The sequence below is a fragment of the Salinimicrobium profundisediminis genome, assembly GCF_026241755.1.
Lineage (GTDB): Bacteria > Bacteroidota > Bacteroidia > Flavobacteriales > Flavobacteriaceae > Salinimicrobium > Salinimicrobium profundisediminis.
Genome location: NZ_JAPJDA010000015.1, coordinates 1 through 57671, shown reverse-complemented (window position 1 = coordinate 57671; position 57671 = coordinate 1). Strand labels below are relative to the sequence as shown.

The 57671-nt window shown below is 40.6% G+C and carries 40 protein-coding genes (1 of these 40 running past the window's edge); 8 read left to right on the top strand and 32 right to left on the bottom strand.

Annotation, left to right across the window (positions count from 1 at the left end; genetic code table 11):
• The 15 genes from OQ279_RS10260 to OQ279_RS10190 form a co-directional block, all read right to left on the bottom strand.
• On the bottom strand, window positions 1-2288 hold the 5' portion of the coding sequence (locus tag OQ279_RS10260) for a glycoside hydrolase family 3 N-terminal domain-containing protein (protein WP_266069793.1). It extends 58 nt beyond the left edge of the window; the window shows 2288 of its 2346 coding nt (coding positions 1-2288); its start codon is at window positions 2286-2288; its stop codon lies off the left edge, out of view.
• Window positions 2289-2531: 243 nt separating this feature from the next.
• A complete protein-coding gene (locus OQ279_RS10255; RefSeq protein ID WP_266069791.1) occupies window positions 2532-5126 on the bottom strand; it encodes a carboxylesterase family protein in 2595 nt (864 codons plus the stop codon).
• A 144-nt stretch (window positions 5127-5270) separates the two neighbouring features.
• Window positions 5271-7130, bottom strand: a complete 1860-nt coding sequence (locus tag OQ279_RS10250; protein WP_266069789.1) for a SusD/RagB family nutrient-binding outer membrane lipoprotein — start codon at window positions 7128-7130, stop codon at window positions 5271-5273.
• A 12-nt stretch (window positions 7131-7142) separates the two neighbouring features.
• Window positions 7143-10556 (bottom strand): SusC/RagA family TonB-linked outer membrane protein, encoded by a 3414-nt coding sequence (locus OQ279_RS10245; protein WP_266069787.1) that lies wholly within the window; start codon window positions 10554-10556, stop codon window positions 7143-7145.
• 168 nt (window positions 10557-10724) lie between these two features.
• Window positions 10725-12932, bottom strand: coding sequence for a GH92 family glycosyl hydrolase (locus OQ279_RS10240; protein ID WP_266069785.1), 2208 nt, complete (start codon window positions 12930-12932; stop codon window positions 10725-10727).
• Between the two features lie 7 nt (window positions 12933-12939).
• Entirely contained in the window at window positions 12940-15216 is a 2277-nt protein-coding gene (locus tag OQ279_RS10235; RefSeq protein WP_266069784.1) for a GH92 family glycosyl hydrolase, read from the bottom strand.
• A 29-nt stretch (window positions 15217-15245) separates the two neighbouring features.
• The gene (locus OQ279_RS10230) at window positions 15246-16436 is read right to left on the bottom strand and encodes a PNGase F N-terminal domain-containing protein (RefSeq protein WP_266069783.1); all 1191 of its coding nucleotides are present in this window, start codon (window positions 16434-16436) and stop codon (window positions 15246-15248) included.
• A 59-nt stretch (window positions 16437-16495) separates the two neighbouring features.
• On the bottom strand, window positions 16496-18829 hold the full coding sequence (locus OQ279_RS10225) for a beta-N-acetylhexosaminidase (RefSeq protein WP_266069781.1): 2334 nt from the start codon (window positions 18827-18829) through the stop codon (window positions 16496-16498).
• Between the two features lie 7 nt (window positions 18830-18836).
• Window positions 18837-22007 (bottom strand): beta-galactosidase, LacZ type, encoded by a 3171-nt coding sequence (lacZ, locus tag OQ279_RS10220; RefSeq protein ID WP_266069780.1) that lies wholly within the window; start codon window positions 22005-22007, stop codon window positions 18837-18839.
• 49 nt (window positions 22008-22056) lie between these two features.
• Window positions 22057-24285: a GH92 family glycosyl hydrolase gene (locus tag OQ279_RS10215; RefSeq protein ID WP_266069779.1), complete on the bottom strand. Its 2229-nt coding sequence runs from the start codon at window positions 24283-24285 to the stop codon at window positions 22057-22059.
• Between the two features lies 1 nt (window position 24286).
• Window positions 24287-25402: a family 10 glycosylhydrolase gene (locus tag OQ279_RS10210; RefSeq protein ID WP_266069778.1), complete on the bottom strand. Its 1116-nt coding sequence runs from the start codon at window positions 25400-25402 to the stop codon at window positions 24287-24289.
• An 11-nt stretch (window positions 25403-25413) separates the two neighbouring features.
• On the bottom strand, window positions 25414-26475 hold the full coding sequence (locus tag OQ279_RS10205; protein ID WP_266069776.1) for a carbohydrate-binding family 9-like protein: 1062 nt from the start codon (window positions 26473-26475) through the stop codon (window positions 25414-25416).
• A complete protein-coding gene (locus tag OQ279_RS10200; RefSeq protein WP_266069774.1) occupies window positions 26475-27452 on the bottom strand; it encodes a glycoside hydrolase family 130 protein in 978 nt (325 codons plus the stop codon). The genes OQ279_RS10205 and OQ279_RS10200 overlap by 1 nt, the downstream gene beginning before the upstream one ends.
• Window positions 27449-29326: a sodium:solute symporter family protein gene (locus OQ279_RS10195; protein WP_266069772.1), complete on the bottom strand. Its 1878-nt coding sequence runs from the start codon at window positions 29324-29326 to the stop codon at window positions 27449-27451. The genes OQ279_RS10200 and OQ279_RS10195 overlap by 4 nt, the downstream gene beginning before the upstream one ends.
• Window positions 29326-31584 (bottom strand): GH92 family glycosyl hydrolase, encoded by a 2259-nt coding sequence (locus tag OQ279_RS10190; protein ID WP_266069770.1) that lies wholly within the window; start codon window positions 31582-31584, stop codon window positions 29326-29328. Before OQ279_RS10190 ends, OQ279_RS10195 begins: the two co-directional genes overlap by 1 nt.
• A gap of 132 nt (window positions 31585-31716) precedes the next feature.
• On the opposite strand from OQ279_RS10190, the gene OQ279_RS10185 reads away from it, so the two are divergent.
• The gene (locus OQ279_RS10185; RefSeq protein ID WP_266069768.1) at window positions 31717-32799 is read left to right on the top strand and encodes a sensor histidine kinase; all 1083 of its coding nucleotides are present in this window, start codon (window positions 31717-31719) and stop codon (window positions 32797-32799) included.
• Complete coding sequence (locus tag OQ279_RS10180; RefSeq protein ID WP_266069767.1) at window positions 32796-33500, top strand: LytR/AlgR family response regulator transcription factor; 705 nt, start codon at window positions 32796-32798, stop codon at window positions 33498-33500. Before OQ279_RS10185 ends, OQ279_RS10180 begins: the two co-directional genes overlap by 4 nt.
• Before the next feature lie 203 nt (window positions 33501-33703).
• Here the strand turns inward: OQ279_RS10180 and OQ279_RS10175 are convergent, their stop codons facing one another.
• The 4 genes from OQ279_RS10175 to OQ279_RS10160 form a co-directional block, all read right to left on the bottom strand.
• A complete protein-coding gene (locus OQ279_RS10175) occupies window positions 33704-35950 on the bottom strand; it encodes a GH92 family glycosyl hydrolase (protein WP_266069765.1) in 2247 nt (748 codons plus the stop codon).
• A gap of 184 nt (window positions 35951-36134) precedes the next feature.
• Complete coding sequence (locus tag OQ279_RS10170; protein ID WP_266069763.1) at window positions 36135-37172, bottom strand: glycosyltransferase family 9 protein; 1038 nt, start codon at window positions 37170-37172, stop codon at window positions 36135-36137.
• Between the two features lie 9 nt (window positions 37173-37181).
• Complete coding sequence (locus OQ279_RS10165) at window positions 37182-37793, bottom strand: DUF4254 domain-containing protein (RefSeq protein ID WP_266069762.1); 612 nt, start codon at window positions 37791-37793, stop codon at window positions 37182-37184.
• Window positions 37794-37905: 112 nt separating this feature from the next.
• Entirely contained in the window at window positions 37906-38826 is a 921-nt protein-coding gene (locus tag OQ279_RS10160) for a DUF6427 family protein (RefSeq protein WP_266069761.1), read from the bottom strand.
• Window positions 38827-38866: 40 nt separating this feature from the next.
• Between OQ279_RS10160 and OQ279_RS10155 the strand changes: the two genes are divergently transcribed.
• Entirely contained in the window at window positions 38867-39097 is a 231-nt protein-coding gene (locus OQ279_RS10155; protein WP_266069760.1) for a DUF6341 family protein, read from the top strand.
• Here OQ279_RS10155 and purD read toward each other — a convergent pair.
• Window positions 39094-40365, bottom strand: coding sequence for a phosphoribosylamine--glycine ligase (purD, locus tag OQ279_RS10150; RefSeq protein WP_266069759.1), 1272 nt, complete (start codon window positions 40363-40365; stop codon window positions 39094-39096). The genes OQ279_RS10155 and purD overlap by 4 nt on opposite strands.
• A gap of 90 nt (window positions 40366-40455) precedes the next feature.
• Between purD and OQ279_RS10145 the strand changes: the two genes are divergently transcribed.
• Window positions 40456-41763: a phenylacetate--CoA ligase family protein gene (locus OQ279_RS10145; protein ID WP_266069757.1), complete on the top strand. Its 1308-nt coding sequence runs from the start codon at window positions 40456-40458 to the stop codon at window positions 41761-41763.
• Here OQ279_RS10145 and OQ279_RS10140 read toward each other — a convergent pair.
• Window positions 41752-42531: a glycosyltransferase family 2 protein gene (locus OQ279_RS10140; protein ID WP_266069755.1), complete on the bottom strand. Its 780-nt coding sequence runs from the start codon at window positions 42529-42531 to the stop codon at window positions 41752-41754. The two genes, OQ279_RS10145 and OQ279_RS10140, sit on opposite strands and share 12 nt — an antisense overlap.
• A gap of 63 nt (window positions 42532-42594) precedes the next feature.
• On the bottom strand, window positions 42595-43584 hold the full coding sequence (locus OQ279_RS10135; RefSeq protein WP_266069753.1) for a UDP-glucuronic acid decarboxylase family protein: 990 nt from the start codon (window positions 43582-43584) through the stop codon (window positions 42595-42597).
• A gap of 175 nt (window positions 43585-43759) precedes the next feature.
• Here OQ279_RS10135 and OQ279_RS10130 point away from each other — a divergent pair, with 175 nt between their 5' ends.
• On the top strand, window positions 43760-44419 hold the full coding sequence (locus tag OQ279_RS10130; protein WP_266069752.1) for an SRPBCC family protein: 660 nt from the start codon (window positions 43760-43762) through the stop codon (window positions 44417-44419).
• On the opposite strand, the gene rfbD is transcribed toward OQ279_RS10130, so the two are convergent.
• The 7 genes from rfbD to OQ279_RS10095 are packed head-to-tail and all read right to left on the bottom strand — an operon-like array spanning window position 44407 to window position 51788.
• Window positions 44407-45249, bottom strand: coding sequence for a dTDP-4-dehydrorhamnose reductase (rfbD, locus tag OQ279_RS10125; protein ID WP_266069751.1), 843 nt, complete (start codon window positions 45247-45249; stop codon window positions 44407-44409). The genes OQ279_RS10130 and rfbD overlap by 13 nt on opposite strands.
• Window positions 45246-45794, bottom strand: coding sequence for a dTDP-4-dehydrorhamnose 3,5-epimerase (gene rfbC, locus OQ279_RS10120; RefSeq protein WP_266069749.1), 549 nt, complete (start codon window positions 45792-45794; stop codon window positions 45246-45248). The genes rfbD and rfbC overlap by 4 nt, the downstream gene beginning before the upstream one ends.
• 1 nt (window position 45795) lies before the next feature.
• On the bottom strand, window positions 45796-46653 hold the full coding sequence (gene rfbA / locus OQ279_RS10115; protein ID WP_266069748.1) for a glucose-1-phosphate thymidylyltransferase RfbA: 858 nt from the start codon (window positions 46651-46653) through the stop codon (window positions 45796-45798).
• Window positions 46650-47669 (bottom strand): dTDP-glucose 4,6-dehydratase, encoded by a 1020-nt coding sequence (gene rfbB, locus OQ279_RS10110; protein ID WP_266069747.1) that lies wholly within the window; start codon window positions 47667-47669, stop codon window positions 46650-46652. Before rfbB ends, rfbA begins: the two co-directional genes overlap by 4 nt.
• A complete protein-coding gene (locus OQ279_RS10105) occupies window positions 47670-49406 on the bottom strand; it encodes a DUF6909 family protein (protein ID WP_266069746.1) in 1737 nt (578 codons plus the stop codon).
• Window positions 49407-49410: 4 nt separating this feature from the next.
• On the bottom strand, window positions 49411-50913 hold the full coding sequence (locus OQ279_RS10100) for a GH3 auxin-responsive promoter family protein (protein WP_266069744.1): 1503 nt from the start codon (window positions 50911-50913) through the stop codon (window positions 49411-49413).
• A gap of 5 nt (window positions 50914-50918) precedes the next feature.
• A complete protein-coding gene (locus tag OQ279_RS10095) occupies window positions 50919-51788 on the bottom strand; it encodes a M23 family metallopeptidase (RefSeq protein ID WP_266069743.1) in 870 nt (289 codons plus the stop codon).
• 110 nt (window positions 51789-51898) lie between these two features.
• Between OQ279_RS10095 and tatA the strand changes: the two genes are divergently transcribed.
• The gene (gene tatA / locus OQ279_RS10090; RefSeq protein ID WP_266069742.1) at window positions 51899-52096 is read left to right on the top strand and encodes a twin-arginine translocase TatA/TatE family subunit; all 198 of its coding nucleotides are present in this window, start codon (window positions 51899-51901) and stop codon (window positions 52094-52096) included.
• A gap of 65 nt (window positions 52097-52161) precedes the next feature.
• On the opposite strand, the gene OQ279_RS10085 is transcribed toward tatA, so the two are convergent.
• From OQ279_RS10085 to OQ279_RS10075, 3 genes are read right to left on the bottom strand one after another with little or no spacing between them, the layout of a single operon-like run.
• Window positions 52162-53136 carry a DUF4837 family protein gene (locus tag OQ279_RS10085; protein WP_266069741.1) on the bottom strand — a complete coding sequence of 325 codons (975 nt, stop codon included), beginning with the start codon at window positions 53134-53136 and terminating at the stop codon, window positions 52162-52164.
• Between the two features lie 22 nt (window positions 53137-53158).
• Window positions 53159-54730, bottom strand: coding sequence for a lytic transglycosylase domain-containing protein (locus OQ279_RS10080; protein ID WP_266069740.1), 1572 nt, complete (start codon window positions 54728-54730; stop codon window positions 53159-53161).
• Window positions 54731-54785: 55 nt separating this feature from the next.
• Window positions 54786-55970 carry a phosphoglycerate kinase gene (locus tag OQ279_RS10075; RefSeq protein ID WP_266069739.1) on the bottom strand — a complete coding sequence of 395 codons (1185 nt, stop codon included), beginning with the start codon at window positions 55968-55970 and terminating at the stop codon, window positions 54786-54788.
• Window positions 55971-56040: 70 nt separating this feature from the next.
• Here OQ279_RS10075 and OQ279_RS10070 point away from each other — a divergent pair, with 70 nt between their 5' ends.
• Together OQ279_RS10070 and OQ279_RS10065 are read left to right on the top strand one after the other, a co-directional pair.
• Window positions 56041-57189: a DNA polymerase III subunit gene (locus OQ279_RS10070; protein WP_266069738.1), complete on the top strand. Its 1149-nt coding sequence runs from the start codon at window positions 56041-56043 to the stop codon at window positions 57187-57189.
• 6 nt (window positions 57190-57195) lie between these two features.
• Complete coding sequence (locus OQ279_RS10065; protein WP_266069737.1) at window positions 57196-57594, top strand: DoxX family protein; 399 nt, start codon at window positions 57196-57198, stop codon at window positions 57592-57594.
• Window positions 57595-57671: the final 77 nt, after the last annotated feature.

Sequence of the window (57671 nt, the reverse complement as noted above, 5' to 3'; positions counted from 1 at the left end):
TGAGAAGAAGAACCAATCATAATTTCAAAAGTCCCTGCTTCAACTATTCGCTCATTTTGAACATTAAGAAGGGCCAGATCATCAACCAATAATCTTAGCTTAACCGTTTTGCTTTCTCCCGGAGCAATAGAGATTTTTTTAAAATCCTTTAATTGTCGGGAAGGAGTAACCACACTACTCACCACATCATTGAGGTATAATTGAACCACCTCTTCCCCGGTCACTGCTCCAGTATTTTTCACCTGTAACTGCACGTCAACCACGGTTTGGAGCTTTTTTTCCTGAACATTCACACTCAACGCTGAATATTCAAAGCCAGCATAGCTAAGGCCATGACCAAACGGATAAAGTGGCTGAGCGTCTATTTCAACATAATCCTGATGCTGTGGAACAAGGTGATTGTAATAGACAGGTAATTGGCCTACAGATTTTGGAACTGATACTGGTAATTTACCAGAAGGGTTGTAATCTCCAAAAAGTACATCGGCTATGGCATTACCACCCTCCTGCCCGGGGTACCATGCTTCCAGGATAGCAGGGATATTTTCGGCGGGCCAGTTTAAAAGCAAAGGCCTGCCTTTTATGGTAACTAAAACAGTAGGGGTGCCCGTAGATTTTACAGCCTTGAGAAGTTCTAACTGTTTTCCCATTAACTGTAAGGTAGCTCTATCATAGCCTTCCCCACTTTCCATATCACTAATAATACCCTTATCATCCTCTACTACTGCAGCCCCTGTTTCTATGTACTTGGTTTTGAAATCACGTGCACTGGAGCCCCCCAGCACCACAATTGCAACATCAGATTTTTTTGCTGCTTCTACTGCGGCTTCAATATCAGTTTGTGTGGTGTCTCGAATTGCCGTTCCTTTTACATAAGTTACCTGCGCCCCGGGAAGTTTATTTTTGATACCCTCGAATACTGTCACAATATTATCCTCAGGTTGCGGCGCGGTATAATCTCCTAACTGGTTATATATATTATGCGCATTAGGACCTATTACGGCCACTTTTTTTACATTTTTGTTGAGTGGGAGAATATTGCTTTCATTCTTCAGTAAAACAAGGGATTGCTGCGCTACCTTTCTTGCCAGTGCTTTGTGCCTCTCGCTTCTAACATTTTCCTTGATATTTAAGGTATCCACAAAAGGATTTTCAAAAAGACCCATCCTGAACTTCAAAGCAAGAACCCGACTTACTGCCGCATCTAATACGGAAACTGAAACCTGATTATTCTTTACTGCCTCAATTAAAGCTGCATCAAACCCATTACCTCCCAGATCGGCATCTACCCCTGCATTAATAGCCATAGCTGCAGCATCTTGAGGAGATCCTGCTACCTGGTGACTTCCTCTTAATCCTTCTATGCTTCCCAGGTCTGAAACTACAAATCCATCAAATCCCCACTTTTCCTTTAAGGTTTGATCCAGAAGTTTATCGTGAGCTGTACTGGGTATGCCATCAATCGAGCTATATGCTGTCATTACAGAAAGTGCCCCGGCCTTAACAGCCTTTTCAAAAGGATATAGATAATTCTGAAGATCCCTTTCTCCAATGATTACTGCAGCGCCATTGTGGCCCCCTTCAGAAACACCATATGCCGCAAAATGCTTTAAAGTAGAAATGACGTTTTCACCACTAGAAATATCCTCTCCCTGAAAACCTTTTACCACCGCAATGCCAAGTTGTGCATTTAAATAAGGATCTTCCCCAAAGGTTTCTTCTACCCGAGACCACCTTGGTTCACGGGCCAAATCGAGAATAGGTCCGTACCCAATATGTGCTCCCTGTACCCGGGTTTCAAGTGCGATAGCAGAAGCCATTTCATAAAGCAAATCTGGATTCCAGGTACTCCCCTGCCCAATTGCCGAAGGAAATACGGTGGTTCCAATAGCCATGTGACCATGCATACATTCTTCTGCCAGAAAAACAGGGATCCCAAGGCGACTGTTCTCAATGACATACCTCTGCAATTCATTTGTAAGCCTGGCTGCAAGCAAAGGGTTTAATCCATTATCCAGGGTCTTTTTTGTCCAGGGGTCGGCTCGAAGTGTTCCCCAGAGTGAACCAATGTTTCGATCTTGTACCGCATCTTTAAATTCCTGGCTTACTTCTACCGTATGGTCATTAACTTTATGGTACATGTGCCATCCCAAAAGTGTGGATAACTGCCCTACTTTTTCTTCCAGGGTCATTCTCTTTAAAAGATCGTTTACCCTTTCATCAACACTCCTTGAAGGATCTTTATATATAGATTTTGTTTTTACCTGCTGTGCGTTTATGGCAGCCATTGGGGAAAAAATACATAAGCAAAAAACTATAATAGTTAAGTAGGAAAAAGAAAAATTCATTGGGAGTTCAATTTTATAAAAGGTAAATATTTTACTCTCTTAAAACCTGAGGTCTCTAAAATAGTAAATTCAAAGAAGGTTTTTTTCTGATAAAAATGAAAGGCGATGGTGGGTTACAAAGTATAATCTAAAAGAAAGGAATTGCAGAAGGCATTCTTCTACAATTCCTTTTAAAGTGATCAATTATTCTCTCCAATAGAAGTCCCCGCCTTCAATATTCCATGAATTATCAAAAAACCCACTATACTTAAGACCAGAAATGCCATTTTTCATCATTGTATCATCAAAGATCATCACATCTGGGAAAAAAGTGCCGTTCTCAAGATAGTCATTGGCATATGCACTTTTCATTCCTCTCTCACCTGTTGCAGTTATCACACCTACACTGGCTATATCACTATCTCTTCTTGGGAAAATGAAATAAGCACCCCATTGTTCCCCAGAAAAGGTTTTATCTCCAACCTGAAGCTTATTTTTTGTAACCTGAATGGGAGAGTCCTTTAAAAGCCTGTTCCAGGCAGCATTATTGCTTTTATTTCCATAAAGTATCACGTTCCTGTCGCTGTATTTATCAGTCCTAAAATCTACATCCCTTACTAATTCAACATTCCCGTTGGCCCTGTAGTAGAACTTTTCTGCATCAAATTTTGCCCTGTTGTAATACCATTCATTCTCTTCTTTTGAGCCTCTTGTCGCAAAAACGAAAACCATGTTATTTTTGAAAGCATCCTTGAATCCGCCGTACCGGTGTGGTCCTTTTTCTGCAGCTGAAGGTGTGGAAGCAACCTCCCAAACACCGCCATTCTTTCTAAAAAAGGCATTTTCTGTTGATGTTTTAATGGGGAGAATTTCATTGTCAATACTCATTGTGTCAAGTGAAGAGACACCCATCTCCTTAAAATTGAGTTTTAAAACTTCTACGTTCTCTGTCTCTAAAGACACCTTCCCGTCTTCTTTATCAAACTTAAAAGAGCTAATCTCAAAAGGCTTTTCCTGTTGATAAATAGTGACAAAATGAGAAGTTGCAGAAACGCCGGGAGAACCAGTAGAAAATTCAATTTCATCTATTTCTTCCGGAGATTTTATTTTTCGCGCCCTAAAGAAATCGAAAATAAGAGGCCAGTCTACACTATGATCTCCATACCAGTGGGTACCGTCCGGATATTCATAGTAAGCGAAGTCATTGTGGAATTTCCCTAAACGTTCACGCATTTCACGGGCGATAAAAGTAGGTACTACCGAATCTGCTTCCCCATGAAGCACATAAATTCCGAAGTGAAGATAATTGTTTTCAAGCTTCAGGGTTCTACTTGGGTTTCCGGCTCTTCTAACCATGGAATCCATTAACCGGTCAGATTCCTTTTCATATCCGGCAGATATACTTTTAAGGAATTCAGATTTACTCATACCGAACCTTTCAAAGTATTCTTCAGGTCTTTCTGCAGCCCTTCTTACAAAGCTATGCCTATACTCCAGTAAATCGGGGTATCCTGCAGCAGGTGCAATGGCCGCAAATCTATCAGGGTAAGTAGCCCCTAAATACCATGTGCCGTGACCACCCATTGAGTGTCCTGTAAGATAAGTGTGCTGTTGATCTGTTTTTAACAAATTCTCGGCATGCTCCAGTACTTCCAGTGCGTCCAAACGCCCCCAATCTTCCCATGCGAAACCAAAGGGCCTGCGATTGGTAGGAGCCACCAAATGGCCCCAGTCTTTTTGTTTATAGGCGTTGGCTTGATTTACAGCTTCTACTGAGGCACCATGAACAGATAGAAACAAAGCCTGCTGTTCTTTTTCTTTTGTAAGTGATGGCGCAATACTATAATATTGTACACTCCCATCTATATCGCTAATAAAGGTTTTTTTATGATGGGCATATTTTGATTTTATTGCCAACTCGATATTTTTAGAGTCAATTATTTTTCCTCTCCTGTCTTTTAACTGGACAACTACGTTAAGCGTATCACCTACAGGGAGAATTTCGGGAACAGGAATGCTAAAAGGCACTTTTCTCACATTTAAGGGAGAAACAGAGGGTACATTGGTTTCATTTTGATGAGACCCTACAATTGTTACTATACTAGCACCTTTGAGCCAGGAATCATTGCTGTTCATAATCCTGATTCCGCCTATTAAATCTTCTTTGTCCTCTCTCTGCACATCTGGCAGAGTCATGTCTCTTGTGGTAAACTGTACCGGTTGGTTGGGTTCAAGTAATCTGGCACGCATATGGGAAAATCTTCCCCCGGTTAAAATAAATTCATTTTTCCCTTTATTAAGTTTTACGGGAATAAGACTCCAGCCGAAATCATAATGATCTCCTTCGTGAGGCAGGCCATTAATTAAGGCTGCTGTATGCCCAGAAGCTTCAAAGATCACTGTCTTTTCTGAACCTGAATCATACTCCAGGTAGAGATAGCCATTTCTAAAGCCATCATCATTGAATTCACTGTTTTCACTTATCTCAATTTTTTTCCATTTAGCCGCCTTAGTGTCAACATCAGCAAAAGCTTCTTCTCCTTCAGAGATAACCATGGTTTTATCCTGAAGTAAATTTGCAAAGAGTGGATCACTTAGAACTGATTTTGCTTCCGCAGGAAGTCTCTTCCTTGAAAGGATTAAACCTTCCTCAAACAGATGGATTACCTCTCCTTCATTGATATCTTCAACTTTTTCCTTTCCAAAATATTCTACAATATTACCCTCTCTTTTTTGAGCAGATAAATGACTCACCGAAAGAAGTAAGCTGAAGAATATAAGTAATTGTGTTATTTTCATTTCGTTTATTTTTGAATTAAAAAAAGGGAACCTCTAAATAGAAATTCCCTTTTAATGATAATCTGGTTTTCAAATATTCTCTTGGTAATATTGCTAATTCAAACACTAGTAGATATTTGCAACTAGATTGATCCTGTTTGGGTTTTATTGTTTAGGACCTGCACCATAATCAGGATTTGGTTCATCAAACCAAATTCTTTCCTCATTAAGAATAAGTGGATTAACCGATCCTGGGGTGAAGCCCTGACTAATGTAAGCAGCCTCTGTATTCTCAAAGTTCTTGTTGTCTTCAGTAGGTATTTCTACACTAAATCTACGTGGGATAACCAATTCAGTTCCACCTGCAACAAGAGGATCCCATGGGAAGATGTTACTATTCCTTACCGGAATACCTGACCTTCTCACAGTAGTCCAGAGATCACCAGGAGTAGCTGCAAAATTGATGTACTGTTGAATATAAATTTTTTCAAGACCATCAGAGCTTAAATCGTAGGCAGGTTGATCCAGTAAGGCCTGAATTTCACCATCTCTCAGAGCTGTACTTCCCTCAGATGCAAGCTCAGAATCCAAATAAACGGGATCTTCATCATAATAAGGATAACGGTTGTTTTGTGCCATTAGATCCAGTCTTCTTACAGATAGTTCCACACCTTTATCAAAATATTCCTGAGCTGAACCGGAAATATTTGCTCCAAGCAATTTAAATTCTGCCAGGTAAAACATAGTCTCTGCCGATGATCCTAAAATAACTTTCAATGAAGGGAAATTGTCCACAACCTCCAGAATACGTCCTCCAGGCTTAGTAGGGTAGGTGAAGTTAATAGCGGTACGTACTAATCTCTCATTGAAATTTGAAGTTGAAGCATACACTTTTTCTACACCATCAACGCCAATTCTATTATTAACGCTCTGATTAAAATAAAAATCATTGTCACCATCTATAGTTGCATCAGGCGCAAGAGGAACCCCGTGGTATCTCACCCATGGTTCACCCGGTCCAGACCAACCAGCAAAATCACCATTTGAATCAGTCTCAACATATTCTGCGACATAAGGCGGTAATGGCTTACCGGCATCTAAAAATGCCTGTACTACTTCACCATTAAAGGAGTTCTTTTCAAAAAGTACTCTTAACCTCGGATCTTTATTCTCAATTAGAAAATCAATAAAATTCTCTGCTCCCATACCTACACCTACACCTTCCCCGGTACCAAAGTAATCAACACCTTTGTGGTAAAGAAAATCATCTGAAAGTTGATCCATATATCCTGCGGGAGAGTTGACAACTTCTTCTACTATTTCTATCGCTTTAGCCCTATCTTTATTTACAAGTCTTGCAGCGATCTTCAATTTAAGAAGATTGGCAAATTGAGCCCATTTTTTATAATCACCCCCATAAATAAGATCCTGATCTCCCACATCGAATTGATCCTCTGCCATAAGGTCAACAATAGCAGTATCGAGCTCATCAAGCCAAATATTAAACAGTTCGGATTGCAAATCATAGACAGGAGTTAACAAAGGAGGAGTAGTGTATGGAGCCATTCCTGCCTCGCTATAAATTATTGCACCATAATGGTCTGTAAGTGTCATAGCAGGAAGAATCTGGATAGGATAAGTCATGGCTCTCATGGCTCGTCTTTCTTCTTGTTCACCAGGAGCCATAGCATCAATTCTTGCTCTAATTTCTCTCACTGTAGGGATTAGGGAAGAGTAAATATTATGGTCTCCCTTTGGGCCCATCTCCACTACCTGCTCTGTATTCCCGGAATTCACTCCTCCTGTCACCACTTGTGACCACGGATAAGTATAATCAAAAGCATTATAGAACCATGTAGTATAGTCGTTTTCATACATCTGCTCAATAGCCTGAGTCATTGAAAGCGTCAACTCTGGCTCAGCAACCTGAGATGGGTCACTATTCAAGTCTGCAAAATCTTCTTTATCACATCCTATGGCAAAGATGAGTGTAGAAAATAAAGCTAATTTAATTGTATTTTTCATAAACCGTATTTTTTAAAAATCAATAGAAACTGTCATAGAATAAGACGCTGTGTACGGAGTAAAAGACCTCTCCAGGAAAGAAGAAGAACTTGTAGTTCCTCTAAATCCTTCAGGATGAATATCGTTTGGCAACGAATTATGCAAGTAAGCAAGATTGTGTCCGTTTAATCCAATGTACAAGTTTTGTGCTTTAATTTTATCGCTAATACTAGACGGGAAGTTATATCCAATACTAATGTTTCTTAAAGCTATATACTCTAATTCGGTAAACCAATCGTCGTTAACAACACCAGAACTCCAAGCATTATTAAAGTAATGGTAGTAACCGGCATGAGTAGGTTCAACATAACCCTGATCAAAAGCTTCCTGGAAAGTCATACCTCCCACATTAACCATTGTCCCATCAGGTGCAGTAATTGATTGACCAGGACTAAATACTCCTTCAGGAATAATACCATCTTCAAATACCTGTCCTTGAGTATCAGCATACTCAGATGTCCAGGTTACTCCACCGTATTCTGGAGCTCGTCCCTCAAGCGATTCTTCTAAATATCCATAAGCTGTACCATATTTACTAGAGTAAGAAGCAATATGCCCACCAAAACGAGCATCTAACAGCACAGACAATGTAAGTCCTTTATAAGAAAATTCATTGCTCCATGAGCCTTCAAAGTCGGGCTGAATTTTACCAATCTCTTCAACAACACCACTACGTGTATAAACTGCTCCACGGTTAGCATCACTATATTTTAAGATAGGCATTCCATTACGGGGATCGTCTATAGGATTCCCGTTTGCATCGGTAGACTGCCATAACTTTTTAGAACTATCAGACATTAATACTCCGTATTCCCCACCTTCAAATGCAACAGAACCTATTCGATAGTTCCCATAGTTGGTATAACCTCCTAATACTTTATATTCTCCGTAATCTTCATGTAACTCAGTAACTTTTGTAGTGTTATTCCAGTAGTTAAAAGTAGATCTCCACCTAAAGTTTTCTGTTCTAATTGGATCAACAGTCAAACTAAGTTCCAATCCATAATTCTTAAGTGTTCCTACGTTGGTAAACAGATTATTATATCCTGACTCCCGTGGAATTGGAACAGAACCAATTTGATTTTTAATAGTCTCATCATAATAGGCAACGTCTAGACCTATACGATTTTCAAGGAACCTAAGATCTGCACCTATTTCAAATGAATTTTTTCTTTCTGGCTCAATGCTTCTATCCACTAAGGTAGTAGAAATATTATTCCAGGGAACAAAATTCCCATTCTCCATTTCAAAGCTACCTATCTGGTATCCAGGGTTAATTAGGTATGGATCTGTATCACTACCTACTTGTGCCCAAGAAGCTCTCAACTTTCCGAAGGTTACCCATTCAGGCATTTCAAAGGTCTGATCAAATATCCACGATGTAGAAACAGAAGGATAGAAATAAGAGTTATTTCCTGTACCGTCTGTATATACGAGGGCCGAAGACCAGTCATTTCTACCTGTTATATCAAGAAAAACCTGATCCTGATATCCAAAACTGGTAAGGAAGTACAAGGAATTAATTTGTTTAGTTCCAAATACACTTGCAAACCCTATTGGATCTCTTTTAGAGTTATCAATAAAGAATTTACCAGGGAAAACGAGGCCACCATCTGTTCTCACATTACTTTGTGATTTTTCCTGATCCCAAATCTCTCCTCCGAGTAAAACCTGTGCAGAGAAATCTTCATTGATCTGGGTATTTGCATTTAAGGTAATCTTACCTGTTCTGCTCACGTTTCTTGTATGATTTAATTCGTATCCCCCACCTTCATTTGCCAAACCACTTCCTAAATTTTTATCTTCGAACCGGGTGGTATAGTAATTCATATTTCCTTCTACAGCAAGGGTAAGCCAGTCTGTAAGAGAAGCCGACAAACTCACTACAGGGCGAACCACAGTCTCTTCCTGCACAGCATTTGCAGTATTAAAGGAGAACCATAAACCTGCATTGGGTGCATAAGCATATTCGTCACCATAATCAGAATTAGGAATTCCACCATGTTCGGCCTGCCAATATCTCCTCTGAGAATATTTTTTAGTATTATAGATTCTTTCAAAACCTCCCGATGCAAAAATTTCAGAAAAATCATTTCTGGCATTTTTAGACTCAGATTGAGTAAATGTTACCGAACCATTAGCTTTTAACCACGGGGCTACTTCATAACTTGCTCTAAAAGCTAAAGTGTTTCGATCAAAACTATTGTTGGGTAGAACACCTGTTCTATAGCTGTAAGAATCTGACAAGTAGAACGTCGCTTTTTCATTCCCACCTTTTATAGCAAAGTGGGTATTGCTGTTCCAACCAGTGTCGTACGCATCTTTCATGTTATCCTCATTAGCCACATAAGGAATAAGATTTCCGTCATAATCTTCGATCATCACGCTACTATCAAACCTTGGACCGTAACTAAGTCCACCACCTGCATGATTAATTAAAGTAGGATCTCCATCAGTATTATAATAGAATTCAGGGCTAAACCTGTAGTAATCTCCATTTGAATCCTGTCTTCCATAACCTACATATCCGGGAAGTGTTCCTGGACCAAATTCATTCTGTAAGGCGGGTTGCCTGTATACGTCTTCAATACCGACTGTTTGGCTTACGGTGACACCTAATCCCCGGGCACCAGAACCATCTTTAGTTTGAATAATTACCACCCCGTTTATACCGCGAGAACCATACAAAGCTGTCGCAGCTGCACCTTTTAGAACTGATACACTTTCATAGTTGTCAGGGTTTAGGTTTTTAAGAATATTTCCGTAGTCATTCGCACTTGCAGACCAGTCTGCCGCTTCATCAGCAACTGAATTTTCAAGAATAACTCCGTCTATTACGAAGATTGGCTGGTTATTGTTTGAGTTTAGAGAGGAAATCCCTCGAATTTGGATTTTGGAATTTCCAAACAATCCTCCATCTGAAGATCCAATACTAACACCAGCAACTTTTCCCTGTAGCCCTCTCACAGGACTCACCGTGTTGGTTTTACTAATTTCACCCCCTTCGACCTCGCTCATTGCATAGCCGAGTTTCTTAGTCTCTCTCTTGATTCCCAGAGCGGTTACCACTACCTCTTCCAGGGCCTGAACATCTGCTGTTAATTGAACATCTATAGTACTTTGGTCCCCAACGGTAATTTCTCTAGTGGTAAATCCTACCATAGAGAAAACAAGAACAGCATCAGAAGGAACGTCAATCATGTAATTCCCATCCATATCTGTTACTGCACCATTCATGGTGCCTTTTTCCACAACTGTTACACCCGGAAGTGGCATTCCATTCTGAGCGTCTGTAATAGTTCCAGATATTGCCTGATCCTGCGCTACCATATTCTGACTAAAAAGCCCGAGCGCAAAACCAAACAAGATAAATAATTTGATTTTCATGGTTTGTTGTAATTTGGTTAAATAATGTCTACAAGATGAAGTAAATATACTGCAAATGTTACAGGAGTGTTAAGGGAAAAATCGAATTTCGACGAATAGCAGCGGTGGATAGCTCAACAACTTCCTGGGTTCGAAAACGATATAGACTTGCACATTTTAAAGGGTTTTTTAATACATTTCAATTGATGATGTACCTATCAATTTGGAGTGAGAAATGAAAAGGTTTTCATGTTTTTTCCCATCTATTAAAATATATTTTAGAGGTTCCCCAGCCTTAATAAAAGACTTTATTATAACTTCATGATTATCTTCCAAATGAAGAGTTATTTTATTAAACTTAGGTGCAAAGAGTGTATAGACTGGATCTGCCGGGGTTACTGGATAAAAACCCATCATGGCATAAATTACCCAGGCACTCATGGTACCTGTATCATCGTTTCCAGGTAGTCCTGCAGGCGCATTAGAATAATACCTATCAAGTAAATCATTAATCCTTTTTTGAGCTTTATCATTTTCTCCCGTTACAAAGTTGTAAAGAAAAGGATATCCAAAATCGGGTTCGTTGGCCATATCATAGTGACCTGCATCAAATATATAATCCAGCTGTTGAATGAAATTTTCTCCCCCTCCTTTTAGCTTGATTATTCCACGGATATCATGCGGCACCATATAAACATATTGCCAGGCATTCCCTTCAATATATCCTACATTCTTAGTGAAATTTGCACCGGCATTGGGGTCAAAAGGTTCATACCAATCTCCATTAGCCTTTTTTGGTCTTAAGAGTCCGGTTTCACTGTCATACAATTTTCTGTAAGACTGTGAGCGTTTATAAAATTTTTTATAGTCCTCTTTTTTTCCAAGGGCTTTGGCTAGTTGTGCAATAGCAAAATCTGATATATTATATTCCTGGGTAGTTGAAACAGGTCCTGCTATTCCACTCTCAACACTTAAGTAACCTTTTTCTACATACTCAGCATTTCCAGGACGAAGAGGATTGTTTTCTGTAACTGTAGCCCCTTTGAGCATAGCTTCGTAAGCCTTCTCTACATCAAAATTTCTAAGACCGCGCAGGTAAGAATCAGCAATAACTACAGAAGCAGGATCTCCAACCATTGTAAAGGTCTCTGTAGAATTTAATTCCCATTTTGGCAGCCATCCATTCTCATCATACATTGCCAACATGCTATTGATCATTTCCGTCTGTTCCCCAGGATAAAGCAGGGTCATTAATTGATGGTAATTCCTGTAAGTATCCCATAATGAAAAAACGGTATATCGGCTACCTTCTGTTTTTCCTATTTTCCCGGTGGCTATTTCAGGATACTCTCCATTGACATCACTGAAAATATTTGGATGAATTTGGGCGTGATATAAAGCTGTATAGAATACCGTTTTGTCTTCAGCACTTCCCCCTTCCACTTCAGCAACCGAAAGTTTTTCATTCCACGCATCTCTTGTTTCTTCATATATATCATTAAAGCTTCGATTCCCTACTTCCTTCTGGAGGTTCTCTCTGGCATTTTCAATACTCACGTATGATACCGCCACTTTTAATTCAACTTCTGTTGGCTGCTGGAAATCATATGAAAAATATGCTCCAATACTGTCCCCAACAACTTCGCGTGTAAACCCTTTTTTAATTCTTACCTTATCATTATAAGTCATCCATTGTGCTTCCACCCCCTCATAGTTATAAGGGTTCTTCCATGCACCGAATTCCTTTGAAGGTTTAGATAGTTGTGCGACAAAATATACCGGATAAGAAGCTTCAGGATTGTTATAACAAAAAGAACCTACTGTTCTCATCCCTTCTACCTCACTTGGGGAATTTATTTTTAACATCCCCCCCTGTTCATTTGTCAGCCCTAATCCAAGATTAATAAGAATATTAGCTTTCCCTTTTGGAAATGTGTATCTGCTTACCCCTACCCTTGTAGATGCTGTTACTTCTGCTTTTATTTGATATTTATCCAGTTCTACAGCATAATATCCCGCTTTAGCGGTTTCGTTCTTGTAAGTTGTACCATAGGTTTCATGGTTTGTCTCAACATCACCTGTGGTAGGCATGGCCAGTATAACCCCAAGATCGGGACAACCAACCCCACTAAGATTCACATGACTAAACCCGGTCAAAAAAACATTTTCATGAACATAAGGGTTCGATAACCACTGGCTATCCTTCTCGAGTTTGTTTGTGCCGCCAGCAACATTAAATGGGGAAACACTTGCCATTCCCCGTGGCGCAATGGCTCCCGGATTGGTAGCTCCATAATTGGAAGTTCCTATAAAAGGGTTAACAAATTCCACCGGCTCCTGAGAAAGGAGAATTTGTAATGAAAATAAACTAAGAACAAAAAAAAATCGGATTTTCATAGTAGGGTTATTTTTTCGGACTCATGGAATAAGGTAAAGCATTATCATGCTGCCCAAAACTTTTGTTTGGTGAATCACTCATTTTAAATTTGATTTCTCCACCTGGGAGGATATCTTTTAAACTTAGATAAGTCTTGTGGTATTCTTTCCCATTAAGCTTTACAGAGTTGATGTAAAAATTAGAACCTGAATTATCTTCTGCAGAAATTGTAAATACATTCCCGTTCTCCAGGTGAAGCTTTGCCTTTTGGAATAACGGGCTACCAAAAACATATTGGTCTGTTCCGGGGGTAACAGGGTAAAATCCAAGAGAACTGAAAACATACCACGCCGAGGTTTGCCCATTATCCTCATCGCCACTATATCCATCGGGAGTTGGAGAATATAACCTTGTAAGGACTTCCCTTATCTTTTCCTGAGCTTTCCAGGATTCACCCGCATAATTATACAGGTATATCATATGCTGAATAGGTTGATTCCCATGCGCATAATTCCCCATATTCACAATTTGCATCTCTCTTATTTCATGAATTGTAAATCCATAATAGGAATCGTCAAAATCGGGGGGCATACTAAATACCGTATCTAGCATTGTGGTAAATTCTTTTTCTCCACCCATCAAGTTAACTAGACCCTGAACATCATGAAAAACAGACCAGGTATAGTGAAGACTATTACCTTCTGTAAAAGCATCTCCCCATTTTAATGGATTGAACGGCTTCTGAAATTTACCGTCCTTGTTTTTGCCTCGCATTAGGTTAGTTTCAGGATCAAACAGGTTTTTATAATTTTTTGCCTGCTCATAAAATCTACGGGAGGTTTTTTTATCTCCTCGTTTTTCTGCAAATTTTGAAATAGTCCAATCGGCATAGGCGTATTCTAAAGTTCTTGCGGCATTCTCGTTTATCCCCACATCATAAGGAACATAACCCAGTTTATTATAAAAATTCAGTCCCTCTCTTCCCACAGAAGACTCAGGGCGTCCTTCTTCAATATTTGCATTTTTAAGAATTGCTTCATACAGTACATCTACATCTTTATCATAAACATTTCCCTTGAGAAAAGCATCGGCTATAATAGGAGCTGAATTAGAGCCTATCATTACATCCCGGTGGCCAGGGCTCGCCCATTCCGGTAACCATCCCGATTCTTTATAAGTATTAGCCAACCCTGCCATAAACTGCTTATTCATCTCGGGGTACATCAAGTTGAAGAAGGGGAAAACCGCTCTAAAGGTATCCCAGAATCCATTATCTGTAAACATGTAACCCGGCAAAATTTCTCCATTATACGGGCTGTAATGAACCACCTCGTTATTCCCGTCTATTTCATAGAATTTTCTGGGAAATAGAAGAACCCGATATAAACTTGAATAAAATGTTCTTTTATGATCAATATTATCATCCTCAATCTCTATTCGGCCCAATTCTTTATTCCATATAGCTTCGGCTTCTTCTTTAATATCTTTAAAGCTTTTCCCTGCTAATTCATTATCAAGGTTACGTTGGGCCTGCTCGAAACTTATAAAAGAGGAAGCTACTTTAACATTAACTTTTTCTCCCTTCTCAGTTTTAAACCCAACAATTGCCCCCACATGCTGCCCCTCTTTTTCTGTAGCACCTAAATCAAGCGTCCATTCATCTCCCCATGTGTGGGTGATTTGAAAGTCCTTATCAAATTCTGCCACAAAATAGTTGTGAAAATTATCAGGTACGCCACCGTGATTGTTCCTGGCATATCCAATTATTTTTCGTTCTTCAGGAATAATTTTCACCATTGATCCTTTTAAAAAAGCATCAAGCAGTATGTAAGAACTATCGGCCTTTGGAAAAGTGAACTGAAAATGTGCTCCTCTAACTGTAGGTGCAACTTCAACCTTAACATCATACTCAGCTAAATATACACTGTAGTAATGAGGTTTGGCAATTTCGGCTTTATGGGAAAACCATGAAGCTCTTTCATCTTCCTTATATTGGAGGTCACCTGTCACTGCCATAAGAGAAAAGGCTGCATAATCATTTAGCCAAGGGCTGGGTTGATGTGTTTGCTTTATGCCCCGAATCTTATAATCATCATAATTATAGGTCCATCCATCTCCCATTTTAGCTGTTTGGGGCGTCCAGAAATTCATTCCCCACGGAAGAGCAATTGCAGGATATGTATTGCCATTGGAAAGTTCAAAGGCTGAATCTGTTCCCATAAGCGTATTTACATACTGCACAGGCTCCTGCCCCAGGCAAAGCTTGAAAGAAAAAAGAGCAAGTAATAATCCCAGTTTTTTCATTATTTCAATTTTTCAGGTTGAAAATAAATTTAATTTTCTTCGTAGGTGATATAGGCCGAAACCAGCCAGTGATTTAATTTATCCCCGTCAATTGGAGTACCATCAATAGAAATTGTTAGTTGATTTTGCCCTTTTTGAAGGTTTCCAATATTTTTTACCATAGGAGACACCTTTGACCCGGGGCACCAGTTAGACCTGGAGAGATCTGAAGATGCTAATCGTTCTTTTATTTCTATGTACTCTTTCTCTCTATTTTCATTGTAAGCAAAAGCTGTGTCTTTTCTTACCCAAACCCCCGATGTTGGATTAAAGCGCCTGAAAGAAGCACAATCGTCCCTCCAGGGAATGGTATCAATTAAAATTTCGTTATTTATCTTCACGGTATTATGCAGCTTTATAAACTCATCCCCTCCACTATGGCCACCATGGCCTGTGGTGATATAATGAAGCTTTGCATTTTTGACATTTTTGGGCAGTTTAAAATCTACTGTAAGATCTTCTTCGGAAAAGAGGTCTGGATGGGTTTGTGAAGCGTAATAAACAGTATTTACCAAGGGCAGCACTTTTTTCTTCTTTGCGGCCCTTCCTGAATACTCCAGTTCAACATCAACGAGATATCCTTCTGAAGTCCAGGTATCTATCCACACTCCAACAATAAACTCACCGGTTACCGCAGTAGATAGGTGGGAAATATCTTCTGTCCATTTCACTTCCTCTTCCCATTTGGGCACATAAACCGGCCTATTGTATTTAATCCTGGGATTTTTTTGTTCATCACTGTAATGACCTACTCCAAAAGGAGTCATAAACCTAAGTATCTCAAGGGCTGGATTATATTCTCCTCCTTTTTTGATCCCCTGATAACCTGGTATTCCCGCAGCCTCCGGGAAATTCGCTTTACCTTCAGCAATATCGATAATATCGATCTTCTCAGGATCTGTAATGACAAAAAGTGAACCCGATTTATCCCAGGTATCTCCGGCAGAACGCAGGGTCATATGAACAAAAACATCAGTTCCTTTTTCAAAGTCAGGCGCTTTGATTTTTTTATAAATTATTCGGCCATCCTGTAAGCGGATATTATGAACTGTATCTCCGGCAATACCTGTGAAATTTACAGGCTGGTTTTTAAAGACTTCTACTATTTTAGTCTTCTGTCCATATAAAGAGAAGCTTAGAAGAATTATCCCAACCCGAATAAGACTTTTTATGTTTTTCATTTCGATATTTTTCTAGTTCTAAAACTGGTTGATAAAAAACTTTTATTGATGCCTATATCTTATTCAACTATAATTTCATCAACAAACAGCCATGCGTTTCCTCCCCGCGGAGTCTTGCCAAGGTTTGCAGCCTTAACTTTAATGTACCTTGTCTCCTGTTCATTAAAGTCCAATACAAAATCTTTCAATTGAGGTATGCCACTATGACTAAATTCTCTTTCTATTTTACCTACGCTGGTATAGTCCTTACCATTTTTTGAAATTAGCGCTTCCACCTTTACAGGAAAATAAATTCCAGATCCCTGGTTCTCCATAGAACCTACAGTAATCTTGTTCACCGGTACTTCTCTATGCATATCAATCACCACCTCCATATCATCTACCAGCCACGCCTGCCACTGTTTATCATGAAAGTTTAAACTGCCACGAATTACGTTTACCATACCTACTTCTTTTGCACCCTGGTAACTATCGTGATAAACCGGGTTATAACTTACATCCTTCCCAACTGCTTTATGGAAATGAAAAGTTTTCTCGAATGTTTGACCTTTTTGCTTTCCATTCTCAAAAACCCCCGCCTTTATTGTTGCTGTCTTAGAAAGCTCAAAAGGTTCCTGATATATTTTTGAGTCTGCTCCGGGATCATCTCCATTTAGGGTATATCTTATTTCTGAATCTGGAAATTCATTCTGAAGTTTGACTTTTACCACATTGCTGGTCAGGTCAACTTCAGTATCTGCCGTGACAGAAAAAGAACTTCTGGCATAGTTTATTCCCTGATAATCGTAACGGGGAAGGATGTTTTCTTTCAAACGATCTGAAAAACCGGCCCAATCAAGTTTTTCTTTTGGGCTCCAAAGCACTTCAGATAAAGCGACTAACCTTGGAAAGATCATGTATTCCGATTGCTCATTTGTCGTAATAAATTCTGCCCACAAATTGGCCTGTCCTCCCAACACGTGCTCTTTTTGAGCAACAGACATAGAATCTACAACCGGGTCAAAACTATATACCTTGCTTAAAGGCGTGTAACCGCTAAAAGCTACAGGTTCAGTATCAGGAACTCCCTGGTAGAAGTTAAAATAAACATGGCTACCCGGCGTCATTACCACATCATGTCCCTGTTCTGAAGCTTCCCAACCTCCCTGTGTACCACGCCAGCTCATAACAGTAGCACCTGGAGCCAGCCCTCCTTCAAGAATTTCGTCCCAACCTATAAGGGTTCGGCCGTGAGAGCTTATAAAACGCTCCATTCTTTTGATAAAGTAACTCTGTAACTCCTTTTCATCCTTAAGACCTTCTTCTGCCATTCTTCGTTGAAAGTTTTCACAGGTCGTCCAGTTGGTTTTGGTTGCTTCATCACCACCCACATGAATATATTTTGAAGGGAACAATTCCATCACTTCTAAAAGAACATTTTCAAGAAATTCAAAAGTAGATTCTTTACCGGGGCAATAGATGTCGGTAATTGGCCATACCCCTCCCGGAGGCACCATAATCTCGTTGCCATGACAAGAAAGTTCGGGGTATGCAGCAATAGCACTCATAACATGGGCGGGCATTTCAATTTCGGGAACCACATTAATTCCCTTAGTCCCTGCATAAGCAACTATTTCTTTGATCTCCTCCTGGGTGTAGAAACCACCCAAAGTAGCTTCTTCCCCTAACTGGGGCGTTGGCCTCGCATCCCAGTGCTTGTCCTCATGATCAACCCTCCAGGCACCAACTTCAGTAAGTTTTGGATATTCTTTAATTTCAATTCTCCAGCCCTGGTCATCTACCAGATGGAAATGAAATGTATTCAGCTTAAGGTATGCCATCCTATCAATGACATCAAAAATATATTCCTTCTCAAAAAAGTGTCTGGAAACATCCAGCATCAAACCCCGCCACGCAAATCGCGGCTCATCATCAATTGTGATTACGGGAACCTGCCAAGCTACACTTTCTAATAACTTACTACTTTCAAGTTCAACAGGAAACAATTGCTGCAAACTGGCAACTGCATATGTAAATCCAGCTGTATTGCTGGCTTTGATAGAGATTTTATCTTCGAGTACTTCAAGTTGGTAAGCTTCTCCTTTAAAATTTTCATCAAGGATAAATTGCACAAAGTTTTTTGAAGGTGCCACTTTCTCCATTTTTAAGTCAAGCCCTGCCGCTTGTGCAAGTTTATTCCTGAGCGGACTTATGTAATTCTCCTCCTCCTCGCTGGTCACTACCAAAGTGGTGTTCTTGTTAAAACTGAAAAATCCCTCTCCTAACTTCATTTGAGCCGGAGTTGGAACTATTTTAATTTCTTTTTCAGTAAATAATCTTTCCTGATTGGATGTATTGCATGCAAACAAGATTAATAAAAAGACTAAAAAGATGAGGGGTCTTGTCGAGTTCATGATACTACTACTTAATGTTTTTCTGTGATGGTGTAATTTTAAAAGTACCCGAATATTCCTTTCCGGTTAGAAGGTATTGATCCATTGGCAGCCTCCCCCAGCTATTGATACTCCCCAATCCCATGTGGGCAGTATCTATTGTGAGAAAGGTTAAATCTCTGAGTTGAATCTCTTCGGCATGGCGTTGATCTTTTTGCAAACCGTCATCAAGATCTTCGGTAAGAAAATGTAACGCAGTAAAATTGAAGTTCTCTTTTCCTTCCAGTCTTAAAATGACATTTTCACCAGACATTTCCAGCCATCGCACTTCAGACTTATTCCCTGTTTCCTGGGGGCGTATGTAAGGATAATATTGTTCACTTACCTTTTGCTCATAAACACCCAAACGCGCAGAGGTTTGGCGGTCCTGGTAATTTTCTATCGGTCCCAACCCATAATAGCTTACCGACTCGAAATCTCCGGGCAGCACCATCTTCACTCCTACTTTGAACAGCATTGGAATTTCTTCAGAATCTCCTTTTTTGAGGTGATAATCAACCAGGATTTCTCCTTCGCCGTTGATCTCATAATTTATAGTCATTTCTGACAAAACTTCCTTTAAATTGTACTTGGCAGTAACTATAATATTTTTACCCGAAGGTTTGTATGTCCAGTTTATAAGTTCCGGATTTTCCATTGCTTCTTTCCAAGGTCTTAATTTTTGCTGAAGCCCGGCACCCATATCATTATCTGTTGGTGCCCGCCAGAAGTTGGGTCTCAATTCAAAACCATCTTTTAAAATCTTATTTCCTTTATACTCATAACCGGTCAAAAATCCTGTAGATCTGTCAAACATATACTTAGCGCCAGGTGATATAAAATTAACCTGATCCTTGTTCTTTTCTGTTTTTAATGCTTCGGTACCGGTAATTTTCACTGCCTGTTCATATTCACCGCCAAGATAAAGTTGCTCCTGCGCAACAACATGACCTTTTTCAAGAAGACCGGAATCATGAAGTAGTACGTAGTCGATGTTTAAAAACAGCTCTCCTGTTTCTTTATCTGGTATCTCAAGATCAAGGCTAAAGCTGTTTTTTTCCTGAGGCTGAACATTTAGTTCAAGCACCTCTCCTTTTGAAATAACTTTCCCATTTGCCAGCACTTCCCAACTTAACTTCACATCATCAAGCTTTTTAAAGAACCTTTCATTATAAATAGAAATTTGTCCTTGCTGAGGGTCTAAAAGGCTGGTATGTATATCCTGATAGATCTTTTTTACCTCATAAGCGTGAGGGTTGGGATCTCTTTCTGGTGAAAATACCCCGTTATTCAAAAAATTATTTGCACTGGGAACATCTTCGGGACCAAAATCACCTCCATAAGCCAGGATCTTCAAACCATCTTCAAGAGTTTTATAGATTGACTGGTCTACCATATCCCAAATGAAGCCTCCCTGAAAATGATCGTGAGTACGAATAAAATCCCAGTAATCTTTTAAGCCTCCAATAGAGTTACCCATGGCGTGAGCATACTCACACATAATATACGGCCTTTCGGGATTAGGATTTTTTGAATTATAAGCCCTCATTTCTTCTACAGAAGGGTACATAGGAGCAATAATATCTGTATTCCACTCAGCGCGCATCTGCCCTTTGTCCATATAAGGTAAAATAGCCCGTTCGTGCTGAATAGGGCGCGAATTGTCCCGCATTTTTATCCAGTTATAGCCGTTGTAGAAATTAACTCCGTTTCCTGCTTCATTTCCCATACTCCATATAATAACTGAAGGCTGGTTCTTGTCCCGCTCAACCATTCTTTGCAACCGCTGAAGATGTGCTTCTCCCCAACTTGGGGCGTTTGCCAATGTCCTGGTAAGATCATATCCCATCCCATGAGATTCAATGTTGGCCTCATCCACTACATACAAACCATACTTGTTACAAAGTTCGTAGATATACTCATCATTTGGATAATGAGCAGTACGTACAGCATTAAAATTAAACTCCTTAAGAATTCTTATATCCTGCTCCATACGTTCCCTGGACATAGTTTGACCATGAACAGGATCGGTATCATGACGGTTTACCCCTTTTAAAAGAATTTTCTTTCCGTTGACCAATAAGTGACCATCTTTTATCTCTACTTCTCTAAAACCCACGTCTTGCTTAATGATTTCAATTATATTGTCTTTCCTGTCTTTTAAAAGAAAATATAACTGATAAAGATTGGGTGTTTCTGCAGTCCATTTTTTAGGATTTTGGAGGAAAAACTCGAGGTTATCTTGAGTTTTCCATTCCCGCACGCTACGTTTTTCAGAAGCTATAATTTTTAATCCGTCTCTTAGCTGCACCTCCAGATAGTCTTTATTTTTCTTCGGAACATCAGAAAGCTGGATATTCACTTTCAGTTTGGCATCATGGTAATCTTCATCTAATTCTGTACGTACAGTAAAATCTTTAAGGTGTACAGGATTTCGGGCATACAGGTAACTGTCTCTTGTAATACCACTCATTCTCCAGTAATCCTGATCCTCCAAATATGAACCATCACTCCATCTCATCACTTTTAATACAATAAGATTTTCTCCTAGTTTTACATATTCTGAAATGTTGAATTCCTGTGGTAATTTAGAATCTTCACCGTAACCCACATGCTTACCATTCACCCACACTTCCAGGTTTGATTTTGCAGCACCAATGTGCAAATAAACCTCTTTATCTCGCCATGCATCATTAATGCTAATAGTGCGACGATAAACACCTGTGGGATTATATTCTTTGGGAACTATAGGAGGATTAATATCAATGAGGTTGTGAAACTCATACAGCTCATTGGTATAAATAGGATAGCCATACTCATGCACTTCCCAGTTTGCCGGAATTTGAAAAGTATCCCAATTTGAAGTGTTTATTCCTTGTGCGAAAAAATTTTCGGGAAGTTTAGAGGGATTTTCAACCCATTTAAATTTCCAGTCACCGTTTAAATTCTGATAGTTTTCAGAACTTTTCCAATCATTTGTTTTTGCCAGTTGCTCGTTTTCGAAGATATGATACGAACTTCGCATGGGTGCTCTATTGACTTCATTGACGAATTCGTTTTCGTAATTCTCTTTAGAATTCTGCGTCCAGCCCTGGGCATTAAAAAAGAGGAAGCAACCAATCAAAATAAACGTCAAAATATGGGGTCTTGAAAATGGCATTTTTGAAGGGTTTTGGGGGATTTATTTTATTGTTTTAGCATCACTGGATTTAACGATATATTTTGTTGGTCTTTGGCACTTGTGATACTTTGAAATCTTTATCTTCAGGTTTTGCACTCATAAAAAACTCCAGAAGACCTCCCGTAGTTATTTCTGAATGGGTAATATAGGTTCTGTTCAGTTTCTTTCCGTTTAGTTTAACCGCTTTTACAAACACTTTATCTTTATCAAAATCTTTTGCTCTAATGGTGAATTCTTTTCCGTGGGGAAGCTTAATAACAGCCTCTTCAAAAAGTGGACTTCCCAGTTCGTAAATTCCCTGTGCAGGATTCACGGGGTAGAAGCCCATGGAACTAAAAATAAACCACGACGACATTTGGCCACAATCTTCATTCCCACAATGCCCGTTCGGCTCGTTACGGTATTGAGTATTGAGGATCTGCCTGATTAATTTTTGTCCTTCAGAGGGTTTGTCTGTATAATTATATAAATATGCAACATGGTGACTAGGTTCATTGCCATGTGCGTACTGGCCAATCATTCCAGTACTAAAAATTGGCAATTCATCATCTGCTGTAGGGTGCAGACTAAACATGGAATCTAATTTTTGAGTGAAATATTCCCTGCCACCTGTTGCCTTTTTTAAACCTTTAATGTCCTGGGGTACAAACCAGAAATACTGCCAGGCATTACTTTCACTAAAGAACCTGGTGTATTCCTTCGGAAGAAATGGAGTTATAAATTTTCCTTCTCTGTCTTTTGGTCTAAAAAAACTGGTTTCCTGATCATATAAATTTTTCCAGTTTTCTGAACGTTTTAAAAAATACTTATAATCCTCTGTTTTTCCGAGGTCTTTTGCAAACATGGCGATGCACCAATCATCATAAGCATATTCAAGGGTTTTTGAGACCGACCAATCTTCGTCCTCATCTCCTGCTGGCACATAACCATAGTCACGATAAACATCTATGCTCCTGTCATTGGCCATGGCACTTGCCTTACAAGCTTCATAAGCCAAATCTGCATCAAAATTAAAACCCTTAAAATAGGCATCTACAACTACCGGAACTGCATGATAACCCAGCATCATATTAGTTTCATTTCCCTGCATAGACCAGACAGGTAATAACCCCGTCTCTTTGTAATGGGCAAGCAAAGAATTGATAAAATGAGGCACCTTTTCCTGCTGAATTATGGTATATAAAGGATGGGCAGCCCTAAAAGTATCCCACAGAGAAAAAGTATCGTACCTGTCAAATCCTTCTGAATTTTCTATTTGATGATTAGGGGCTTTGTAATTACCTGAAGGATCACTTAGCAATGTTGGTGCAAGCATAGAGTGATACATCATGGTGTAGAACACCGCCTTCTGATTCTCATCAGGAGTTTCAATTTTTATTTTTTGAAGTTCTGACTCCCAAATTTCTGCAGCCGCTTTTTTGTAAGAATTAAAATTGAAGTGAGGTGCTTCCACTTCTAAAGATTCGTATGCCCCTTCTATACCGGCCGTAGAAAATCCTGTTTTAATAACAATCTGTTCATTGCTCTGGGTACTGTAATGAACTTCTACACGGGTATTTGCTCCTTCAACAGGATTACCTGTTCTTTGCTCATTCTGAAAAAGATCAAAGGCTTTAAAGGGCTTGGAAAAATTCATTACAAAATAAACCCGTTGATCTTTCGCCCAACCGGTTGACTTCCTGTAACCTTCAATAACCGAATCATTCACAACGTTAAAATATGTCTCTGTAGGCCTGTCCCAGTTTAAGGAATACCCTAAATCTACATGTATGGTGGTATTCTTATCTTCTGGAAATGTGTAACGGTGAATTCCTGTTCTTCTTGTTGCGGTAAGCTCGGCAGTAATACCATAATCCAGAAGCTCTACGCTGTAATATCCAGGAGATGCTTCTTCCTGTTGATGATCAAATTTGGAAAAAGGCTTAAAATTATTCTCTTTGATCCTTTTATTAAACCTGCTGTTAACCGGCATTACAAGAATATCATAAAGATCTCCCGCTCCGGTACCTGAAAGGTGCATGTGAGAAAATCCACTTATAATGGAATCCTGATAAAAATATCCTGCGATTCGATCCCATCCCGGAATCCCGATATCCGGACTTAACTGGACCATTCCGAAGGGGACAGTTGCCCCGGGGTATGTATTCCCTGGGCCATCTGTACCTATAAAAGGGTTCACATGATCTACTAACCTCTTCTCCTGAGCAAATGAATTCAGAGAAAGAAAAACCAGGATTAAAGGCAATAGTCTGTACATTCTAATTATCTCTTGATTCTTTTATAGCTTTCAAATGGTCATCTGTCAAAGCTCCTCCATCAAAAAAGGAAACTCCCCTTGCTCCATTTGCTTTAGCCAGCTCAATTGCTTCTGAAACTTCTTCCCCACTCAATGGAGGCACATAAATTCCTGTATGTAGCTGTGTGTTTCGACCCTCCAGGTCTTTAACACCCTGCCTTGTAGCAAAGCCTATCCAGTCAAGTTCTTCATTGTAGAAGTTTTGATAGATCATTGGAAGTACCATATCTACATTCCATTTATCCCAACGTTGACGTACCATATGGTCGGCCATTTCGGGGTAAGGAAAAACAGCTGCAGTAAGCTTAAGGTTATTTTCTTTGGCAATCTTATAGGCGTCGTCTACAACGGCTTTAATTTTATTAAGACGGAATTGTTTCCATTCCATATCAATAGCGGGGTTTTCGAACTCTCTTGGGTTTTTGTGATGTTCTTTTTCAAATTCGGCCACACAAACGTCACAGTAACAGAAATCGAATTCGGCCAGTTCCTCATTTTGCTCCAAATCATATTTTGGAAGCAGTCCAATAGGCAGGAAAATATCCGGGAAGCGAATATAATCAAGATGGATACTTTCTATGCCCTCAACTTTTGCAAGACCCTCTACCAAACTTAGAACATGTTCTCTAGACTCTTTTCTGGTAGGGCACAACCATTGATAATAATCTACATAAGGCCGTGTGTCAAAGTTAGATTTTCCTTCCCTGCTCACCACATACCATTCAGGGTGTTGTTGGGCAACGGCATCTCCTGGACGGTTCATAGTAAACATCCATGCATGTACCTCAAGACCTTCCTTCCTGGCCAGGGGAACTAAATGTCTTAAAACCTCTGGATCTGTCTCTGTATTGATGAGTACCGCATCAATGCCATTTTCCTTATATTTTTTAAATTTCTGGGTGTACTCTGCATCAGTTTTATCGGGATTTGCGGTAATCCAGGTCCAGTATTTGAAATCCTCCTGTTTAAGATCTGTAGTATCAACAGATGCCTGAGTATCCTGGTGGGCTTCAGATTTATTCACACACGATACAAGTGAAGCGGTTAACAAAAGGAAAAGTAGACTGAGCTTTTTCATTATTTTTACGTTTAAAGTTTTACAAATTTACCATCCTCTTTGATTAAAAGGATATCATCTGAATAAGGACTTTTTACAGATATATTCCAGCCACTTAAATGTTGTTCATAAGTGGGTTTAAGTTGAAGATCATTTAAAGAGGGTTGCGGAGTAGAAAGAGCTTTGAGGTTTGGTGCCCACTTAGCGTGTTTGGCAAAGTAGCTCTTTTGTTTTCTATAAAGATCGTATAACCACCACTTTATGTGTTCCTCTTCAGGAATTGCAAACTCATCCACATCACCTACAGCTTTCTCCGAGAAATAGACGTAACCCCATTTTTCCGGTTCATGCATATTGATGACGTGTTGAGGAGACCATACCCAGTTATATTCGGGTAAATAATTTCCCTCTTTATCTTTTTTCCTTGAGTAAGTATTGTCCTGTATATCATGATCCCAGTTTACCCTGGAAAAATTAATCCTCCAAAACTCATTTTTGGGAATTCTTGTATGAGTATTTGCTTCTTTAAGAACCTCCCACGGAATTGCCACTTCAACACTCCAAAAGGCATCCTGATCTTTGGGATTGTTCAGACTTCCATCAATAAATACAGCCGATTTTAAACCCTGGATATCCCAACTGTCTACAATAGGCCCCGGTTCACGGTAGGGTTTTGCAATAAAAAGATCCCACACGGTATTTAATGCGTTTACTTCAAATTCAAGGTAATTATGTGTATCACCGTCAGGATCTATAAATATCTCGAAGTCATTATTGTAAAAAATAACTGTGTCTCTTTGTTTTAAGGTTCCCCATACATGTGGTTCCTCCATCTTTGCATAAAAGTATAGATATGTCTCATCGTACAACATCTTCATACGAGTTTGAAATTTGGGATTTTTATGTCCCTCTATATCTATAAAATCATCGCTAAATTCTGCCTTTTTCCAGGAATCGTCGTTAGCCTTTCCATCAATTTCTATTGCCCCCTCTGCTTTATAAGCTATATATGAACGGGGCGCAGGATGGCTTTGTGCAAGTATAAATTGACACTGGAGGACAAGGAGGAATATTATTACTGGGATTTTTTTCATTACAAGCTGTTGTCTTTAATGAATGTTAGTATTTCACTTATTTTCCCATAGGCAAGAGCAGTAACTGTATCGGCTGCGCCATAATAAAGTGCAAGTTTGTCTTCTTCTATAGAATGTAAAGCTGCGCATGGAAACAAGACGTTTGGCACATCGCCTGTTAGCTCATAGATTTCTGAAGGTGCAAGAAGATATGGCTGGGTTCTAAACTTCACTTTTTCGGGTTGCTCTTCATCCAAAATTGCCGCACCTACAGAATACCTGAAGCCATTACATGTGTTTATTACCCCGTGATAAAATAAAAGCCATCCTTCTTCTGTAAGAATGGGGACAGGACCGGCACCTATTTTGGTACACTGCCATGCACTTTGTTCAAAGGGCGATACTTTCATCACACACCTATGTTCCCCCCAGTACTTCATGTCTGGGCTGTAGCTAATGTAAATATCTCCAAAAGGGGTATGACCGTTATCGCTGGGGCGACTCAACATTGCGTATTTCCCGTTGATTTTCTTCGGAAAAAGGACTCCATTACGATTAAATGGAAGGAAAGCATTTTCACACTGAAAGAATTCCTTAAAATCAAAGGTATAGCCTATGCCGATAGTAGGGCCATGATAGCCATTACACCAGGTAATCCAGTATCTATCTTCAATAAATGTCACCCTTGGGTCATATTTATAATCTGAAGCAATCATATCGGTATTCCCCGGATTGAATTGGATAGGATCATGTTCTATATCCCAGTTTAGCCCGTCTTTACTAAATCCCGCAAAAATGTTCATTTGAACCGATTTGTTGTCACATCGGAACACACCTGCATAACCCTCACCAAAAGGAACAACAGCACTATTAAAGATACTGTTGGAACTAGGTATGGCATACCTGTCAATTATAGGATTTTCGCTGTAGCGCCACATGACACTGTTAGAACCTGCTGGGCGGTCTTGCCAGGGAATAGGATTAGATTTCAAGTTCATTCTTTGTATTTTTTAATTTTGTCTAACCATGTAAACTTTAATATGGTAGTGGTTACTATAAAAATCGATAAGGCTATTAATGCTTTTGGATAATCTCTCACCACAAAATATATCGGCATTAGAATCATTGAAGATTGCCAGATTATACCCACAATACAGTTAAACATATCGAGGTTAAAATCTTTATTTTTTTCAATACTTATTCCCTCTTCACGAATCATTGTCCTTACCGGTTTCCACCAACCCCAGGGTCTTACGTTGGTATAGAATTCTTTTAAAGTTGCAGAATTTGTAGGCCGGCTTAAAAATGTACCAAATATACATCCTGCCAGAGAAACCAGAAATATTATAGGGAACAGGTAAATAGCAGGAATATGAGCCAATTCGAACAAAACAGAACCGGGTGTAAAGTTATCTTTATTAAAATCGAGCAAGAACTGTAAAGTTGCTATGATTAGTCCGGAGAGCATGCCCCAGAAATATCCCCAACCATTAAATCGCCACCAAATCCATTTCAAAAAATTAGCCGTTACGTAACCCCCATACAGAGCACTGGTAATCCAGAGTGTAATGGAGTTAATAGATTCTGCAAAAAAGCCCATTACCACACCCAGTACCACCACCAGGAAAGAAGACAAATGAGATATTTTTATATAATGTTTATCTGTAGCATTTGGTTTGAAATACTTTTTATAGATATCATTCACAATATATGCTGGTCCGGCATTCACAAAAGCGGAAAACGTAGACATAAATGCCGCCAAGAGACCGGCTAAAAGCAAACCTTTTATCCCCACAGGAATGTGGTTGTTAATCACCTGGGGCAGGAGAATTTCCAGATCATTCCCATTAATACTTCCAGAGCTTGCGAGTTGAGGAGCAATAAAAACGAGTGCAAGTACAACGATGCCACTAATAAGCAAATACCTTGGTATAAAAAGTACCAAATTTGTGAAACCACTCATGTATGCTGCATCTTTTACAGTTCGTGTAGAAAGTATACGCTGCATGTCGTAACTGGGAGTAGGCCCTGCAACACTGGCAAAAAAGCCTTTAAATAGAGTCATTCCTATAAAAGCACCAAACATTTTATACCCCTGGGTATCTATTAGGTGGTTAAATTTCTCTTCTTTTCTATTCCAGAATGTTTCGAGCTCCCAACCAAAGAAGATATTTTTCCATTCCCCGGGAATAATAGCCGAGATCTGGGCATCGGTTAAATAAATGAAGGTGTATGCCGTAACCAGAAGCCCTGCTACTACCATGATTAGGTACTGCAATACTTCAGTAGCCACTACAGAGAACATACCGCCTTTAATCGTGTAAATGGTGGTGAGGAAAATTATGATTAATGCATAACACTGTTCCGAAGCCAAAACTTCATATCCAATGAAATTAACCGACATATCCCAGGGAAGAATAACAGTCATGAATTTTCCCACGCCTTCAAAAAAATATGCGATAAACCCAATAGCTGCTACAACAGCAAATACCGCCACAATAAAATGAGAGGCCCTGCCTGCTTTATCATCTCCAAAACGTGTGAGAATCCATTCTGATCCTGTCATAACTTTTGAACGCCTTATCCACACCGCGAGGAACATCATTATAAACACCTGGTTCCATACCGGCCACATCCACATGAACATGAAGCTTTTGACACCATACAAAAATAATATCCCCACCATCCAGGCAGTCCCTGAAACATCAAACATCCCAGATCCATTACTTAAACCCAGGTAATACCACTTTATTGATTTTCCTCCTAAAAAATAAGAGTCGAGGCCTTTTGAAGCTTTTTTAGAAACATAGATCCCTACTCCAAGCGTTACTGCTATATAGAGTAAAATAATAATTACATCAAGAGTTGCCATTACTTCGCAGTTGTATTATTAATACCCCAGTTAAGGTTAGGCTCAGGTCCCATTTTAAAGTGTAACTGCCCACCTTGTAAAATTTCATCATGTGTTATAAAAGTACGGTCCAGATTGGTGCCGTTTAGTTGGGCAGATTGGATATAAATATTAACATCGGATACATCTTCTGCTATGATTTTAAAACTCTTTCCATCCTGAAGCTGAATGACAGATTCTTCAAATAATGGACTTCCTATTTCGTATTGGGCTGATACCGGATTAAGTGGATAAATTCCCATCGAGCTAAGAACAAACCAGGCCGACATTTGCCCGGCATCTTCGTTTCCGCTTAAACCATCAGGTTGTGTGCTATATTGAGTTTTGAGAATCTCCCTCACCCAATACTGGGTACGCCAGGGTTGATTTACTTTATTGAATAAATAAGCTATATGATGACTAGGTTCATTACCGTGGGCATATTGACCTATAAGCCCCGAAATATCAGCTGAAACATTATCTCCTGTTATTTCAGAACTTTCGGTAAAAAGTTGTTCCAGCCTTTCGCTAAATTTTTCCTGACCATGAAGAACTACAAAGGCCTCAGGCTCATGTAGTACAAACCAGCTATGCTGCCAGGCATTCCCTTCGGTATAATCTGTGTGTTCTCTGTGATTGGAGAATTTTGGATCAAAAGGTTCATTCCATACCCCATCTTTAGTCTTACCTCGCATAAAGCCCGTTTCAGGGTCAAATAATTCCTGGTAGGCCTTTGCTCTTTGAGAAAAATACCTGTAATCCTCGTTTTTCCCAAGGGCCTGGGCCATTTGAGCAACTGCCCAGTCATTGTACGCATATTCAAGAGTAATAGTGACTGACTCGTCCAGAAGGTTATATGGTATAAAGCCATATTCTTTGTATAAATCTAATCCCCGTTCATCTTGCATCATCGTATTCTTCATTGCTTCATAGGCGAACTCTACATCAAAATCTCTTATTCCCTTAAAATAAGCTTCAGCTATTACCAGAACTGAATGATATCCTGTCATTGTATTGGTTTCATTGCCATACAGCGTCCACACAGGAAGAATATTTTCAGTTTTATAGTATTCGAGAAGGGACCTGATCATATCCGGCACCTTTTCAGGATCGGTTAGGGTGAGTAGCGGATGTTGTGCCCTAAAAGTATCCCACAAAGAGAAAGTGGAATAAGCAGTGTAATCTCCTGCTTTAATGATTTCATCATTCTCTTTCCTGAACTCACCATTCTTATCACTAAAGGTTACCGGCGCCAGTTTTGTATGGTAAAGTGCGCTGTAAAATATAGCTTTTAAAGAATCAACCGGGGTTTGTATCTTAATAGTTTCCAAAGCTTCAGCCCATTGTGCGGTTGCTTCCTCTTTTCTTTTATCAAAATTGAAATCGTTCGCATCCAAATTCTCTTTTGCATTTTCAATACTTACCGATGATAATGCCAATTTCACCTGAAGGTTGGTTCCTGTTTCAGTATCAAAGAAAAACTGTGCAGCAGTTTTGACCCCGTTAGCATTGTGGTTATCAACAACTTTCCCATCTGTCAGGAAATTAGCATCAACAATAGGTTTGGAGAACTCTGCGACAAAAAAGACTTTTTGATTATTGGCCCAACCGGTACTGTATCTATACCCACTAATAGTAGTGGGGTTTTCAAGTTCAATAGAAGATTCTGTAGGCCTGTCCCAGTTAATTGCAAAACCCAAATCTACTACTACCGTTTGTTCATCTCCCTCTCTAAAAATGTATTTTTGGTAGCCAGTTCTTTTAGAAGCTGTTAAAAACACCTCTACCTCATGATCATCAAGAAAAACGCGATAAAATCCCGGGGATGCTTCTTCATTCGCATGATCAAACTTTGAGCTATAAGGAATATCATTTCTGGACTTTACAGGCACAGCTAAATCGATTTCTTTATTCACCGGCATAAAAAGTAAATCCCCCAGATCTCCAATACCTGTTCCGCTAAGATTTAGATGAGTAAAACCTACTATGGTATCATCTGAATAATGATATCCTGAGCACCAGTCCCAGTCACTAATACCATTGTTAGGGCTTAACTGTATCATTCCAAAGGGAGTTGTGGCTCCAGGATAGGTATGGCCATGACCTCCTGTACCCACAAATGGATCTACATAAGAAATGGGCGATGGTTCGGGTTCAACGTTGGCAATACTAACATTCTTTTTACAGGAATAAATGGCAAAAAAAAGTATAAAATATAACGGGAGGGAAGGCTTATTCATTAAGGCAGAATTTGAGGGAACTACAACATTTCCTTAACAAATATCAAGATTTATTTATATATTCCGGATCCAAAAAAGGTAATTTAGACCAACAACAATTTTGGAAAGCTTAACAGCCAGAAATTGGCATTTATGATACTACAAAAGCATTTCGACAAGGTCTTTAACGGCACCTCTGATTACTACAAAATTGGACCAGAACACCATGTATTATTTTGGTTCTGTTATTTTGTTTTTAATGTTCTCAGGTGGGGTAGCTACTATGATGATTACTTGTTATCACTCAAGGGAAATATTATAGGCTTCCCTATACATATGTTGCTAAGTTATGTCACCATCTATATCTTTATCCCAAAGTTTATTGAAAAAAGACATTTTTTTAGCTTCGCTGTTTCCGTAATCCTTTCCATATTTTTAATGGTGAGGGTTAAATTTGACCTAACCTCTCTTTTGGTAAGCAGTAATGTTTGGCCAGAAGGACCTGTAGAAACCACGACATTTAGTTTTAACTATGTGATTACCATGATGTTAGGAGAGTTCTATGTAATCTCATTTGTTACAGCACTTAAAATAACTATAGACTGGATGCAGGAGAGCAAAAGAGTTGCTAAACTTGAGAAAACACAACTGGAAACCGAATTAAAATTTCTACGTTCCCAGATATCGCCCCACTTTTTCTTTAATACCTTAAATAATATCTACTCTTTATCTCTTGATAAGTCTGTCAAAGCTTCAGAAACTATTTTGAAGCTCTCTGAGTTAATGCGATATCTTCTTTACGAGACCAATGAAAATAAACAGGATCTTCAAAAAGAGATCATCTGCATTCAAAATTATCTGGATCTTGAAAAGATCAGGTATGGTGATCTATTACAGGTCAATATGTCAATTACGGGAGATATTGAAGGTAAAAAAGTTTCTTCCATGCTTTTAATTCCTTTTATAGAAAACGCAATTAAACATGGGGCAAATAAAACGATTGGCAAAACCGACATAATTATTACCTTCACCGTTCAGGAGGATTTTCTACTTTTTAAAATCATTAACACGCTACCTCCTCAACCTTCTATGGTTCAATTTAATCAGCCCGGAGGGATTGGAATTGCGAATGTGAGAAAAAGGCTAGAACTGGCATACAGTAAAGACGAATTTGAACTTCAGAATTACGAAGAAAAGAACAGGTATATCGTAAAATTAAAACTGAAACTTCGATGAACTTAAAGTGCATAATTATTGACGATGAACCTTTAGCTATAAATGTAATAAAGAACCATCTGTCTCAATTCAAAGATGTAAGTATTTCAGCCACTTTTAACAACGCAGTTGAAAGCCTGAAATATCTCGAAAATTCTGAGGTAGATCTCCTATTCCTTGATATAAACATGCCTGTTTTAGACGGCTATAGCCTTCTAAAGAGCCTCAGCAAGAAACCCATGGTGATTATTACTACAGCTCATGCCGAATTTGCAGTACAAAGCTACGAACTTGAGGTGCTCGATTATTTGGTTAAACCCATATCCTTTCCCCGCTTTGTAAAAGCCATGAATAAAGCTTTAAAAAGGAATCAAACCACCAGGACCGTAGAAACCACCAGTGAAAAAGATCACATCTTTATTAAAATGGATAAAAAGTTAATGAAGAAGATCTACCTGGATGATATTAAGATAGTAGAGAGCCTAAAAGATTATATTAGAATTATTACCACCAGTGGCAAATACATTGTTCATCAAACCTTAAGTAATTTCACTGATAGTCTTCCTGCTGATAAGTTTATTAGAATTCACAGATCATTTACTATTTCCCTTGATAAAGTAGAGGCCATAGAAGGCAATTGCTTGCAGATTGACGGAAATAAATATACTATTGGTCGAAGCTATTTGAACGATGTAAAAGAAACGCTTCTTAAAACATACTAATGTAAAAGCTTCACCTCAGCCTTATAGTGTAGACCATGCAAGGCTAAATGTCTATTCACAAGGGTTTCAAAAATGGCAATTTCAGGCAGCGTTTTATTGAAAGCCATTTGCACCTGTTAGAGCAAAAAATACCGGAGCTTTTAAAACCCGGTACTTTAATATTTCTTGCCTTGTTGAGCTTTTGCTAAATATCTTTTTTGTCACTACTTAAGCCCCCAATTTTTGTTGGGCTCTCTCCCCATTTGAAAAATCAATTCACCCCCGTCAATAATTTCTGAATGAGATATTGTTGTTCGATTAAAATCCTTACCATTTAATGTGGCCGATTGGATGTATCGATGCTCATCAGAAACATTTACGGCCTTTATTGTAAAAGTATTTCCTTCTGGCAACTTAATTACAGATTGTTCAAAAAGAGGACTTCCAATTTCATATTCGGCAGCAGCCGGATTAAAGGGATACAAGCCCATAGAACTAAAAACATACCAGGCAGACATTTGCCCGGCATCTTCATTCCCGCTCAAACCATCAGGTTGCGTAGAATATTGTGTTGATAAAATTTCCCTTACCCAAAATTGCGTTCGCCAGGGTTTACCTGCTTTGTTGAATAAATATGCAATATGATGGCTTGGCTCATTCCCATGAGCATACTGGCCAATAAGTCCCGATATATCTGCTGAAGCATTTTCTCCCTTAATTTCTGAATCTTCAGTAAAAAGTTGCTCCAGTTTACTGCTGAAATTCTCTGCTCCGCCGTGAAGTTCAATTAGCTCCTGGGGTTCATGTAAAACAAACCAACTATGCTGCCATGCATTACCTTCGGTATAATCTGTATTCTCCATGTGACTGGAAAATTTTGGATCAAACGGTGTATTCCAGGATTTACCATCTTCACTCTTTCCTCTCATAAAACCAGTTTCAGCATCAAACAACTTTTGATATGCTTTGGCTCGATTCGAAAAGTATTTATAATCTTCGGGTTTATTTAAAGCTTTTGCCATTTGAGCAACACACCAGTCGTTATATGCATATTCAAGGGCGTAAGTCACAGATTCATCAAGTTCCCGGAACGGTATATAGCCGTATTCTTTATAAAACTTTAATCCGCGTTGATCCTGCATCATGGTGTTTTTCATGGCTTCATAAGCCTCTGCAACATTAAAATCTCTTATTCCCTTGAAATAGGCCTCGGCAATAACCGGTATAGAGTGGTACCCTGTCATTGTATTGGTTTCATTTCCATAAAGCGTCCAGACCGGCAGCGCTCCTTCAATTTTATAATACGCCAGCATTGATTTTATGATATCTGAAACTTTATCAGGATCGGTCAAAGTGAGTAGCGGTTGCTGTGCCCTAAAAGTATCCCATAAAGAAAGCGTGGTGTAGGCAGTAAAATCCTGTGCCTTTAAAATACTGTCATTTGAAGCACGGAATTCTCCATTCTTATCACTAAATATAACTGGTGCCACTTTAGTGTGATACAAGGCAGTATAGAATATTGTTTTAAGAGAATCCTCTTTCGTCTCCACTTTGATACCTTTTAAAGCATCTTCCCACAATGCAGCAGCCTCATTTTTGGCAACGTCAAAATCGCTTTTTTCATTATCCAGATTCTGTCTCGCATTCTCTATGCTCACCGAAGACAACGCTAATTTTACCTGCAGTTCATTAGCTTTTTCTAAATCAAAAAATAACTGGGTAGCAGTTTTAGCCCCTTCCGCGCTATTTTCATTTACTTCCTGGCTATCACTAACTAATGATTTTGAAACAATAGGACTGGAAAATTTTGCAACAAAAAATACTTTTTGATTCTTTGCCCACCCGGTACTGTGTCTAAATCCGCTTATAGTGTAATCGTCTTCAATCGTTATTTTGGTTGCCAGCGGGGTGTCCCAGTTAATGGCAAACCCGAGATCAACTATTACCGATTGTTCTCCTGCCTGGCTATATTTATATTTTTGATAGCCTGTTCTCGCAGAAGCTGTCAACTCCACCTCTACCTCAGGATCTTCAAGAAAAACCCTGTAGTAACCGGGAGATGCCTCTTCTTTTGAATGGCTAAAAACAGATTTGTACGGAATATCGTCCCTTGTTTCAACCGGAGTGGTTAAATCGATCTTCTTGTTGGCAGGCATAAAAAGCAAATCGGCCAAATCTCCGATTCCGGTACCACTAAGGTGCAAATGACTGAAGCCCACTATAAGGGTGTCAGAAATGTGGTAACCCGAAGACCAGTCCCAACCTTGTTTCCCGTTATCGGGACTTAGCTGGATCATTCCAAAGGGTACGGTGGCACCTGGATAGGTATGGCCATGCCCACCAGTTCCAATAAACGGATCAACAAATGTTGTTACCTGCGCCTCATTAGATGGTTCCTTGTGCATATCACGATTACAGGAAGAGAGGAAGAAGACACCGAGGCTCAATAAGGAAAGGACGTTTTTGTTCATAATCTATGTAAGGATTTTCTACTCAAAAATGGCAAATTTAATAAACATTTCAACCCAGCTATTTATTGAGATATTGATATGAGACTTCTCACTTTAAAAAAGGGGTTCCAAAAATGACATTTTTGGAACCCCTTTTGGTATTTAGAATTTGGTGCTTGGAATTTAGTTCTGAAGCTTTCAAATGTCAGTTCAATATTTCATTAATCTTTTCCACTACCTTTTGCGGCGGAATGCTCCTCATCACCTCTTCATATCCCTGCGGAATGTTTTTTCCGTAGATGGAGGTGGGAATAGCGGGGTATTTCTGAAGATCGGGCAGCAGGGAGTTTGTTTCGGGTTGACGGAATGGGGCGAATCCGGTGTAGGGATGAGTGAGCCCCCAAATAGTGATCACCGGCACTCCAAAATTGGCTGCGAGGTGTCCGTTACCGCTGTCCATTGCCAGCATAAGATCAAGGTTTGAAATAAGAGAAAGCTCTTCTTCAAAAGATAACTTCCCGGCTACTGAAACAGCATTGGAAAATTCTTTCTCCCACGCGGCCAGTTTCCCGGTTTCTTCTTTACCTCCCCCGAACAAAAATATCCTCAAATTTTGCCCTTTTTGAAGCTTCAGTAAAACCTCTTTCATGAGATCTTCGGGATAAGCCTTGGAAGCATGCTGGGCAAAAGGTGCAATTCCTATCCAGTTCTTATCCTTTTCCCCTGTTATAGCGCTAAGATTTTCGGTCAATTCCTGCTTTTCTAGTACCTGCACAGAATTGATATCTATGGGATAGCCGAGTTTATCAAAAACTTCAGTATACCGCTCATGGGTTGCCTTCAGTTGTTCAAAGATCTTGTTATTGCTTCGGGTGAGGGCTTTTTTCTCCTTCCGGCCTTTGTCCAGCTGGCGTACCGGGATTCCCTTCAGCTTAAAAAATAACTTCAGAATATTAGACCGCAGTACATTGTGAAGGTCGGCAACGGCATCAATTTTAAGGTCAAGCAATTCCGAAGAAAGCTTTTTGAGTCCGAAGATGCCTTTGTGTCTTCCTTTTACTTCAGCTTCAAAAATCTGAACATTAGAAAGATCTTTGAACATGGGGGCGAAAAACCGTGGGGTAAGCAGGGTGAGCTTAACATCGGGATATTTTTCAGTAAAAGCTTTGAGAACAGGCACCATCATCGCCACATCTCCCATGGCCGAGAGGCGTATAACTAAAATGTGGTGCGGTCTTTCCATCCAAAAATGCTATTTTTTAGCCCCTCTTAAAACAGGGTTAAGATCATCATCGTTGTACATCTTCATTTGCCTGTACACCTTCATGTATTTATCACCACTGGCGATATCGCCGAGTAACTGATTGATTGCTGTAGAAAGGTCTACACGCTGCTCCAGCAAGACATCGAGCTTTGCCTGGCATTTAATCATGTGTTCCTGCCCGGCATCAACGCGATTGGCCTCTTCGTTCATGTGATAGATCTTGAGCGCCAGGATAGAAAGCCTGTCAATAGCCCAGGCGGGGCTTTCAGAATTGATCGTCGCATCCTCTTTTGGCTCCACTTCTTTATACTTGTCAAGAAAGTAACTGTCAAGGTATTCCACCATATCGGTACGATCCTGGTTTGAGGCATCAATTTGCCTTTTTAGCTTAAGCGCTGCAACAGGATCAATGTTTGGATCGCGAATAATATCTTCATAATGCCATTGCACGGTATCTATCCAGCACTTGCGGTACAAAAGGTGCTCCAGGAGCTGTTCCTTCTCATCGAAAGGGTTGTGAAACTCCTGCCCTACCGTATTTATCTCATGATACTTCTCTATTACTTCCTGAAAGATCTTATTTGCTTTATCTGAAAACATATGCTGAAATTTTAGAGGTTCTTCGGAAGAAAAACCACCGATTAACAATTCTGGCAAAGGTACCGGATTTTTAGATTTTTTGAAGGGTGATTTTCAATCTTCTGAAGCTTTGTTACAGCAGCAGAAGCAGCACGGGCAGCAGGATTATGGTGAGAAACAACATTTCTTTGAACCACTGGTCTTTCATACTTTGAAAGTAATTGGTTACCATAATTGCTAATGGCGCGAAGAAAAACATCAATTCACTGCCATTTTTGGTAGGTGCCAGGACCCCAACAGTTAAAGCCACCCCGGCACAAAGTAAAATTATGAACAGGGAAGATTTGGCGTTGGCACTGGCTTTTTGAATGATAAGAACATAGAAAAAAGATGACCACAGGGTAAGCGCAAAGAGAAAAGCCGAAGGAATGAGAAGGGACAGATTGCGGTATTGCTCAAAATCGAGGTTAATTGCCTGGGTCCAGTCGGCCAGGGTGTAGAAGGTGTCGGTAATTAAAAGATCTACACTTGTAACAATGGAGAGCAGTGCCAGAAGGGCCGCCACCGGCACCAGCCAGTTTTTAAACCTGTGCCCCACATGTACCAGAAGGCCAAAGTAGACCACGAATAAGAAAAGAATGCTCCAAAAATAAAAGAGCGATGCTACCCCTATCCAGAAAGTTGCATCAAAGATTTTTTTCACTGTTTCACGCTGTGATTTAAGAGACAGGATGCGGCGCAGCGCAAGGAGTAGAAATAAATTGGCTATTATAACATCATTGTTTTGCAATGCAGCGCTAAACATGCAAAGAAAACCTGCAAACAAAATACTTTTATAGGCATTTCGCCCCGTAAGCTCATTTCTTCCCGAAATAAAATTGAGAATAAAAACACTCAGCACCAGTATCAGGAACATTCCTACCTCCTGCCAAATGACCCAAAAAGGCGCTGAAAACAGTGCCTGCAGGTTAGCAAAAAGATAAAAAATAAAGATGTACACGGCCACTACAATGAAGTTAATAGGCCTTGAATTGCTAAAAAAGCTTGTTAGCATTAGGGTTTTTTATATTTTTGTGGAGTTAAATATAGCTACTATGAAGGATTTTTTCGAGGGGATACAGACCATTTTTGAAGATTACCTGTTCGCACCGTTCAACGGGCTTGCCAATTTAGAGCTGGATAGCTGGTGGTTGGCAAACGCTGTAAACTGGATCTTTATGTTAATTGCGGCAGCAGCTTTTATTTACTGGATGTTGCAGCTAAAGAAATTCAACGACCGTAACGAGGAAAAGCGCGAAACCAGCGCCCATTCTTTCCTGGGCTAGAGGTCAAAACCTATATCCTTCCTAAAATACATCTTATCAAAATGAAGTTTTTCGGCATTTTGATAAGATTTTTTTATGGCCTCCCGGAAATCTTTTCCAAAAGAGGTGATAGCGATAACACGGCCACCATTGGTTAAGACCTTTCCATCTTTTTCTACAGTTCCTGCGTGAAAAACGATTGATCCGTCGATGTCATTAAGACCGGTAATTTCTTTTCCCTTTTCGTAATCTTCAGGATATCCGCCAGATACCAGCATTAAAGTAGCTGCAGCTTCTTCCTTCACTTTAAGCTCAATTTCACTCAGTTTCCCTTCAGAAATTTTCTGAAATACCTCAACAAGATCAGACTCTACGCGGGGTAATACAACCTCTGTTTCGGGATCACCCATTCTTACGTTGTATTCAATCACATAAGGCTCTTCTCCAACTTTAATAAGACCAATAAAAACAAAACCTTTATAGTCAATATCTTCGGCTTCAAGCCCGGCAATAGTCGGTTTTACAATCCTCTCTTCAACCTTCTGCATAAAAACCTCATCGGCAAAAGGAACGGGAGAAATTGCACCCATTCCGCCGGTATTCAGGCCTGTGTCTCCTTCGCCAATACGCTTATAATCCTTTGCTGTTGGCAGGATCTTATAATTCTTTCCATCGGTAAGTACAAAAACACTGAGCTCAATCCCGTCCAGGAATTCTTCGATCACCACGGTATTTCCGGCAGATCCAAATTTATTTTGGGTGAGCATATTTTCCAGTTCATTCTGTGCTTCTTCAAGGGAATTCAGGATCAGGACACCTTTTCCGGCAGCAAGACCATCAGCTTTTAGCACGTACGGTGGCTTGAGGGTGGTAAGAAATTCCTTTCCGGCGGCAAGACTTTCTTTAGTAAAGCTCTCATACGCCGCAGTAGGAATGTTGTGCATGGCCATAAACTCCTTGGCTCTCTCTTTACTTCCTTCCAGCAAGGCACCTCTCTTTGACGGGCCAATTACCGCTACCTGCTTCAATTGCTCATCCTGCCTGAAAAAATCAACGATACCATTAACCAGGGGATCTTCTGGCCCCACCACCATCATCTCAATTTTTTCCCTTAGCACCAGCTCTTTTACAGCTTCAAAATCATTGACACTCACCGCTACATTTGTAGCTATAGCCGAGGTGCCGGCGTTACCGGGTGCTATAAAGAGTTTATCGCAGTGACTGCTTTGAGATAGTTGATGTGCGAAAGTATGTTCGCGGCCTCCTGAACCAAGGATGAGAATATTCATAGGTGTATGTTTTCTTTCTTGGCTCAAAAATAATTGTTTGTAAATTGAAGCGCTAACTAATTGGCGTAAAAAACAATTTTAATTTCAACTTTGAACTGGTTCAGCCTCTCCTTACAACTCAACCGTTTTCCTATAAAGAAGGCTAAAAAAGTCCTGGAAGAGATCCGGAATATTCCGGAGGAAGAATATAAAACCTATGTTGGGGAAAGAAAAAGAGAAATTGTTGAACACCATTTAAAGCACAATCCATTTTACCGCGATTTCTTCGGAAGCAGTGAATTCAACACCTGGGAAGAGGTGCCGGTAATGCAGAAGAAAGACCTGCAACGACCTCTTAAAGAACGCTTCATCAAAGGTTTTAACGCCGGGAACAGCTATGTTGGAAAGACTTCCGGCTCCAGCGGTCATCCTTTCATTTTTGCCAAAGACAAATTTTGCCACGCCCTCTCGTGGGCCGAATTTTACGACCGTTACCGCTGGTACAATATTGATCTCGACAAATCTTTACAGGCCCGCTTCTACGGAATTCCCTTTGACCAGTATGGCTATTTCAAAGAACGGCTAAAAGATTACTTTGGCAGGAGATACCGGTTTCCCATTTTCAATCTCAATGATAAAAAAATGGAAGAATTCCTGCTGAAGTTTCAGAAAAGGCCTTTTGAATACATAAACGGCTACACCAGCTCTATCCTGCTCTTTGCAAAATTCCTTCAGAAAAAGAACCTGGTTCTAAAGAATATTTGTCCCAGCCTGAGGCTTTGCATTGTCACCAGCGAAATGTTGTTTGAGGAAGACAGGAAACTTATGGAAAAGACCTTTGGGATACCAATTGTTAATGAATACGGCGCGAGTGAACTGGGGCTGCTGGCATTTCAGAATAATGCAGGGGAATTGGTGCTCAACAGCGAAACCCTTTTTGTGGAAATTCTGGACGAGACAGGCAAAGCCGTAGCCCCGGGCGAAGAGGGACGTATCGTCATTACCTCGCTCTACAACAAAGCGCATCCTTTTATTCGATACGACATTGGCGACAGCGGTGCTCTTGCTGAAAACTCAAGTGTCAAAAAGGGCATTTTGAAGAAACTTTTAGGAAGGACAAATGATGTTGCCTTTTTACCGAGCGGAAAAGTAGTACCCGGCCTAACTTTCTATTACGTCACCAAAACTGTGATTGAAAACAGCGGAAATATCAAAGAATTTATTGTGCAGCAGACTGCTCCCGGCTCTTTTAAAGTGATTTATGTTTCTGAAGATGAATTAAAGCCGCCTCAAAAGAAAAAGATCGAAGCTGCTATGGAAACTTATCTCGAAAAAGGGTTAAACCTCAGCTTTGAACATAAACTGCTGCTCGACCGAAGCAAAAGAGGAAAGCTGAAGCAGTTTGAATCACTTGTGTAAGGAGACTTTCTGTTTCTGTTTCACAAAAAGTTGCTCCCACAGGAACAATACCATCCAAAAAAGGCTTTTTACAGCAGAATACTTGAGCACCTCCCTGTAAACCTTATAGTTATACCCAAGCATTTCCATTTTGTTTTGGGAAATTGAACCCCTGCGTTCCCGGTAGATGGCGAGCGGCTCCTTAATTCCTTTGGCGCCACCTGCTTTTCTCACTGCCAACAGCCAAAGGCCCCAATCCTGTCTTTTCCTGATAAGCGGGCAATAGATCTTCCCCAGCGATCGGGCATCATAGATTCCAGTGAGGTTGCCAATATAATTTGCTTTCTTAAGCTTTGAAAAAGTGAGGGTTTTGAGTGCCTTTATTTGTTTATTCAGCCTTTCACCGTCTTCGTTCATGAGTTCATAGCTGCCATAGCAAACCCTTACTTGCTCCTCCTGCATCAGTTTAAGCTGCTTTTCCAGCTTTTGGGGCTTCCAGAGGTCATCGGCATCCAGAAAGGAGATGAAATCTCCTGTAGCCGCTTTTATGCCAATATTTCGGGCAAAACCGGCGCCCTGGTTTGTGGGCAGTACGTGCAGTTTAATGCGGTCATCTTCGGCAATGAAACCTTCAGTAATTTTTGAAGTAGCATCATGCGAGGCATCGTCAATTACCAGCAATTCCCAGTTAGAATGGGTTTGCTGCTGTACAGAGCGAATACTTTCAGCAATAAAACCGGCAGCATTATAGGCCGGCATGATGACAGAAACCAAAGACTTTTTCTTCATTTTCAGGTTTTAGCCATTATAAAAATTCCTGCGGAACAGCCAAAACATAAGGCCTCAAAAATGCTATTTTCGGATATGTTTTGAGAAGTCTTTATGTTCACTTCTATAGAGTTCTTCCTCACTAAGATCTTTAAAATATTCGTAGGTCTTTTTCATCCCTTCGCTACGTGACACTTGGGGCTCCCAGCCCAAAACCTCTTTAGCTTTAGAAATATCGGGCTGCCGCTGCATAGGGTCATCTTCGGGCAAGGGTTTGTATATGATCTTTTGATCTGTTCCTGTCAACCTGATGATTTCTTCAGCAAAATCTTTAATTGTGATCTCATGCGGGTTTCCAATATTCACGGGATAGGCATAGTCACTTAGCAACAGCCTGTATATTCCCTCTACCTGGTCATCTACATAGCAAAAAGACCTGGTTTGTGAACCATCTCCGAAGACAGTAAGATCTTCTCCCCTTAAAGCCTGGCCGATAAATGCAGGGATCACACGCCCGTCGTTTAACCTCATTCTGGGCCCATAGGTATTAAAGATTCGCACTATCCTTGTCTCGAGTCCGTGAAAACGGTGATAGGCCATGGTAATAGATTCCTGAAATCTTTTAGCTTCATCATATACGCCGCGGGGGCCAATAGTGTTCACGTTGCCGTAGTATTCTTCGGTTTGGGGATGTACCAGCGGGTCTCCGTAAACTTCCGAAGTAGAAGCAATAAGGATCCTCGCCTTTTTAACCATGGCGAGCCCTAAAAGGTTGTGAGTTCCCAAAGAGCCCACTTTTAGGGTTTGGATAGGGATCTTAAGGTAATCTATGGGACTGGCAGGAGATGCAAAATGCAAAATATAGTCCAGATCTCCCGGTACATGCACAAAAGTGGTCACATCATGATGGTAAAACTCAAAATTCTCCAGCTTAAAAAGATGCTCAATGTTTCTTTTGTCACCTGTGATAAGATTGTCCATTCCAATCACATGGTAACCTTCATTTATAAATTTATCACACAGGTGGGAACCCAGAAATCCTGCAGCCCCGGTGATGAGGATTCTTTTCTTCATTGGTTGGTTTTACCCTCGAAAGTAATAAAATTTAAGGGATACAGCTGTTCCTGAAGGTACAGCAGCAGCAGTTAATGTTGTATTTAAGAATAATTTAACCCAATTTAAGCAAAACTGAAACTAAGCATTGCCCGCAATATGAGTAAATTAGGCTAACAACAGAAAATTATTACCTATGAGAAATTTTTTACGACACCTCAACACCAATGTAAGCGATGCCGAAAGAGGGGCTTCCTTCCTGGCAGGAGCCTACTTTCTTTATGATGCATTGGGAAAGGAAAAGAAAAGCGGCATTGAAGCTGTTATTGCCGGTTACCTGCTATACAGGGGGATCTCGGGAAATTGTTTTCTGTATAACGCCATTGGAAAAACCAAACCCGACAATCGCAGTCGTAATGTAAATATTCAGCTGAGTTTAGTAGTGGATAAACCCCGGGAAGAAGTCTATAACTTTTGGCGGAACCTTGAAAACCTTCCGCTGTTCATGGAGCACCTTGAAAGCGTGGAAAGTCTAAACGACAGTATTTCTGTTTGGGAAGCCCATTTACCGGGACATGTTGGAACGCTAAGGTGGAAAAGTGAAATTGTAAAGGAAAGACCTTTTGCACTGCTGGGCTGGCAATCTTTACCGGGTTCATCTATTGAGAATGCCGGAAAAGTAGAATTTCGCGATGCGGGGGAAGGAACAGAGCTACACATTGTGATCTCCTATCACGCCCCTGGTGGAATACCCGGAGAAAGTGCGGCCCGTCTTTTAAATCCTGTTTTTGAAGATATGGTTGAAGAGGATGTACGCCACTTTAAATGGTTCATTGAGAGGGATTACAACTTTTGACAGAGCTTCTTTACGCTCTCCTTCCAGTGAAGAATAGGCAGGTTAAAAACCTGTTGTACCTTTTCTTTATTCAGTACACTGTAAGACGGCCTCACGGCGAGTGTCTGGTAGTCATTGTTTTCAATCAACTCTACATCAGAACCAGTGATGTCAAGGATTTCTTTGGCAAAATCAAACCAAGTGGCCTCTCCCAGATTACTGTAGTGGTACAATCCAAATTTTATCTTGCCTGTTGCAATGATCTCCAGAATAAAAGCAGCAAGATCGTGAGCATTAGTGGGGGTTCCCTTTTGGGAAGTAGTGATATTTAAAGTTTCACCTGCCCTGGCTTTTGACCTGATGGTGTTGAAAAAATTCTTCCCGATTTCTGAATATAACCATGAGGTCCTGAAAATGAGATATCGGTTTGTAGCTTCCTGGATATACTGCTCCCCCAGCAACTTCGATGCACCATAGACATTCAGCGGATCTGTAGCGTCTTCTTCGGAATATGGAGAATCTTTCTTTCCATTAAACACATAATCTGTAGAGATATGAATAAGCGTGCAGCCGGTTTCCTCACAATCTCTGGCAAGATTTCTCACACTTTCAGCATTTAAAAGGTAAGCCATTTCCTGCTCCTTTTCGGCCTGTTCTACATTTGTGTAGGCAGCACAATTGATGCAGATATCAAGTTTCTCCCTGCGCATATAAGCTCCCACGACAGCAAATTGTGAAAGATCGAGATCATCTGAAGTTGTGAAGGTGAAATTGAGATCAGGGTACTTTAGAGAAGCCTCTTTAAAGCATTTTCCCAACTGCCCTCCTGCCCCGGTGACCAAAATTTTCATAGCCCCAGTTCTTTAAAAGTGGGAAGATGAGCATCTTTTTCTGAAAGGATGAGCTCATCTTCAGGAAATTCCCAATCTATATTGAAAGTAGGATCATTGTAATAAACACCGGCATCGGCATCTTTGTGAAAGTACTGGTCACATTTATATGCGAAAACTGATATTTCAGACAGCGTGAGAAAGCCATGTGCAAATCCGGCAGGCACGAAGAGCTGATGATGGTTTTCGTCGCTTAAAACCACTTTAAATGACTTTTTGTAGGTTGGGGAATCTGGCCGAAGATCTACAACAACATCCAGAACCTTCCCCACCACTGTTCGCACCAATTTTGACTGTGCGAATTTTCCCTTCTGAAAATGAAGCCCTCTCAAAACACCTTTTTTGGAAGATGATTGATTGTCCTGCACAAACTCCATTTCCAGGCCTGTTACCTCTTCAAATCTCCTTTGGCTGAAGCTTTCCAGAAACGTGCCGCGGTGATCCCGAAAAACTGAAGGTTTCAGCAAAAAACAATCTTTTAAAGGAGTCTGTTCAATTTCTAACATATTAATCTAATTGTAAAAGGTATTCGCCATACCCGCTTTTTAAAAGAGGCTGGGCCAGCTTATGCAGCTGCTGTTTATCTATATAGCCCATATTATAGGCGGTTTCTTCTATTGCCCCTATCTTCAATCCCTGCCGTTCTTCAATGACCTGCACAAATTGTGAAGCTTTCATGAGGGAATCAAAGGTGCCGGTGTCGAGCCAGGCCGTACCCTTGTCAAGAATGCTTACCTGTAACTTCCCTTTTTGGAGGTAATCGTTGTTCACATCGGTAATCTCAAGTTCTGCCCTGCCCGAAGGTTTTATGCCCCTGGCGATCTCTACCACTTCATTGTCGTAGAAATAGATTCCCGGAACCGCAAAATTTGACCTGGGAGAAGCGGGTTTTTCTTCAATAGATATTACTTTTCCTGTCTCGTCAAAATCAACAACCCCGTAGCGTTTTGGGTCATGCACATGGTAAGCGAAGATCATTCCGCCATTGGGATCACTATTGCTTTGCAGCAGTTTATCGAGCCCCGAACCATAAAAAATATTATCTCCCAGAATAAGAGCCACCTTATCATTACCAATAAAATCGGCTCCAATGATAAAGGCTTCGGCAAGCCCCCTCGGCTCATCCTGCACTGCGTATTGAAATTCGCATCCATACCGGCTTCCATCCCCCAACAATTCCCTGAACAAAGGCAGATCTTTTGGGGTGGAAATGATAAGGATCTCTCTAATCCCCGCCATCATCAAAGTAGAGAGCGGATAATAGATCATTGGCTTATCATACACCGGCATTAACTGCTTGCTCACTGCAAGCGTTAAAGGGTGCAGCCTTGTTCCCGATCCTCCTGCCAGTATTATGCCTTTCATGCACTGTATTTTTCCAGGTACCAACGTACCGTTTTTTCTATACCCGATTCAAAGTTCTCAGCGGCTTTCCAACCCAGTTGTGATTCAAGTTTTGTAGCATCTATAGCATAACGCTGGTCGTGCCCCGGCCTGTCTTTCACAAAAGTGATTAGCTGGGTGTAACTTTCGCCGTTTTCACGAGGCACCAGTTTATCAAGAATTTCAGAAATCTTCTGGGCAATATAAATGTTCTCACGTTCATTGCGGCCACCAATGTTATAAGTCTCCCCAAATTTGCCATTTTTGAGTACCAGGTTGATGCCTTTGCAATGATCTAAAACGTATAACCAGTCCCTCACATTCTTGCCGTCTCCATAAATGGGAATAGGTTCTTCTTTTAGGGCTGTTCGAATAATAGTAGGAATCAGTTTTTCATCGTGTTGATGAGGCCCGTAATTATTAGAGCAGTTGGTTGTTAAAACAGGCATTCCGTAGGTATGGAAATAACTGCGCACCAAAAAATCTGAAGCTGCTTTTGAAGCCGAATACGGACTATTTGGCGCATACGGAGTTTCTTCTGTAAACAATCCTTCAGCTCCCAATGTGCCATAGACCTCATCGGTTGAAACGTGAAGGAATTTGGCATCGTTGTACTCTTCCTTCAGTTCAAATGGGCCATCCATCCAAAGATTATAGGCAGTTTGCAGCAGGTTGAAAGTTCCGTTGATGTTTGTTTCAACGAAGGCCGCAGGATTCAAGATTGAATTATCTACATGAGATTCGGCTGCAAAATTTATCACCCTCGAAAAATGGTATTTTTCGAACAGGTTTTTTACCAGCTCCTTGTCTCTAATATCCCCTTTTATGAAGGTGTAGTTCTCGTGCCCCTCTATCTCCAGGTTGTCGAGACTTCCGGCGTAAGTGAGTAGATCGAGGTTGACAATATGGGTGTCTTTATCCTCAATAAAGAGATTGATATAATTAGAACCTATAAAACCGGCTCCACCTGTAACCAGAGTGTATTTCTTATCGTTCATTTATGCTTTCTCTTTTTTAGGTTCTTTCTCTTTTTCGGATATCTTCGGAACTTCGAAAATTTGTTCCAGTATTTTTTCAGTAATAAGATAGGTCGGTTTTACGCCGGTAGTTCCAAGACCGCCTGAAGCCAGTGTACTTCCTGTTTCCAGCGGGTTATCTGAAGCATAATAGGCATATCTTACCTTCACATCTTCACTGATGTTCTTACGTAATCTTGCCGCAGCCTGCACCGCTTTTTGATAATGTGCACCTTCCATCTCCAGCCCTACCACGTTCCATGTAGATTCGTGGAAGAACTTCAAAATATCCTTGTTCTGAAGCGATGTTCCTAAAACCGTGATCATTGAACCATCGCACACGTGTATTCCGTTACCTTCAAGATCTTCTTTGGTAAGCTCGTTATGAAACGGATAATTATCGGCGGTACCTTCAAAGAGGTGGGCGGTTGGGATCATGATGTCACCCTTACCTCCTACAAGAATTCCGGCTTTCCCCATGATAGAGATTGAGGCAACATTCAGGTGAATATTACCGTGTTCGGACTGGTAAGGCTTCAGCATTTCATCCATGGTTTCGTAAGCCTGCTCTCCAAATGCGTAATCCATCACCATGATCACCGGCTTATCCTCATCCTTTACCTTGCTACCACTCTTGAATTTTGGATTTACGAGCGACATCCGGGCAGTATCAAACACCTGGACATCAATGTTGGCACCACTGGTATCTTCAATAAAAACCATCCCTTCAGCAACAGCATTTTTCATCACTTTCATTCTTAGCTGCCCATTGGCGTTGTTGCTAAGATCTTCATAGATTCCGAAGAGCGATTTTTTCTTGAGCTCAGGTTTTAAAGCTTCCGAAGCATAAAGCGTATTCATCACGCTGTGCATGTTTGCACTTATGATGTGCAAAGGACGGTTCATCAGGTTTTTCTCCAGAAGGACTTCCTTTACCTTATTTGCCCAAATTTCCCCGTGAATGTGATGCCCCAGGCGTTCTCTAAGCACAGGGCTAAAGGTCACGATACGTTTGTTGTTGTTGAGCATTTCATCTAACGCCAGTTTCCCCAAGTAATAAATGATGTGCAAAAATCTCTCGGGGCTGGTTGAGGTGCTAAAAAGGGGATAAATTGTGGTCACTTCCCTAAAGGTGCGACCAAGAATATTTGCTGTGTGAGTAAGCGCTACTTCACGCTGCGCCTGGGTTAAAGGTTCCTTTTGAGTTACCGCAACCTCCAGTTTTTGCCAGTCACGAGATACTTCTCCTTCTTCATCAATAAGCACCCGCCTCATGATCTTGTGAGACTCAATGAAAAGGAAAGTGAGGTGAGTAAGAATATCATAAATTTCTGACCGCCCACGGGTGATCTCGATATTCATTTGCTCCTCATCGATCCTGTAGCAGTTTCTGCGCCTTTTTGGCGGAACGATAGGTTTAAAGTGAGAGTTACCGTAACCTTCATCGCTGGTGAGATTGATGAAGCGACATTCTTCAAGGCCAAGCGGAAGCCTGTCCATGACATATAAGAGTCCGTTAAGCTCCACTTTTTCTTCGGCTACAGAGCCATATATTTCGGGACGAAGAATCAAAAGAGCTTCGCGCAAGGTTTCCCCCGAAACGCCCATAGGCTTATAGAATCCCCTGTTAAAAAGGTGACGCATTGTAATATACATGCGTTCTATAGCGTTGGAGCTTTCCTGTGCTCTTGTACGTCCCTGTAATTTTAAATTACCCATAATTTTATTTGCTGTTTTTTATATTTTCCAAAACTTCGGCAATCTTGCGATCGTTGGAAAGTCTTGGTAATTTGTTTTGCCCGCCCAGTTTTCCAATGGATTTCATGTATTGCTGAAAACCATTTGTGGGAACAGTGCTGATTTTTAATTGCTGAAGGATCTTGCCTTCTATCAAATCGAGATAATAGGAATTTTGCTGCTGAAGAGATTTGTCTAATGCTACTGCAAAAGTATCTAAATCTTTGGGTTCTTCCTCAAATTCAATAAACCATTCGTGGTACGGCAGTTGATCTCCTTCGGGAGTGATTTGTGGTGCTACTGTGAATTCGCTGATCTGGATGCCTGTGCCGGCCGTGGCTTCCTGCATGGCCTGCTCTACTTCTTTGGCAATCACGTGTTCTCCAAAAGCCGAAATAAAATGCTTTATTCTTCCTGAAACGATCACCCTGTATGGTGCCAGAGAGGTAAACTGAATGGTATCTCCCAGGTCGTAAGCCCAAAGACCTGCCGTGGTAGAAATGATCATCACGTAGTTAATTCCCAGCTCCACTTCCCCAATGGTGTACCGCCGCGGATTTCCAGAATAGAATTCATCAGCCTTAATAAACTCGTAGAAGATGCCTGAATCCAGCAATAGTAACATCCCCTTTTCATCCTGCCTGTCCTGATATGCAAAAAAGCCTTCAGAAGCAGGAAAAAGTTCAATACTATCAACCCTTCGGCCAATTAAACTTTCAAATTTTGCACGGTAAGGTTCAAAGTTGACTCCGCCGTAAATGAACAGGTTGAAATTAGGAAAGATATCTCCCACCTTTTTGCCTGTGCGCGCCTGCAGCCTTTCAAAATACATTTGTACCCAGGAAGGGATCCCGCTAATAACGGTCATATCCTCCTTTACAGTTTCATCTACTATAGCTTCAACCTTTGTTTCCCAGTCTTCAATAGTATTTGTCTCCCAGGAAGGCATACGGTTGCGTTGCAGGTAGCCGGGAACGTAATGAGCCGCAATTCCGGAGAGCCTGCCCAGTTTCACACCGTTTTTCTCATCAAGCTCGGGGCTTCCCTGGAGAAAGATCATTTTTCCATCTACAAAATCGGCTTTTCCGGTGTCATTGATGTAGCACAAAATCGCATTTCGTGCTGCATCGATATGTGTAGGCATAGATTCTTTGGTCAACGGAATATATTTCGCTCCACTTGTAGTACCTGAGGTCTTGGCAAAGTAGATAGGTTTCCCTGGCCATAGAATATCTTTCTCGCCCGCAACCACCTTTTCTACATAAGGTTTTAGCTCTTCATAATCTCTTACCGGCACACGAGCGGCATACTCGCGGTAGCTGGAGATATTCTTAAATCCGTGATCTTTTCCAAACTCGGTGTCCGCTGCCTTCTTTAAGAGCTGCTCAAAAACCCTTTTTTGAGTCTCTACCGGCTTTGTGGCCCAGGAATCAATTTGGCGCCGAATGTAGGCTGCGAATATTTTAGCTGCAAATGATTTTACTGACATACTTTTTATTCAAAATCTATAAAATCTGTGGGGTTTACAGGGCGGCCTTCGCTCCAAAGTTCAAAATGCAGGTGCGGGCCGGTAGAATACTCACCCGTAGAACCTGCCGTGGCCACCACTTCTCCTTTTAACACTCTATCTCCCTGCTCTTTGGTGAGGGAAGAGTTGTGTTTGTAAATAGAGATAAGACCATAGCTGTGTTCTATAATAATGACGTTCCCTGTCTCTGCAGTCCAGCCCGAAAAAATGACAGTACCATCGGCTACAGCTTTCACGGGAGCGTTATGTGACGCTACAATGTCTACCCCAAAGTGCTTATCCTTGATATTATATCCTTCCGAAAAAGGGCCTTTTAGAGGCGGAAATAATGCGTAGTTGGCACGACTGGTAGCGGTCTCGAGAAAGTTATATTTATCTTCCTGCACTACGGTTTCCCGAAGCAGGCTATCTTCTTTTGAAGGTTTTAGATCTACCTCATCTGCGCTTAACCGGTGAGCTTCCATAAGTGAATCCCTATTGAACTCTGCGGGTTTAACATCTCCAGAGAGCACGCGTTTTATAGATGCCAGGTATTGGTTATTTAACTCAACCACAGTCTGGAGGGAATCGGTTTTATAGGCAAGGTTCAAAGCTCTTTGTTGGAGTTCGGTAGAAGAATAACCGGGAATATACTCTCTTAGCCCGGTAAATGCAATAAGCACTGTGGTGCCCGCAATTAGCAGAATTGCTGAAAGGGTTACTACCACAAACACGTTAAGGCGGGTAAGTTTAAAAGACAATTTTTCTTCAAATGTGTCTTCATTGAGAATAACAAGCCTGTACTTATGCAGAAGCTTTTGCCTGAAATTTCTTTTATGTTCGGTGTTCTTTGTCATATTTAATGCCTTAGGCAAAGATATATAAAGATATTTACAGAGGTTTTATACCCTCATAAACAAATGGATTAAAGTTTTATTACTAACTTTGCAACATTAAATTGATTATTATGAGTGCAGTTTTTATACCATTGCAGATTGGAGCACCACAAATCATATTAATTGTGATCGTTGTGTTGTTGTTGTTTGGAGGAAGAAAAATCCCTGAACTGATGAGAGGATTGGGTAGCGGAATTAAAGAATTTAAAGACGCTTCAAAAGATGATACTCCTACCAGCAAACCCGAAGAGGACAAAAAGAGATTATAATTTTTCTTTCAATAGGAATAAAAAACCCAACTTGCGTTGGGTTTTTTTGTTTTCTACCTTATTGGTTATTTTATCTCTGCCGATTTGAGGATGGCTTCAAGCTCCATCATGTTTTCCCTCTTTTGGGCCGATGGTGAAAAGGCAAATCCTTCTAAAATTACGTACCTGTCATTTTCTTCATCCAGAACAGCGTAATTAATAAATGGGCCTCCCATAAAATCTCCTTTTACTTCCCAGATCCCTTTAGACTCCCAGGCAAACTTTCCGTCAATTTGAGATTCAAAAAGATAGGGAGCATAAGCAGATTCTGTTACCATATAGCTGCCATCAACTCTTCCGGGAATATGGACTTGCCCTATAGAATCACGCATCTCAATGATATTGCCCACTATATTGGTATCCTTTTCAATGACATGCCTTGGCACTTCATACACGAGAATTTCCATACTGCCGGTAGGAATATCTTTTCTGATCCAGAAAAAATCATCGGTTTCCTTGGCGTATCGGTATGCTGTGGGGAACTTTAGAGAAACACCCAGCTGCTCTTCAAGCTTTTCATCACTTTTAAGGGATTTCCTGATGCGGCGCTGCTGCTCGGCAAGTTCTGTTTTCTTAAAGGTTGAAATGATCTTTTCAGCATTTTCATCAATTAGGGAAATGATTTGCTCATTATCCTCCCCTGTGATAAGGATGCCTTTTTGTGGCCTTGCATAAGCGTCATCGGCCATTTTTATTCCAGGTTCCTGTCCTTTTTGAATATGTAAAAATATCCTGTTCTTCCTTGCAAAACCCTGGTAAGCTTCAGGTGGCATCTGGCTTAGGGAGAATAATGGTTCTTCTTGCGGCAACCCATCTACCGGGGCAGCAAGGTAACGCCGTACAGCCTCTCCAACCTCACCCGTCCACAGGTCGTTTTCCATGACCACTGTGAGGTTGTTGATCTTTCCGGAGGAACTGGCAATCACTACTGGATCTTCTTTACCATTACCACATCCGGTTAAAACAAAAAGAACGGAAAAAAAAGCGAAAAAATTTTTCATAGATCGAATTTAAGCGGGACTATTACCCGTCTGAGAGTTTTAATTTCATTCCGGGTTTCAACCGGTTGCTGTTCATATTATTCAGGCTCTTTATTTGTTTTACAGTAACCCCCGGAAATTTCTTCGAAATGCTCCAAAGAGAATCCCCTTGTTTTACAGTATATATTCTGGAGGAAGAGGAATTTTCGGCTGTAGCCGAATTTTTCCGTGGGTAAATAAGCAGTCTTTGTCCTATTCTAAGGTTATTGCTCCTCAAGTTGTTCCACTGCTTGATCTGGCTTACCCCTACTCCATACCTTTCGGCAATCTTCCCGAGGTAATCACCCCTTCGCACCCGGTATCTCACTGTAGATTCGGGTTGTATTAGCTGTGGTAGCGCTTCTTCTTTCTTTTCTTCAAGCGCCTGTGTATACCCATAGATTGCTTCCTCATTATTTACAAAAAGTCCGGTCCTGTTTCTGGGCAGGCGCAGGCTATATTTTTCATCTTCCACAAAAGGAATGACGTCAAGTTTATAACTTGGATTGAGGAACTGCAACATTTCCTTTTCCACTCCTGTCACCTGTGAAATTTGCTCAAAAGTGAGCATTTTCCTGGGATGAATAGTATCGGTCTCAAAATATGTAGTTCGGGGGTGAGGAGGCTGAAAACCATGTTCTTCGGCATATTCAAAAATGTACATAGTAGCCAGGAAGGCGGGCACATACCCTGCTGTTTCACGTGGAAGATAAGGCCGAAGATTCCAGTAATTGGTAGAACCTCCACTACGCCTTATTGCCTTGGAAACATTTCCCGGCCCTGAATTGTAGGAGGCCAGAACCAGATCCCAGTCTTCAAAAACCCGGTAAAGTGTAGAAAGATATTCAGCAGCAGCTTCGGTAGACATAATTGGGTCCATTCGTTCATCTACATAGGAGCTTACATCAAGCCCGTGCATTTTTCCTGTTGCAAACATGAACTGCCAAAGCCCTGTTGCACCCACGCGTGATCTCGCACGAGGATTAAGGGCAGATTCTACAATAGCAAGATATTTTATTTCCAGCGGGATATTGTACAGATCCAGCTTCTGCTCAAAAAGGGGAAAATAATAGGTGCTTAAAGCCATTAAGCGCTCCATTCCCTTCTTGTTTCTCTTGAGGTAGGATTTGATTACATTCTCAAGCAAAGGGTTGTATTCAACGTTAAAAGGGGTTTTAGCATTTAGCTTTTGCAGCCTTAACTTCAAAGTATCGGTGGGAAGATCATCAAAAACTACTTCATTGTATTCCTGGTTTAGAAGAGAGTCTTTCAAATCTATATATAAACTGGATTCGAACAACTCCTGCTGCCATAGAGAGTCTATAGTGGCTGCTCCTGGGTCGTCTAAAAGGGCAAATATAAGAGAGTCTTTGATGATCTTGTGCACCGGTACCTTATTAGCAAGGTCTACATCATCACTATCTAGTAAAAGGAAGAAGTCCTGTTCGGGAAGCCTTATGGTATCGCCCGTTTCTTTGTTCTCCTGTCCATCCACATTCTTTTTCCCTTCTTTTTTGTCCTGGGCAAAAGCAGCTACAGACATGAGTAGCATTAAAAATGGCAAAATTTGTTTCATCCTAAAGTCATTTCTTCAAAAAACAGTACTTTTTTCCTTCAATTATCGTACCTCTTTATTTTTTTAACGCTTCAATTCCCGGTAAACTTTTTCCTTCCAGCATTTCGAGCATAGCTCCCCCACCGGTAGAAACGTAGCTTACCTGGTCTTCAAGACCAAATTGTTTAACTGCGGCAACAGAGTCACCTCCACCTACAAGTGAGAAGGCTCCTTTTTTTGTAGCTGCGGCAATATGCTCGCCTACAGCAATAGTTCCTTTTGCAAATGCCTGCATTTCAAAAACTCCCATTGGGCCGTTCCACAAGATGGTTTTAGACTCTTCAAGAATTTGTCCGTACTTCTTCACTGTGTCAGGGCCTATATCAAGTCCCATCCATCCTTCAGGAATTTCATCAACCGAAACTATTTTGGTATCGGCTTCTTCCGAAAAAGAATCGGCTATTACCGCATCAACAGGCAAATGGATTTTCACTCCCTTTTCTTCAGCTTTTCTAAGGATCTCCAGCGCCAGTTCAAGCTTATCATTCTCAACAAGAGAATCGCCAATAGTACCGCCTTTTGCCTTAGTAAAAGTATAAGTCATTCCGCCGCCAATAATCAGGTGGTCAATTTTGTCAAGAATATTTTCAATAACTGTGATCTTGGTAGATACTTTGGCTCCCCCCAATACTGCAGTTACAGGTTTTTCTGAACTCCCCAAAACCTTTTCAAGACTGTCTATCTCTTTACCTAGCAGGGCGCCCACACATTTATCTTCAAAATAATTAGCCACGATAGTAGTAGAAGCGTGAGCACGGTGTGCTGTTCCAAAGGCATCATTTACATAAATGTCTCCAAGAGTAGATAATTTCCTCGAGAATTCTTCATCTCCCTTTTCTTCTTCAGCATGGAATCTAAGATTCTCCAGTAACAGTACTTCTCCCGGTTTAAGGTCTTTTGCAGCTTGCTGTGCCTTTTCGCCTACACATTCATCTACAAACTTCACTTCTACACCAAGAATTTCTGAAACTTTCTTCACAATATGCTGTAGGGAATTCTTTTTATCAACACCTTTTGGTCGCCCCAGGTGAGACATAAGAATAGCGCTGCCGCCATCTTTCAAAATTTTATCTATGGTTGGTTTTGCACCTTCAATACGACTGGTGTCACCAACTTCCTGTTGCTCGTTAAGCGGAACATTGAAATCTACCCTTATCAGGGCTTTTTTATCCTTAAAATTATAATCATTAATGGTTTTCATACAGCTGATTTTAGCTTAAATTAAATAATTCTCTAAGATATAAAAGTGTGAAGAAATTATATCTTTGCTTATGCTATTTTCTGAAGTTTTAGGCCTTCCGCACATAAAGAATCACCTTACCACAACGGTAGATAACAACCGGATTCCTCATGCCCAGTTATTTGTAGGTGCTTCGGGGAGTGGAACTCTCCCCATGGCCATTGCCTATGCACAATACATATTGTGCCAAAACACCGGTGCCGAGAATAATACCGGAAATGAATCCTGTAACCTGAAAATGAACAGGCTGGCACATCCCGATCTCCATTTTGCCTACCCCGTAGCCAACAATGACAAGGTAAAGAAAAATGCCGTTTCTTCTCATTTTACAGAAGAATGGCGGCAATTTGTACAACAGGAACCGTTTGGGAACCTTTTTGACTGGTACCAAAAGCTGGGAATTGAGAATAAACAAGGTAAAATAGGCGTAGATGAGGCGCAGGATATCGTAAAATCGCTCTCGCTTAAGTCATATGAAGGTGGCTATAAGGTCATGATCATATGGATGGCCGAGAAGATGAATGACAGTTGCGCCAACAAACTGCTGAAGCTCATAGAAGAACCGCCTCAAAAAACCCTTTTTCTACTTATTACTGAAGAAGAAGAGAGCATCATCCAAACCATCAGGTCCCGGTGTCAAGTCCTTCATTTTCCACCCCTTAATGAGGCAGTGATTGCCGAAGGTCTTGTGCAAAGGGAACAGTGTGATCGTGCTAAAGCATTGACCATTTCTCACAGGGCTAATGGAAATTACAATAACGCCCTTCACATTCTCAAGCAGCATTCGGGTGACGAACAGTTTGAAGAGTGGTTCATTTCGTGGGTGAGAACTGCTTTTAAAGCCAGGGGAGATAAAACTGCACTCGCCGATCTACTCGCCTGGAGCGAAATGATAGCAGGAACAGGAAGGGAAGTACAAAAGAAATTCCTTATCTTTTGTATGGATTTCTTCAGGCAGGCGCTCATGTATAACTATAAGGCAAAAGATCTCGTTTTTTTGGAGCCTCAAACCAGCGGATTCAAATTAGAGAAATTTGCCCCCTTCATCACCGGAAACAACATTACAGGGATCTCAAAAGAACTCGAGGACGCCATGTACCACATAGAAAGAAACGGAAATGCCAAGATCATCCTCACCGACCTTTCTATAAAACTCACCCGACTCATTCATAAAAACTAGTTTATTATGGACAATTTCATCCCGAACATCCCGGTATACTTGATACTTATATTTACCATCATCACCTTTTTACAATCGGGTCTTGATAAATTGTTCAACTGGAGTGGCAATTATGAATGGCTTACCGGGCACTTTAAAGGTACATTTATGGGAGGTATGGTTTCCCTGCTACTGGGCATCATCCTGGTCCTGGAAATTATTGTAGGCTTCGCAGCCTTAGCAGGAATCTTTACCTTATATGTGAATAATGACCCCAGCCTTGCCTTATGGTCCCTCAGCCTTGCCGCAATCACGCTATTAATGCTCTTATTCGGCCAACGGGTGGCAAACGATTATGCCGGTGCCTTTACAATTGTGGGATACTTTATGGTCATAATCTTCGGAATTTTTCTCATCACCGCATAAAAAAGAGGCTGTCTGAAAAGTAATTTTTAGGCGGCTTTTTTGTTGGTAGATATTTAAAGGAGTGGTTTTTTCACCTG

What these genes read in the sequence shown, in the direction of transcription:
- OQ279_RS10235 (WP_266069784.1), bottom strand. Translation starts at nt 15,216, where the DNA reads ATGAAAAAACTGGGATTATTACTTGCTCTTTTTTCTTTCAAGCTTTGC.
- OQ279_RS10170 (WP_266069763.1), bottom strand. Translation starts at nt 37,172, where the DNA reads ATGGAAAGACCGCACCACATTTTAGTTATACGCCTCTCGGCCATGGGA.
- OQ279_RS10205 (WP_266069776.1), bottom strand. Translation starts at nt 26,475, where the DNA reads ATGAAAAAAATCCCAGTAATAATATTCCTCCTTGTCCTCCAGTGTCAA.
- rfbD (WP_266069751.1), bottom strand. Translation starts at nt 45,249, where the DNA reads ATGAAAATTTTGGTCACCGGGGCAGGAGGGCAGTTGGGAAAATGCTTT.
- OQ279_RS10195 (WP_266069772.1), bottom strand. Translation starts at nt 29,326, where the DNA reads ATGGCAACTCTTGATGTAATTATTATTTTACTCTATATAGCAGTAACG.
- OQ279_RS10180 (WP_266069767.1), top strand. Translation starts at nt 32,796, where the DNA reads ATGAACTTAAAGTGCATAATTATTGACGATGAACCTTTAGCTATAAAT.
- OQ279_RS10100 (WP_266069744.1), bottom strand. Translation starts at nt 50,913, where the DNA reads ATGTCAGTAAAATCATTTGCAGCTAAAATATTCGCAGCCTACATTCGG.
- OQ279_RS10175 (WP_266069765.1), bottom strand. Translation starts at nt 35,950, where the DNA reads ATGAACAAAAACGTCCTTTCCTTATTGAGCCTCGGTGTCTTCTTCCTC.
- OQ279_RS10095 (WP_266069743.1), bottom strand. Translation starts at nt 51,788, where the DNA reads ATGACAAAGAACACCGAACATAAAAGAAATTTCAGGCAAAAGCTTCTG.
- OQ279_RS10075 (WP_266069739.1), bottom strand. Translation starts at nt 55,970, where the DNA reads ATGAAAACCATTAATGATTATAATTTTAAGGATAAAAAAGCCCTGATA.
- OQ279_RS10080 (WP_266069740.1), bottom strand. Translation starts at nt 54,730, where the DNA reads ATGAAACAAATTTTGCCATTTTTAATGCTACTCATGTCTGTAGCTGCT.
- rfbB (WP_266069747.1), bottom strand. Translation starts at nt 47,669, where the DNA reads ATGAACGATAAGAAATACACTCTGGTTACAGGTGGAGCCGGTTTTATA.
- OQ279_RS10255 (WP_266069791.1), bottom strand. Translation starts at nt 5,126, where the DNA reads ATGAAAATAACACAATTACTTATATTCTTCAGCTTACTTCTTTCGGTG.
- tatA (WP_266069742.1), top strand. Translation starts at nt 51,899, where the DNA reads ATGAGTGCAGTTTTTATACCATTGCAGATTGGAGCACCACAAATCATA.
- OQ279_RS10130 (WP_266069752.1), top strand. Translation starts at nt 43,760, where the DNA reads ATGAGAAATTTTTTACGACACCTCAACACCAATGTAAGCGATGCCGAA.
- OQ279_RS10225 (WP_266069781.1), bottom strand. Translation starts at nt 18,829, where the DNA reads ATGAACTCGACAAGACCCCTCATCTTTTTAGTCTTTTTATTAATCTTG.
- OQ279_RS10215 (WP_266069779.1), bottom strand. Translation starts at nt 24,285, where the DNA reads ATGTACAGACTATTGCCTTTAATCCTGGTTTTTCTTTCTCTGAATTCA.
- OQ279_RS10105 (WP_266069746.1), bottom strand. Translation starts at nt 49,406, where the DNA reads ATGGGTAATTTAAAATTACAGGGACGTACAAGAGCACAGGAAAGCTCC.
- OQ279_RS10185 (WP_266069768.1), top strand. Translation starts at nt 31,717, where the DNA reads ATGATACTACAAAAGCATTTCGACAAGGTCTTTAACGGCACCTCTGAT.
- rfbC (WP_266069749.1), bottom strand. Translation starts at nt 45,794, where the DNA reads ATGTTAGAAATTGAACAGACTCCTTTAAAAGATTGTTTTTTGCTGAAA.
- OQ279_RS10070 (WP_266069738.1), top strand. Translation starts at nt 56,041, where the DNA reads ATGCTATTTTCTGAAGTTTTAGGCCTTCCGCACATAAAGAATCACCTT.
- OQ279_RS10240 (WP_266069785.1), bottom strand. Translation starts at nt 12,932, where the DNA reads ATGAAAATCCGATTTTTTTTTGTTCTTAGTTTATTTTCATTACAAATT.
- OQ279_RS10210 (WP_266069778.1), bottom strand. Translation starts at nt 25,402, where the DNA reads ATGAAAAAGCTCAGTCTACTTTTCCTTTTGTTAACCGCTTCACTTGTA.
- lacZ (WP_266069780.1), bottom strand. Translation starts at nt 22,007, where the DNA reads ATGCCATTTTCAAGACCCCATATTTTGACGTTTATTTTGATTGGTTGC.
- OQ279_RS10245 (WP_266069787.1), bottom strand. Translation starts at nt 10,556, where the DNA reads ATGAAAATCAAATTATTTATCTTGTTTGGTTTTGCGCTCGGGCTTTTT.
- OQ279_RS10250 (WP_266069789.1), bottom strand. Translation starts at nt 7,130, where the DNA reads ATGAAAAATACAATTAAATTAGCTTTATTTTCTACACTCATCTTTGCC.
- OQ279_RS10135 (WP_266069753.1), bottom strand. Translation starts at nt 43,584, where the DNA reads ATGAAGAAAAGAATCCTCATCACCGGGGCTGCAGGATTTCTGGGTTCC.
- OQ279_RS10140 (WP_266069755.1), bottom strand. Translation starts at nt 42,531, where the DNA reads ATGAAGAAAAAGTCTTTGGTTTCTGTCATCATGCCGGCCTATAATGCT.
- OQ279_RS10190 (WP_266069770.1), bottom strand. Translation starts at nt 31,584, where the DNA reads ATGAATAAGCCTTCCCTCCCGTTATATTTTATACTTTTTTTTGCCATT.
- OQ279_RS10155 (WP_266069760.1), top strand. Translation starts at nt 38,867, where the DNA reads ATGAAGGATTTTTTCGAGGGGATACAGACCATTTTTGAAGATTACCTG.
- OQ279_RS10065 (WP_266069737.1), top strand. Translation starts at nt 57,196, where the DNA reads ATGGACAATTTCATCCCGAACATCCCGGTATACTTGATACTTATATTT.
- OQ279_RS10230 (WP_266069783.1), bottom strand. Translation starts at nt 16,436, where the DNA reads ATGAAAAACATAAAAAGTCTTATTCGGGTTGGGATAATTCTTCTAAGC.
- purD (WP_266069759.1), bottom strand. Translation starts at nt 40,365, where the DNA reads ATGAATATTCTCATCCTTGGTTCAGGAGGCCGCGAACATACTTTCGCA.
- rfbA (WP_266069748.1), bottom strand. Translation starts at nt 46,653, where the DNA reads ATGAAAGGCATAATACTGGCAGGAGGATCGGGAACAAGGCTGCACCCT.
- OQ279_RS10085 (WP_266069741.1), bottom strand. Translation starts at nt 53,136, where the DNA reads ATGAAAAATTTTTTCGCTTTTTTTTCCGTTCTTTTTGTTTTAACCGGA.
- OQ279_RS10160 (WP_266069761.1), bottom strand. Translation starts at nt 38,826, where the DNA reads ATGCTAACAAGCTTTTTTAGCAATTCAAGGCCTATTAACTTCATTGTA.
- OQ279_RS10165 (WP_266069762.1), bottom strand. Translation starts at nt 37,793, where the DNA reads ATGTTTTCAGATAAAGCAAATAAGATCTTTCAGGAAGTAATAGAGAAG.
- OQ279_RS10200 (WP_266069774.1), bottom strand. Translation starts at nt 27,452, where the DNA reads ATGAACTTGAAATCTAATCCTATTCCCTGGCAAGACCGCCCAGCAGGT.